General features: G+C 71.5%; 51 protein-coding genes and 2 tRNA genes (1 of these 53 running past the window's edge). 19 read left to right on the top strand and 34 right to left on the bottom strand.

Annotated elements, in window-relative coordinates:
• The first annotated feature begins 656 nt into the window (after window positions 1–656).
• The 7 genes from ACTWPP_RS41325 (at window position 657) to ACTWPP_RS41355 (ending at window position 5,345) form a co-directional block, all read left to right on the top strand.
• Entirely contained in the window at window positions 657–914 is a 258-nt protein-coding gene (locus ACTWPP_RS41325; RefSeq protein WP_443109938.1) for a DUF7218 family protein, read from the top strand.
• 1 nt (window position 915) lies between these two features.
• Window positions 916–1,275 carry a VOC family protein gene (locus ACTWPP_RS41330; RefSeq protein WP_443109939.1) on the top strand — a complete coding sequence of 120 codons (360 nt, stop codon included), beginning with the start codon at window positions 916–918 and terminating at the stop codon, window positions 1,273–1,275.
• The gene (locus ACTWPP_RS41335; protein ID WP_443109940.1) at window positions 1,272–1,781 is read left to right on the top strand and encodes a DUF1360 domain-containing protein; all 510 of its coding nucleotides are present in this window, start codon (window positions 1,272–1,274) and stop codon (window positions 1,779–1,781) included. Before ACTWPP_RS41330 ends, ACTWPP_RS41335 begins: the two co-directional genes overlap by 4 nt.
• Before the next feature lie 55 nt (window positions 1,782–1,836).
• Window positions 1,837–2,937 (top strand): baeRF2 domain-containing protein, encoded by a 1,101-nt coding sequence (locus ACTWPP_RS41340; protein ID WP_443109941.1) that lies wholly within the window; start codon window positions 1,837–1,839, stop codon window positions 2,935–2,937.
• A gap of 248 nt (window positions 2,938–3,185) precedes the next feature.
• On the top strand, window positions 3,186–3,908 hold the full coding sequence (locus tag ACTWPP_RS41345; RefSeq protein WP_443109942.1) for a helix-turn-helix domain-containing protein: 723 nt from the start codon (window positions 3,186–3,188) through the stop codon (window positions 3,906–3,908).
• Window positions 3,909–3,961: 53 nt separating this feature from the next.
• Window positions 3,962–4,780 (top strand): alpha/beta fold hydrolase, encoded by an 819-nt coding sequence (locus ACTWPP_RS41350; RefSeq protein WP_443109943.1) that lies wholly within the window; start codon window positions 3,962–3,964, stop codon window positions 4,778–4,780.
• A 1-nt stretch (window position 4,781) separates the two neighbouring features.
• Window positions 4,782–5,345: a dihydrofolate reductase family protein gene (locus tag ACTWPP_RS41355; protein WP_443109944.1), complete on the top strand. Its 564-nt coding sequence runs from the start codon at window positions 4,782–4,784 to the stop codon at window positions 5,343–5,345.
• 94 nt (window positions 5,346–5,439) lie between these two features.
• On the opposite strand, the gene ACTWPP_RS41360 is transcribed toward ACTWPP_RS41355, so the two are convergent.
• From ACTWPP_RS41360 to ACTWPP_RS41395, 8 genes are all read right to left on the bottom strand, one after another.
• Window positions 5,440–5,512: transfer RNA gene (locus ACTWPP_RS41360), tRNA-Ala, on the bottom strand.
• Between the two features lie 86 nt (window positions 5,513–5,598).
• Window positions 5,599–6,030 (bottom strand): hypothetical protein, encoded by a 432-nt coding sequence (locus ACTWPP_RS41365; RefSeq protein ID WP_443109945.1) that lies wholly within the window; start codon window positions 6,028–6,030, stop codon window positions 5,599–5,601.
• An 85-nt stretch (window positions 6,031–6,115) separates the two neighbouring features.
• Window positions 6,116–6,502, bottom strand: coding sequence for a hypothetical protein (locus ACTWPP_RS41370; RefSeq protein WP_443109946.1), 387 nt, complete (start codon window positions 6,500–6,502; stop codon window positions 6,116–6,118).
• Between the two features lie 147 nt (window positions 6,503–6,649).
• Window positions 6,650–6,722 (bottom strand) — tRNA-Ala (locus ACTWPP_RS41375).
• Between the two features lie 79 nt (window positions 6,723–6,801).
• Window positions 6,802–7,464 carry a histidine phosphatase family protein gene (locus ACTWPP_RS41380; protein WP_443109947.1) on the bottom strand — a complete coding sequence of 221 codons (663 nt, stop codon included), beginning with the start codon at window positions 7,462–7,464 and terminating at the stop codon, window positions 6,802–6,804.
• Window positions 7,457–7,870: a ribosome silencing factor gene (gene rsfS, locus ACTWPP_RS41385; protein ID WP_443109948.1), complete on the bottom strand. Its 414-nt coding sequence runs from the start codon at window positions 7,868–7,870 to the stop codon at window positions 7,457–7,459. The genes ACTWPP_RS41380 and rsfS overlap by 8 nt, the downstream gene beginning before the upstream one ends.
• 175 nt (window positions 7,871–8,045) lie before the next feature.
• On the bottom strand, window positions 8,046–8,651 hold the full coding sequence (gene nadD, locus ACTWPP_RS41390) for a nicotinate-nucleotide adenylyltransferase (protein WP_443109949.1): 606 nt from the start codon (window positions 8,649–8,651) through the stop codon (window positions 8,046–8,048).
• Window positions 8,652–8,701: 50 nt separating this feature from the next.
• Window positions 8,702–9,988, bottom strand: coding sequence for a phenylacetate--CoA ligase family protein (locus tag ACTWPP_RS41395; RefSeq protein WP_443109950.1), 1,287 nt, complete (start codon window positions 9,986–9,988; stop codon window positions 8,702–8,704).
• Between the two features lie 90 nt (window positions 9,989–10,078).
• On the opposite strand from ACTWPP_RS41395, the gene ACTWPP_RS41400 reads away from it, so the two are divergent.
• The gene (locus ACTWPP_RS41400; protein ID WP_443109951.1) at window positions 10,079–11,113 is read left to right on the top strand and encodes a M48 family metallopeptidase; all 1,035 of its coding nucleotides are present in this window, start codon (window positions 10,079–10,081) and stop codon (window positions 11,111–11,113) included.
• Window positions 11,114–11,226: 113 nt separating this feature from the next.
• On the opposite strand, the gene ACTWPP_RS41405 is transcribed toward ACTWPP_RS41400, so the two are convergent.
• From ACTWPP_RS41405 to ACTWPP_RS41490, 18 genes are all read right to left on the bottom strand, one after another.
• Window positions 11,227–12,981: a TIGR03767 family metallophosphoesterase gene (locus ACTWPP_RS41405; RefSeq protein WP_443109952.1), complete on the bottom strand. Its 1,755-nt coding sequence runs from the start codon at window positions 12,979–12,981 to the stop codon at window positions 11,227–11,229.
• 83 nt (window positions 12,982–13,064) lie between these two features.
• Window positions 13,065–14,327, bottom strand: a complete 1,263-nt coding sequence (locus tag ACTWPP_RS41410; RefSeq protein ID WP_443109953.1) for a glutamate-5-semialdehyde dehydrogenase — start codon at window positions 14,325–14,327, stop codon at window positions 13,065–13,067.
• Between the two features lie 9 nt (window positions 14,328–14,336).
• A complete protein-coding gene (gene proB / locus ACTWPP_RS41415) occupies window positions 14,337–15,452 on the bottom strand; it encodes a glutamate 5-kinase (protein WP_443109954.1) in 1,116 nt (371 codons plus the stop codon).
• 21 nt (window positions 15,453–15,473) lie between these two features.
• Window positions 15,474–16,871 carry a GTPase ObgE gene (obgE, locus tag ACTWPP_RS41420; protein WP_443109955.1) on the bottom strand — a complete coding sequence of 466 codons (1,398 nt, stop codon included), beginning with the start codon at window positions 16,869–16,871 and terminating at the stop codon, window positions 15,474–15,476.
• Window positions 16,872–16,953: 82 nt separating this feature from the next.
• Entirely contained in the window at window positions 16,954–17,211 is a 258-nt protein-coding gene (gene rpmA, locus ACTWPP_RS41425; protein ID WP_089329226.1) for a 50S ribosomal protein L27, read from the bottom strand.
• 12 nt (window positions 17,212–17,223) lie between these two features.
• The gene (gene rplU / locus ACTWPP_RS41430) at window positions 17,224–17,538 is read right to left on the bottom strand and encodes a 50S ribosomal protein L21 (RefSeq protein WP_443109956.1); all 315 of its coding nucleotides are present in this window, start codon (window positions 17,536–17,538) and stop codon (window positions 17,224–17,226) included.
• Between the two features lie 408 nt (window positions 17,539–17,946).
• Window positions 17,947–21,114, bottom strand: coding sequence for an Rne/Rng family ribonuclease (locus ACTWPP_RS41435; protein ID WP_443109957.1), 3,168 nt, complete (start codon window positions 21,112–21,114; stop codon window positions 17,947–17,949).
• Between the two features lie 202 nt (window positions 21,115–21,316).
• Window positions 21,317–22,177 carry a TIGR03936 family radical SAM-associated protein gene (locus ACTWPP_RS41440; RefSeq protein WP_443109958.1) on the bottom strand — a complete coding sequence of 287 codons (861 nt, stop codon included), beginning with the start codon at window positions 22,175–22,177 and terminating at the stop codon, window positions 21,317–21,319.
• A gap of 243 nt (window positions 22,178–22,420) precedes the next feature.
• Window positions 22,421–24,343: a TIGR03960 family B12-binding radical SAM protein gene (locus tag ACTWPP_RS41445; protein ID WP_443109959.1), complete on the bottom strand. Its 1,923-nt coding sequence runs from the start codon at window positions 24,341–24,343 to the stop codon at window positions 22,421–22,423.
• 49 nt (window positions 24,344–24,392) lie between these two features.
• A complete protein-coding gene (gene rodA / locus ACTWPP_RS41450) occupies window positions 24,393–25,577 on the bottom strand; it encodes a rod shape-determining protein RodA (protein WP_443109960.1) in 1,185 nt (394 codons plus the stop codon).
• Entirely contained in the window at window positions 25,574–27,646 is a 2,073-nt protein-coding gene (gene mrdA / locus ACTWPP_RS41455) for a penicillin-binding protein 2 (RefSeq protein WP_443109961.1), read from the bottom strand. Before mrdA ends, rodA begins: the two co-directional genes overlap by 4 nt.
• Window positions 27,643–28,242, bottom strand: a complete 600-nt coding sequence (mreD, locus tag ACTWPP_RS41460) for a rod shape-determining protein MreD (protein WP_443109962.1) — start codon at window positions 28,240–28,242, stop codon at window positions 27,643–27,645. The genes mrdA and mreD overlap by 4 nt, the downstream gene beginning before the upstream one ends.
• Window position 28,243: 1 nt before the next feature.
• On the bottom strand, window positions 28,244–29,245 hold the full coding sequence (gene mreC, locus ACTWPP_RS41465; RefSeq protein ID WP_443109963.1) for a rod shape-determining protein MreC: 1,002 nt from the start codon (window positions 29,243–29,245) through the stop codon (window positions 28,244–28,246).
• 52 nt (window positions 29,246–29,297) lie between these two features.
• The gene (locus ACTWPP_RS41470; RefSeq protein WP_132152770.1) at window positions 29,298–30,332 is read right to left on the bottom strand and encodes a rod shape-determining protein; all 1,035 of its coding nucleotides are present in this window, start codon (window positions 30,330–30,332) and stop codon (window positions 29,298–29,300) included.
• 178 nt (window positions 30,333–30,510) lie between these two features.
• On the bottom strand, window positions 30,511–30,921 hold the full coding sequence (ndk, locus tag ACTWPP_RS41475; RefSeq protein ID WP_443109964.1) for a nucleoside-diphosphate kinase: 411 nt from the start codon (window positions 30,919–30,921) through the stop codon (window positions 30,511–30,513).
• Between the two features lie 44 nt (window positions 30,922–30,965).
• The gene (locus ACTWPP_RS41480) at window positions 30,966–32,495 is read right to left on the bottom strand and encodes a hypothetical protein (protein WP_443109965.1); all 1,530 of its coding nucleotides are present in this window, start codon (window positions 32,493–32,495) and stop codon (window positions 30,966–30,968) included.
• A gap of 130 nt (window positions 32,496–32,625) precedes the next feature.
• Complete coding sequence (locus tag ACTWPP_RS41485; RefSeq protein WP_443109966.1) at window positions 32,626–32,970, bottom strand: DUF4233 domain-containing protein; 345 nt, start codon at window positions 32,968–32,970, stop codon at window positions 32,626–32,628.
• A gap of 5 nt (window positions 32,971–32,975) precedes the next feature.
• Complete coding sequence (locus ACTWPP_RS41490; protein WP_443109967.1) at window positions 32,976–34,397, bottom strand: bifunctional folylpolyglutamate synthase/dihydrofolate synthase; 1,422 nt, start codon at window positions 34,395–34,397, stop codon at window positions 32,976–32,978.
• A 56-nt stretch (window positions 34,398–34,453) separates the two neighbouring features.
• Here ACTWPP_RS41490 and ACTWPP_RS41495 point away from each other — a divergent pair, with 56 nt between their 5' ends.
• On the top strand, window positions 34,454–35,635 hold the full coding sequence (locus ACTWPP_RS41495; protein ID WP_443109968.1) for a hypothetical protein: 1,182 nt from the start codon (window positions 34,454–34,456) through the stop codon (window positions 35,633–35,635).
• On the opposite strand, the gene ACTWPP_RS41500 is transcribed toward ACTWPP_RS41495, so the two are convergent.
• On the bottom strand, window positions 35,628–36,647 hold the full coding sequence (locus ACTWPP_RS41500; RefSeq protein ID WP_443109969.1) for a hypothetical protein: 1,020 nt from the start codon (window positions 36,645–36,647) through the stop codon (window positions 35,628–35,630). The genes ACTWPP_RS41495 and ACTWPP_RS41500 overlap by 8 nt on opposite strands.
• Window positions 36,648–36,750: 103 nt before the next feature.
• Window positions 36,751–39,396, bottom strand: a complete 2,646-nt coding sequence (locus ACTWPP_RS41505; RefSeq protein ID WP_443109970.1) for a valine--tRNA ligase — start codon at window positions 39,394–39,396, stop codon at window positions 36,751–36,753.
• Window positions 39,397–39,679: 283 nt separating this feature from the next.
• On the opposite strand from ACTWPP_RS41505, the gene ACTWPP_RS41510 reads away from it, so the two are divergent.
• From ACTWPP_RS41510 to ACTWPP_RS41520, 3 genes are all read left to right on the top strand, one after another.
• Window positions 39,680–40,321 (top strand): hypothetical protein, encoded by a 642-nt coding sequence (locus tag ACTWPP_RS41510; protein WP_443109971.1) that lies wholly within the window; start codon window positions 39,680–39,682, stop codon window positions 40,319–40,321.
• A 158-nt stretch (window positions 40,322–40,479) separates the two neighbouring features.
• A complete protein-coding gene (locus tag ACTWPP_RS41515) occupies window positions 40,480–41,280 on the top strand; it encodes a sensor histidine kinase (RefSeq protein ID WP_443109972.1) in 801 nt (266 codons plus the stop codon).
• A complete protein-coding gene (locus tag ACTWPP_RS41520) occupies window positions 41,277–41,933 on the top strand; it encodes a response regulator (protein ID WP_443109973.1) in 657 nt (218 codons plus the stop codon). The genes ACTWPP_RS41515 and ACTWPP_RS41520 overlap by 4 nt, the downstream gene beginning before the upstream one ends.
• 91 nt (window positions 41,934–42,024) lie before the next feature.
• Here the strand turns inward: ACTWPP_RS41520 and clpX are convergent, their stop codons facing one another.
• From clpX to tig, 4 genes are all read right to left on the bottom strand, one after another.
• A complete protein-coding gene (clpX, locus tag ACTWPP_RS41525; protein ID WP_443109974.1) occupies window positions 42,025–43,299 on the bottom strand; it encodes an ATP-dependent Clp protease ATP-binding subunit ClpX in 1,275 nt (424 codons plus the stop codon).
• Window positions 43,300–43,472: 173 nt separating this feature from the next.
• Window positions 43,473–44,135 carry an ATP-dependent Clp protease proteolytic subunit gene (locus tag ACTWPP_RS41530; RefSeq protein ID WP_443109992.1) on the bottom strand — a complete coding sequence of 221 codons (663 nt, stop codon included), beginning with the start codon at window positions 44,133–44,135 and terminating at the stop codon, window positions 43,473–43,475.
• A 146-nt stretch (window positions 44,136–44,281) separates the two neighbouring features.
• A complete protein-coding gene (locus tag ACTWPP_RS41535) occupies window positions 44,282–44,914 on the bottom strand; it encodes a ClpP family protease (protein ID WP_443109993.1) in 633 nt (210 codons plus the stop codon).
• Window positions 44,915–45,187: 273 nt separating this feature from the next.
• Window positions 45,188–46,711 (bottom strand): trigger factor, encoded by a 1,524-nt coding sequence (gene tig / locus ACTWPP_RS41540; RefSeq protein ID WP_443109975.1) that lies wholly within the window; start codon window positions 46,709–46,711, stop codon window positions 45,188–45,190.
• Between the two features lie 321 nt (window positions 46,712–47,032).
• On the opposite strand from tig, the gene ACTWPP_RS41545 reads away from it, so the two are divergent.
• A complete protein-coding gene (locus tag ACTWPP_RS41545) occupies window positions 47,033–48,217 on the top strand; it encodes a hypothetical protein (protein ID WP_443109976.1) in 1,185 nt (394 codons plus the stop codon).
• A 68-nt stretch (window positions 48,218–48,285) separates the two neighbouring features.
• Here the strand turns inward: ACTWPP_RS41545 and ACTWPP_RS41550 are convergent, their stop codons facing one another.
• On the bottom strand, window positions 48,286–50,781 hold the full coding sequence (locus tag ACTWPP_RS41550; RefSeq protein ID WP_443109994.1) for a Tex family protein: 2,496 nt from the start codon (window positions 50,779–50,781) through the stop codon (window positions 48,286–48,288).
• 312 nt (window positions 50,782–51,093) lie between these two features.
• Between ACTWPP_RS41550 and ACTWPP_RS41555 the strand changes: the two genes are divergently transcribed.
• Window positions 51,094–52,401 carry a sensor histidine kinase gene (locus tag ACTWPP_RS41555; RefSeq protein WP_443109977.1) on the top strand — a complete coding sequence of 436 codons (1,308 nt, stop codon included), beginning with the start codon at window positions 51,094–51,096 and terminating at the stop codon, window positions 52,399–52,401.
• Entirely contained in the window at window positions 52,353–52,997 is a 645-nt protein-coding gene (locus ACTWPP_RS41560) for a LuxR C-terminal-related transcriptional regulator (RefSeq protein WP_443109978.1), read from the top strand. Before ACTWPP_RS41555 ends, ACTWPP_RS41560 begins: the two co-directional genes overlap by 49 nt.
• A gap of 31 nt (window positions 52,998–53,028) precedes the next feature.
• Here ACTWPP_RS41560 and ACTWPP_RS41565 read toward each other — a convergent pair whose 3' ends face one another.
• Window positions 53,029–53,448 carry a cupin domain-containing protein gene (locus ACTWPP_RS41565; protein WP_443109979.1) on the bottom strand — a complete coding sequence of 140 codons (420 nt, stop codon included), beginning with the start codon at window positions 53,446–53,448 and terminating at the stop codon, window positions 53,029–53,031.
• A 61-nt stretch (window positions 53,449–53,509) separates the two neighbouring features.
• On the opposite strand from ACTWPP_RS41565, the gene ACTWPP_RS41570 reads away from it, so the two are divergent.
• The 4 genes from ACTWPP_RS41570 to ACTWPP_RS41585 form a co-directional block, all read left to right on the top strand.
• Window positions 53,510–53,986: a MarR family winged helix-turn-helix transcriptional regulator gene (locus ACTWPP_RS41570; RefSeq protein ID WP_443109980.1), complete on the top strand. Its 477-nt coding sequence runs from the start codon at window positions 53,510–53,512 to the stop codon at window positions 53,984–53,986.
• Between the two features lie 194 nt (window positions 53,987–54,180).
• Window positions 54,181–56,007: a glycosyl hydrolase family 18 protein gene (locus tag ACTWPP_RS41575; protein WP_443109981.1), complete on the top strand. Its 1,827-nt coding sequence runs from the start codon at window positions 54,181–54,183 to the stop codon at window positions 56,005–56,007.
• Window positions 56,008–56,161: 154 nt separating this feature from the next.
• A complete protein-coding gene (locus ACTWPP_RS41580) occupies window positions 56,162–56,986 on the top strand; it encodes an alpha/beta fold hydrolase (protein ID WP_443109982.1) in 825 nt (274 codons plus the stop codon).
• Window positions 56,983–57,671: the 5' portion of an HAD family hydrolase gene (locus tag ACTWPP_RS41585; protein WP_443109983.1), read on the top strand. 19 nt of this gene lie beyond the right edge of the window; the window shows 689 of its 708 coding nt (coding positions 1–689); it begins with the start codon at window positions 56,983–56,985; the stop codon falls past the right edge of the window. The genes ACTWPP_RS41580 and ACTWPP_RS41585 overlap by 4 nt, the downstream gene beginning before the upstream one ends.

Below are 57,671 nucleotides of genomic sequence, written 5' to 3' on the forward strand. Positions count from 1 at the left end.
CCGATCAACCAAGATCTTTTCGACGGACGGTGACTCCCCAAGATCCCCACGCCACAACACAACGACGCGCCCGAAGACCCGCCAAGATCGTTTCGTAGGAGTGCCCTGCGGGCCGGCCACCTTGCGGTGTCCTGCATCCCGTCTGGGCTTGCCACCCCAGAGTACCCCGGTCCGAGACGAGCTGCGAACCGTTTTTCCTCCGATGGCTTCCCCTGGGGCCGTCCGCCTCACGGCGTCCCGCATCCCCTCGGGGTACGAAGCAGGCTAGCACTCCTGGAAGTGCCGTCAAATCGAACCGTTCCCCCTCTCGTCCGTCCGTGGAAACCCGCTGGTCGCGCGCACTTCACGTGTGCGGATTCAGGGCCGCATCAGCGCGGTGTCGGCCACCGCCGACGGTGGTGACGTCAGAGTGGAGTTCCGTGAGAGGGAGATCGATGGACGATGTGATCCGTGCGGAAGGGCCACGGAAGCGGTTGGGGGCCACCAGGGCCGTGGGCGGTGTGGACACCGCAGCCGTCGGCCGGCGCGGCCTTGACGGGCGGTGCGGGCGTCGTCCCGCACGGCGAGCGAGCTCAGGGTGCCGATGCGCACGAGTTCGCTTTCCGGGTGCCATCGTCTCCGATGTGTGGACCACGTGTACCGGGTAAACGTCCGGTATGCCTAGATCACAGATCAAGGACGAGAAGACGTACCAGAAGCTCCGCGATCGGGGCGAAAGCAAGGAGAAGGCCGCGCGGATCGCGAACGCGTCAGCGGGCCAGGGCAAGAAGAAGGTCGGCAGTAAGGGCGGCAAGAATCCCCCTTACAGCGACTGGACGAAGGACGAGTTGATGAAGCGGGCCCGCGAGATCGGCGTCGAGGGACGGTCCTCGATGAACAAGTCGCAGCTCGTGGACGCGCTGCGCAACCACTGAATTGGAACTCGTCTTCGTCTTGGACTGCTCCGATCCCGAGCGCCTCGCGGACTTCTGGGCTGCGGTGCTCGGGTACGAACGCGGCGGGTACGCGCCGCCGTACGCCGGCCTCACCGACCCGGCGGGCCAGGGGCCGAAACTGCTGCTCCAGCGCGTCCCCGAGCCCAAGGCCGGGAAGAACCGGATGCATCCCGACCTGCGGATCTCCGACATGGACGCCGAACTCGCCCGGGTCACCGCGCTCGGCGCCACGGTGGTCCGCGGCCCGTTCGTGGACGACGGCTGGCCGACCACGGTCCTCGCCGATCCCGAGGGCAACGAGTTCTGCCTGATCGTCCCGCCGGAAAAGGAGAAGACATGAGCGCGGTCGTCGAAACCGCACGCAGGGAGAAGGACGAGTACACCGACGGCGCCGACCGTCCGCTCGGTTCGTACCTCGGCACCCTCGCCGTCTACGGGCTGACCACGGGGGCGCTGGTGCTGGTGGGCCGCCGGTTGCGGGACCGGGCTCCGTCCATCGGGCTCTCCGACCTGGCGCTGATGACCGTCACGACGCACAAGGTGTCCCGGCTGATCGCCAAGGACCCGGTGACGAGCCCGCTGCGCGCCCCGTTCACCCGCTACTCCGGGACGTCCGGGCCCGCCGAGGTGGCGGAGGAGGTGCGCGGGAAGGGCGCCCGGCACGCCGTCGGCGAACTGATCACCTGCCCGTTCTGCACGGCGCAGTGGGTCGCGACGGCCTACGCGGCGGGCCTCGTCTTCGCCCCGCACGCGACCCGGCTCACCGGTGCCACGATGACGGCGGTCGCGGGTTCGGACTGGCTGCAGCTCGCCTACGCGCGGCTCCAGCAGTCCGCCGAAGGCTGACCCCAGACGTCACAATCTTTACGTTTGCCCCAGATAGGGCGGGTACGGCCATCCCATGGATCTGTCATTCCTCAAGACGCTGTACCAACGTCCGGGGCCCTACGCGTCCGTCTACGCGGACCTCACCCGGACCACCGAGGACGCGTCCAAAGCCGTTGAGCTGCGGTGGCGGGCGCTGCGCGCGGACCTGGAGGCCCAGAACGCCCCGCAGGGCATGCTCCGCGCGATCGAGCAGACCATCGACGAGGAGATGCTGCGCCGCCGCTCCGAGGGCCTGGTGATCTTCGCGGCGGACGGCGAGGTGGTGCACAGCGAGCGGTTCACCGGCCCGCCCCGCACGCCCCGGGCGACCCTCGCACCGCTCCCGGACGTCCTGCCCTACCTGGCCGAACGCGGCGAGAAGTTCCCGCACATGGTGGCCGTCGTCGACCGTCGCGGAGGCGCGATCGACTGCGTCACCGCAGAGGGCAGGCACCGGCACATCAACGTCGAGGGCGACGAGGACTACCCCATCCACAAGACCAAGGCCGGCGACTGGAACCAGTCCCGGTTCCAGCGCTCGTCCGAGAACGTCTGGAAGATCAACGCCAAGAAGGTCGCCCACGAGATCGACCGCGCTGCCGACAGCTGCGGCGCCGAGGCCATCGTGATCGCCGGTGACACCCGCGCCCGCACCGCCGTCCTGGAGGAGGTCTCCGAGCACGTCCTGGAGCACACCGTCGAGTCCGACAAGAACACGACCATCGACGACCCCGACCTGGAGGCCGAACTTCGCCGCGTCCTGAAGCTGAAGACGGCCGAACGCATCATGACCGTCGCCGAACGCTTCGACCGCGAGCTCGCCAACGGCCAGCGCGCCGTCGCCGGCCTGCCCGCCACCATCGACGCCGTCCGGAACGGCAGTGTCGAGACGCTGCTGCTGAACGATGACCCCGACTCCAGCGCACGTCTCTGGATCGGCCCGGACCCCGCACAGATCGCCACCAGCGCCGACCAGCTCCGCGAAGAGTTCGGTGTGACCGACCCCCGCGAGGACCGGGCGGACGCCGCCCTGGTCAGAGCGGTGGCGGCCACCGACGGTGAACTCGTCGTCCTGCCGTCCGACGGTCCGGCGCCGAACCTTCACGTGGGCGCCGTGCTCCGCTACACCGCCTGAAGAGCCCCAACACGACGGAGGAGTGGAGGCCCGCGCTCTCCGCGGGAGTGGACCCCGGCGGGAGCACTACGTGCCGAAAGCTCACGGGCATCGGCAAAGTCCGCGAGTCGGTAGGCTTTCCGGCTACGCGGATCGACGCGGAGCCACGACGCGCCTGGGCGTCCCGACCTCGCGGCGGGTCCGCCGGTGGTCGAGGTTGCAGCTCGGCGGCTTCGCCTGCCGGTCCGGACTCGCCTGGAGGGAGCGGCATGTCGATCGAGAGCGACCACCGCGCGTCGGACTCGCCCTACGTGACGCGTGTCTGGCGCGGGCGCACCTCGGGGGTCGAGAACATGACCTCGGTCGCGACGTCGACCTGGGAGCTGGTCTTCTGGGACGACGAAGGCGTCGTCCACGCCGCGGTCCGTGGGCCGGAGACGACCGCGACCACCGCGGAGTTCACCGGTGACTCGGAGTCGTTCGGGATCACGTTCGCGCACGGCACGTCGATGCCGCACCTGCCGATGGCACGACTCGTCGACGGCGGCGTCGAAAGCCCGCACGTCACGGAACGCACGTTCGTCCTGCGTGGCGAGGAATGGGAGATTCCCGGCATCGACAACGCGGAGCAGTTCGTCCAGAAGCTCGTGCACGCCGGGGTGCTCACACGCGATCCGCTCGTGGACGAGGTCGTGTGGGGCGGGATCGCCAAGGTTGGAACGCGGTCGATACAGCGGCGGGTCGCCTCCGCGACCGGGCTCACCCAGGGTGCGATACGGCAGATCGAACGCGCCCGGGAGGCCGCGGTGCTGCTCGGTGAGGGGATCGCGCCGCTCGAGGTGGTGAACCGGCTCGGCTACTACGACCAGCCGCACCTCGCGAAGGCGCTGCAACGGTTCATCGGCCGCACCGCGACGCAGCTGCGGCGGCGCGACGATGCCGACGATCCGATGTCGCTCCTGTACAAGACCGAGGACCCGGAGCGTTCCTAACGTGGTCTCCCGCGGTGATCGACACCGCGGGAGACCGACAAGGAAGGCCCCGAATGTACAACGGCACTGTCACGTCGGCCGACGGAACCACCATCGCCTACACGGCGTGGGGTGACGGCGAACCGGTCATCATCATCGACGGCGCGACCGCGTACCGCGCCACCACTCCCGAGAACCCGGAGACGGCCGAGCTGCTCTCCGGCGAGTTCCTCGTGATCAACTACGACCGTCGCGGGCGCGGCGAGAGCGGCGACACCCGGCCCTACGCGGTCGAGCGCGAGTTCGAGGACCTCGCCGCGATCATCGAGCAGGCCGGCGGCGGCCGTCCGGCGACGGTGTTCGGCTGGTCCTCCGGCGGGACGCTCGCGCTCAACGCCGCACAGGCCGGCGTCCCGGTCGCGCGCCTCGCGCTGTTCGAACCGCCCGCCGTCGCCGACGACGCCCGCCCACCGCTGCCGGCCGACTACGTCGAACGGCTCGACGCCGCCGTCGCCGACGGCCGTCCCGGCGACGCCGTGGCCCTGTTCATGACCGCCGCCGCCTGCATGCCGGAGGAGCTCGTCGCCGGCATGCGCGAGGACCGCGAGATGTGGTCCGGGCTCGAGGCGATCGCCCCCACGATCGCCTACGACGGCCGCAACGTCGGCGACACGATGTCCGGCAGGCCGCTGCGCGCCGACCTCTGGAACCGGATCGACGTTCCCATCCTCGTCATGTACGGCAACGACACCTGGCCGTTCCTCGCCACGGGCGCGCGGGCCGTCGCCGAACGGCTGCCCACCGCGACCCTCAAGCCCGTGCCGGGCGAGAACCACAGCACCACACCCGACGTGCTCGCCGCCGCGCTGCGCGAGTTCGTCAAGGAGGCCTGAAATGGGAAAGGTCGTGGTGACCGAGTTCATCTCGCTCGACGGCGTCGTGGAAGCGCCCGGCGGGGAGGAGTTCAAGTACCCGAACTGGAGCTTCGAGTTCGACCGCGGACCCGACGCCGAGAAATTCAAGGAAACCGAATCGCTCGAGGCCGCCGCGCTGCTGCTCGGACGCAAGACCTACGAAGGGTTCGCCGAAGCCTGGCCCCAGTACGAGGGTGAACTCGCCGACAAGTACAACAGCATGCCGAAGTACGTCCTCTCCAGCACGCTCACCGAACCGAAGTGGAACAACACGACCGTGCTCTCCGGCGACCTCGCCGGCGACGTGTCGCGGCTCAGGCGCCAGACCGACGGTGAGATATCCGTGGCCGGCAGCATCCAGCTCGTCCAGGGGCTGCTCGCACACGACCTGGTGGACGAGATCCACCTCATGTCGTTCCCCGTCATCCTCGGCCACGGCCGAACGCTGTGGGCACAGACCCCCGATAAGACCGCGTGGAAATTGACCGAGGCCACGACGTACGGCGATGGGGTACTTGTCACCATCTACCAGCGCGCCAGGTGACGACCCGCACGACCCGGAGCTTCGACGCGGCGGCCGGGCCGGAACGAGAATTCGCCCCGCCATCGGACGGGGCGAGTTCGTTTCTCAACTCGGGTGGAGCTATGGGGATTCGAACCCCAGACCTCCTCCATGCCATGGAGGCGCGCTACCAACTGCGCCATAGCCCCTCGGTCGAGGAAAAGCTTAGTGCACGCTGGGAGCGGTCAGGACGCGGGCCGCGGAGGGAGATCCCTCCGCGGCCCGTGCGGACGCGTCAGTTCTTCGTCTTGGTGTAGGTGTAGGAGTGCCACTGGTCGTTGATCGTCGGCACATGGATCGTGAGGCTTTTGGGCCACTCGACCGGGATGCCGAGGAGCTTGTTCTCCTCGACGGCCTTGCCGGTGTCGGTCGTGTACTGGCTTTCGAGCTCGCTGGTGTACTCGTGCTGCTGCTGTGCCTCTTCCTGCTCGGCCTCTTCCTGCTGCTTCGCGGCGTTCATCGAGCAGAGGGCTCGCCCGATGTCGGGCTGGTCCGGGAGCAGTTTGAAGTACGAGAGGATGCCGAGCGCTTCGGCGCATTCCTCTTCGGTGTATGTTTCCTCGGCCGGTGGCGGCGCCTCCTGCGCCGTCGCGGGAGCGGCGATCGCGGTGACGGCCGCCGCGGCCAGCGCGGCGGGCAGCAGCCTTCCGGATATCCGGCTTCTCATGGGGTCAGCCCTCATCTCGATCATGCATCGCCACTACGTGGCTGTTCCCGCATGATCGACATGCCGAAGCGCGGTCGGACGAAGGTTAGCCGCCATCATGGCGAACCTTTTGCGGTCGGGTCCCGCCGGGTGTGGTCAACGCGGTTCGGAGGATGGTCCAGAGATCCCGGAAGCGGGTCGCCACAACGCCGTCGTAGCCGCCGGAGGCCGAGGGCGGGGCCGGGCGCGGCGCCGATCCGCACGCCGCGCAGGGCACCGAGGTCGTCCCGGGTGATCCCGAGGTCCGGGCGCACGCGCGCGCCACTGCGGAAAGGCGTGCATCGGCGCGTGCGCCGCCGGTGCCGATCGATTTGCGGACGGTGCTGCGGCCGCCGTCGCAGCCGGACAGCCGGTCGCCCGTCAGCACCTCCGCCTCGGCGGTCTGCACCACGAACGGGAACGGGGTGTCGTCGCGGAGGGTGTCGTGGTCCATCCGCGCGCACAAGGGCGAGAACGTCAGCCGACAGGGCGTGGAGGCTGAGCCCCCATCGGGGTTCCAAGGGGGTCGCCCCCTGGGCCGACATGAAAAAAGGAGTGGCGGCCCGCGCTCTCCGCGGGCACACCACTCCCAATTCGTTCGTGGAGCTATGGGGATTCGAACCCCAGACCTCCTCCATGCCATGGAGGCGCGCTACCAACTGCGCCATAGCCCCGCCGCTGCGTGGACGTTCATCCCGCAGCGCCTCGCCAGTGTATAGGACTGGGCGGGCTGGTCTCGAATCGTTTGCCCGGTCAGGTTCCGGCGTCGGGGCGGTCGTCGCTGAGGACGGGTTCGGGGAGGGTGCCGGCGTTGTGTTCGGCGAGGCGCCAGCCGCCGTCGCGCATTTCGGTGACGACGGACCAGCAGCAGTTGGACAGGCCGCCCAGGCGTTCCCAAGTCTCCTCGGGGAGGCGCAGGAGGTGGGACATGCCGAGGCGGAGAGCGGCGCCGTGGGACGCGACGACGAGCTGGCCTGTGGGCGGCAGGTCGTCCAGGGCGCGTTCCAGGGCGGCGCCGACGCGTTTGGCCACCTGGGCGCTGGTCTCGCCGCCGGGGGGCTGCCAGGCGGCGTGTTCCGCGGGGTAGCGCTCGCGGATCTCGTCGGCGGTGAGGCCCTCCCAGGCGCCGCCGTCGCGTTCGATGAGGTCCCTGTCGTGGCGGACGGGGAGTCCGGTGATGTCGGCGAGGGCCTGGGCGGTGTCGGCGGCCCGGCGGAGCGGGGACGCGAGCAGGGCGGTGGGCCGGAGCCCGGCGAGGAGCCGGGCGGCGCGCTGGGCCTGCTGGACGCCGGTCTCGTCGAGAGGGATGTCGGTCTTGCCCTGGAAGCGGCGTTCGACGTTCCAGGTGGTCTGGCCGTGCCTCCAGAGCACGAGCCGCCGCCTGCCGGGTTCCCTGGCGGGGCTGGCGTCACTCACTCGGGCTCCCGACGGCGCGGGTGCGCTGGGCCTGGTGGGCGGTGACGCTTTCGGGCAGGTCGAGGAGGGGGCAGTCTTTCCAGAGCCGTTCGAGGGCGTAGAACATGCGGTCTTCTTCGTGCTGGATGTGCACGATGACGTCCGCGTAGTCCAGCAGCACCCAGCGGCCTTCGCGCTCGCCTTCGCGGCGGACGGGTTTGGCGCCGCCCTCTTCGCGGAGGCGCCTTTCGACCTCGTCGACGATGGCGCGGACCTGGCGGTCGCTGGGGGCCGAGCAGAGCACGAACGCGTCGGTGATGACGAGCTGCTCGCTCACGTCGTAGGCAAGAATGTCGTCGGCCAGCTTGTCGCCCGCCGCCTCGGCGGCGATCCGGACGAGCTGCGCCGCCCTCTCGGATGCGGTCACGATGCGCTCGCGATCCTCCCTGTAGGGGTCGTCTCCGCTAACACCTTCTCACGGGTGGCGGTCAGCCGACCTCTTTGTCGCCGTTCGACCGCGATGCTGATGCGGTCCTGCCCTTTCCAGGGTATGCGGCGGTCGGGACGAGCGGCGTCCGGTGTGCCGGACGGCGTTCCGGGGGTCAGTGTCCCGGGGCGGCGCGGTAGAGGCCGCGTTTGTTGATGTACTGGACGATCCCGTCCGGGACGAGGTACCAGATGGGTTCGCCGGAGTGGACGCGGTCGCGGCATTCGGTGGAGGAGATCGACAGCGCGGGGACCTCCATGAGGGAGACCCCGCCGTTGGGGAGGCCGGGGTCGGCGAGCCGGTGGCCGGGACGGGTGACGCCGACGAAGTGGGCCAGTTCGAACAGTTCGTCGGTGTCGTGCCAGGTCAGCATCTTCCCCAGCGCGTCGGCGCCGGTGATGAAGAACAGGTCGGCGTCCGGGCCCTGGATCTCGCGCATGTCGCGGAGCGTGTCGACGGTGTAGGTGGGGCCGGGGCGGTCGATGTCGACGCGGCTGACGGAGAAGCGGGGGTTGGACGCCGTGGCGATCACGGCCATGAGGTACCGGTCCTCCGCGGCGGTGATCCTGCGGTCCTCCTTGTGGGAGGACAGGCCGGTGGGCACGAACACGACCTCGTCGAGGGAGTAGAAGTGCGCCACCTCGCTCGCGGCCACCAGGTGGCCGTGGTGGATCGGGTCGAACGTGCCGCCCATGATCCCCAGCCGCCGCTTTTGCGTCATGACGACGAGAATAGCCAGCGGGGACGGTGCCCGTAACGTCCGGGCGGGGGTCAGGCCAGGCCGGGCAGCGGCGGCCCGCCGTCCTCCCAGGAGACCACGCGGACGGCCTTGCCGACCTCGACCCGCGGCACGGTCCCCTCGGGCAGGACGAACACCTCGGCGGTCAGCCCGAGCGACTCGTGGAGGCCGTGGGCGAGGTCGTCGCGGGGGTCGCCCGCCAGCGCCTCGCAGGCCACGAGGAGGCGGACGGCGGGGGCGCGGCGGTCGACGACGAGCTGGTAGTGCGGCCGGACGAGTCCCGACCCGAGCAGGACGCGCTCGACCTCGCTCGGGTACACGTTGACGCCCCGGACGACGATCATGTCGTCGGCGCGGCCGAGGACCTTGCTCATCCGGACCAGGGTCCGCCCGCAGGGGCATTCGCCGCGGTCCAGGGACGCGATGTCGCCCGTCCGGTAGCGCAGCAGGGGCAGCGCCTGCTTGGTCGGCGTCGTGAACACCAGCTCGCCGGGGGTGCCGTCCTCGACCGGGTCTCCGGTCTCGGGATCGACGGCCTCGACGATGAAGTGGTCCTCGTTGACGTGCAGGCCGTCCTGCTCCAGGCATTCGGTGGCCACGCCGGGCCCGATGACCTCGGAGAGGCCGTAGATGTCCATCGCCTTGATCGGCAGGACGCGTTCGATGGCGGCGCGCAGTTCCTCCGACCACGGCTCGGCTCCGAACAGGCCCGCCTTCAGCGCGGGCGGTTCGGCGCCCGCCTCGGCGAGGGCCTCCCCGAGGCGCAGCGCGTAGGCGGGTGTGCACGTCAGGACGTCCGCCTGGAGGTCGGTGAGCATCCGGACCTGCCGGTCGGTCATCCCTCCCGACATCGGCACCACGGTCGCGCCGAGCGCCACGGCGCCCTGGTGGATGCCGATCCCGCCGGTGAACAGTCCGTAGCCGTAGGCGTTGTGGACGATGCTGCCCGGGGAGGCGCCCGCGCACGACAGTGAGCGCGCGCACATGGCCGCCCACAGGTCGAGGTCGGCCTTGGTGTAGGCGACGAGCGTCGGGCGCCCCCGCGTCCCGCTGGAGCCGTGCACGGCGGCGACCTGGTCGCGCGGGACGGCGAGCATCCCGAACGGGTAGTTGTCCCAGAGGTCCTGCTTGGTGGTGAACGGGAGGTCCCGGAGCCCGGCGAGCGTCACGTCGGAGCCGCCGGCGACGCCGGCCTCCTTCAGCCGCCGCCCCTGCACGCCGCCGGCGGCGAGCAGCCGGTCGACCAGCCCCCACAGCCGGTGCCGCTGCAGCGCGGCGCGCTCGTCCGGGGACATCGCCTCGGCTTTCGGGTCGAACATGGGTCGCCTCCCGGCGGGGCCAGAGCCGGACGGGGTCCCGCGGCGGGGAACCCTGCGGCACGGTGGTTCGTCGGAACTACCATGCCAGACATGACGGAGAACACACCGGATCGAGCACGTACGCGGTTCCCGGGCATCAGTTCCCGGGCCTACGAACACCCGGCGGACCGATCGGCGCTCGTGGCGCTGCGCTCGCTGTCCGGGTTCGATGTCGTGCTGCGCAAGATGTCGGGACTCATCAACGAGCGGTCGCTGAGGCTGATGTTCCTCGGCGGGACGGTGCGCGTGGGCGAGGACCAGTTCCGCAACATCTACGACATGGTGCGGGACGCGTCCTACGCCCTGGACATGCCGGAGGTGCCTGAGCTGTACGTCCGGCAGGACCCGACGCCGAACGCGATGGCGCTCGGCTCCGACCATCCGTTCATCGTGCTGAACACCGGCCTGATCGACCTGCTGGACGAGGAGGAGCTGCGGTTCGTCGTCGGGCACGAGGTCGGGCACATCCTGTCCGGGCACGCGGTGTACCAGACGATGATGCAGATCCTGCTGCAGCTCGGGTCGCGGCTCGCGTGGCTGCCGCTGGGCAACATCGGCATCGCGGCGATCATCATCGGGCTGCGGGAGTGGTTCCGGAAGGCGGAGCTGTCGTCGGACCGGGCGGGCCTGCTGGTCGGCCAGGACCTGGACGCGGCGAAGCGGGTGAACATGAAGCTCGCCGGCGGCGTCAAGCTCGGCGAGATGAGCAGCGAGGCGTTCCTGCAGCAGGCTCGCGAGTACGACGCGGCCGGCGATGTGCGGGACGGCATCCTGAAGTTCCTGAACCTGCTCGGGCAGTCGCACCCGTTCGCGGTGATCCGGTTCGCCGAGATCGACCGGTGGGCGCGCAGCGGCGAGTACGAGCGGATCCTGGCCGGGGACTACCCGCGTCGCGACGACGACGGCGACGCGTCGGTCAGCGACGGGGTCAGGGAGGCCGCCAAGTCCTACCGGGAGTCGTGGGAGCGGACGGCGGACCCGTTCGTGGGCAAGGTCCGCGACATGGCGGACGCGGCGGCGGGCGCGGCCGGCGGGCTGTTCGACCGCTTCGCCCGCCGGGACAACGGACCGACGGACCGCAACTGAGACCGTGAAGCCAAGGGCCGCCGCGACACGGACGCGGCGGCCCTTTCGCGTGCCCGGAGAGCCGGCCGCCTGCCCGACGAGCCGGCCGCGTGCCCGGCTTGAGCGGGCGGCCCCTAGAACGGGGCGGGGAGGAGGAGTTCGACGTTGCGGTCGGCGGTCTCGCCGCGGCGGCCGTCGTCGCGGTCCTGCCAGTCGTTTCCCGCCAGCTCGCGGGACAGGGACGCGAGCCGGACGGGGTCGGTGAGGCGGCCGCCGTAGGACGCGGGGCCCGCCGAGTCCAGGATCGTCGCGAAGATCGACAGTGTGCCGTCGCCGTTGTCGGCGAGTTCGACGATGCGGCTCTGCTGCGGGAAGTCGATGTGCGCGGCCGTGTTGACTTCCCAGAAACCTCCCCCGCCCTGGCGGGCGTGCGGGATGACGTGGTTGCGGTGGGTGTGGCCGTTCACCCACAGGATGACGTTCGGGTAGCGCAGCAGGAGCGCCTGCACCTCGTCGCCGAGGACTCGGTCGCCGCCGAGGGCGTTCTCCATGGAGCCGATCGGGTGGTGGCTGAACAGGACGAACAGCCTGTCCTTCGCGGCGTGCCTCACGACCGAGCCGTCCGCGGCGAAGTAGCGGCTGCTGCCCGCCTCCAACTGGGACTCCAGCCACGCGAACTGCGCCTTGTCGAGTGAGCCCTCGGAGTAGCCGTTCTGGTTGACGGTGTCGAGGACGAGGCCGCGCACGATGCCCTTGTCGAACCCGTAGTAGGCCGTCCCCTTGCGGAGGTTGGCCCAGGTGAAGCCGTGGCCGCGCAGAGGCTTGCTCGTCTTGAAGTGCTCGGCGACGACCTCGGCGCGCGACAGCATCCGCCGGTTCCAGTCGGGCGTGACGGGACGGAACAGCCCGCCGGCGCCGCCCTGCTCGCGGCTGAGGCGGACGAGTTCGGCGGCGTCGCCCTCGCGCACCATGCGGGCGAGGCGCTCGGCCTGGCCGCTGTCCGCCGGGGCGCCGATCTTGATGCCGCCGGTGGCGAGTCCCGAGACGAGCGGGTTGACCGGCAGGTTTCCCTGGACGAGGCCGTCGTGGTTGCCGAACACGGCGTACCACGGCGCGTCCAGGCCGGTCGCCTGGAACGGCCTGCGCGCGGCGTCGATCAGGCCCTTCACGCGGGGGAAGCCGAACGTGGCGATCGGGAAGTCGGGCTCTGCGCCGGGCGGCGGGCCTTCGGGATGCCAGTACACGCGGTCGTAGGACGCCCAGTCCATGACGCCCTCGTACCGGTTCGGGTCGCCGGAGTCGGGTCTGATGCGCTCGCCGTCCAGCACGTCGATGATCCAGCGGACCTCGTTGTACTGGGCATTGTCGGTGGTGTCGCCGGTGTTGACGGTGAACGCCAGGCCGAGGCCGGTCGCCGGGCCCCGCCCGACCCTGTTCACCGCCTGGACCATCGCCTCGGCGACCTGCGTCGACAGGATCTCCTGCGGACGGTACCCGCCCTCGGGGAACCCGCTGATGACGTCCCTGAAACGGTCGATGAACTCGACGCGGGCCGGGGACTGCGCGTCGAGAACGTGCACGTCGGTGAGGTGCCCGAAGGCCAGGACGCCGCGGCGGGTGGCGGCGCGGCGCGCGGAGGCGGCGCCGCCGAGGTCGCGGCGCAGCAGGTGCGGCTCACCCGGCCCGCTGATCACGGGACGGTACCCGCCGGCGCCCGCGGCGCCGAGCACGTACGTCCGGTCGAGAGTGGTCCCGGCGGCGGGACCGCGCAGCGCCGGGGCGGCCGCGGCGGCGGGACGCGCCGGGAACGCGGTCAGTCCGGTGGTGGCGATCCCGGCGCCGAGAGCGGCGCCCTTCAGGACACGGCGGCGGCTGTACTCACGAGTCACAATTGTGAATCAGACCACACCCCACAACGTGACATCAATGGCAAAAATGTCACAACTTACCCCGTACCGCATCGGTCGAGGTGTCAGCCGCGCAGGTGGCCCTCACCGGTCACCACGTACTTGGTGGACGTCAGCTCCGGAAGCCCCATCGGGCCGCGGGCGTGCAGCTTCTGCGTCGAGATGCCGATCTCCGCGCCGAATCCGAACTCCTCGCCGTCGGTGAAACGCGTCGAGGCGTTCACCATCACGGCCGCCGAGTCGACCAGGGCGACGAAGCGCTTCGCGGCGGGCTGGGACGTCGTGACGATCGACTCGGTGTGGCCCGAGCCGTACCGGCGGATGTGCGCGACGGCGTCCTCCAGGGAGTCGACGACGCGTGCGGCGATGTCGAGCGAGAGGTACTCGGTGTACCAGTCGTCCTCGGTCGCCTCCACGACGTCCTGGCCGTACGACCGGATGCGGTCATCGCCGTGGACCGTGACCCCGGCGTCCTTCAGCGCCTCAAGCGCGCGCGGGACGAACGTGTCGGCGATGTCGGCGTGCACCAGGAACGTCTCCGCCGCGTTGCACACCGACGGACGCTGCGTCTTGGCGTTCAGCAGCACGTCCACGGCCATGTCCACGTCGGCGGCCGCGTCCACGTACACCGCGCAGTTCCCGACGCCCGTCTCGATCACCGGGACGGTCGACTCCTCCACCACCGAGTTGATCAGTGAGGCGCCGCCGCGCGGGATCAGCACGTCCACCAGGCCGCGCGCCCGCATCAGGTGCTTCACCGACTCGCGGGACGTGCCCGGCACGAGCTGGACCGCGTCCGGCGGAACCTCGGTACCGGCCAGCGCGCCCTGCATCACCGCGACCAGCGCCGTGTTCGAGTCGTACGCCGACGACGACCCCCGCAGCAGCGCCGCGTTCCCGCTCTTCAGGCACAGCGCCGCGGCGTCCACGGTCACGTTCGGCCGGCCCTCGTAGATCATCCCGACGACGCCCAGCGGCACCCGCACCTGCCGCAGCTCCAGCCCGTTCGGCAGCACGTTCCCGCGCAGCGACTCCCCCACCGGGTCCGGCAGCGCGGCGACCTGCCGGACGGCCTCGGCGATCGCGGCGATCCGCTCCTCCGACAGGCTCAGCCGGTCGATCATGTACTCGGAGGTGCCGTTCTCCCGGGCCCGCGCGACATCGCCCTCGTTCGCCTTGACGATCTCCGGCGCGGCGGTGACCAGCGCGTCCGCGATCCGGTGCAGCGCCGCGTCCTTCGCCGCACGCGGCAGCGGCGCCAGCCCGGTCGCCGCCTCCCTGGCGCGCCCCGCCACCCGCAGGAACTCCTCGCGCTCCGGCTCACTCATCGCTGCTCCTCAACGTTGGTCGGTCAGAACCACCAGATGGTCGCGGTGGATTATCTCGCGTTCGTACTCCGCGCCCAGCTCCCGCGCCAGCCAGCGCGTCGAGCGCCCCATCAGCTCGGGGATCTCGGACGCGTCGTAGTTCACCAGGCCGCGCGCGACGACGTGACCGGCGGTGTCGCACAGGTCGACGGGATCGCCGGCGGCGAAGTCGCCGTCCACGCCCGTGACCCCCGCGGGGAGCAGCGACTTGCGGCGCCGCGCGACCGCCTCGACCGCGCCCGGGTCCAGCATGACCCTCCCCTGGCCGGTGGTGGCGTGGGCCAGCCACAGGTTCCGCGTCGACATGCGGCGTCCCTCGGCCGGGTGGAACAGGGTGCCGACCTCGTCGCCGGCGAGCGCCTCCGCGGCCGACGCGGCGTTCGTCAGCACCACCGGGATGCCCGCGATCCGGGCCGCCTCGACCTTGGTGACCATGCCCCCCGTGCCGACCCGCCCGGACCGGCCGAGCTCGACGCCCTTCAGGTCGCCCGGCCCGCGGACGTCGCCGACGCGGCGGGCGCCGGGCTCGCGCGGATCGCCGGTGTAGAGGGCGTCCACGTCCGACAGCAGGACCAGCGCGTCCGCGCGGATCAGGTGCGCGACGAGCGCGGCGAGCCTGTCGTTGTCGCCGAACCGGATCTCGTCGGTGGCGACGGTGTCGTTCTCGTTCACGATCGGCAGGATGCCGAGCGCGAGGAGCTGCGCGAGCGTGCGCTGCGCGTTGCGGTGATGCGAGCGGCGCATCATGTCGTCGGCGGTGAGCAGCACCTGCCCGACCGTCAGCGCGTACCGGGTGAACGACGCGGTGTAGCGGGCGAACAGCAGGCCCTGCCCGACGCTCGCCGCCGCCTGCTGGGTCGCGAGGTCCCGGGGGCGGCGGGTCAGCCCCAGCGGCCCGAGCCCGGCGGCGATCGCACCGGACGAGACGAAGACGATCTCGGTGCCGTCCACCCTGCGGGCGGCCAGGACGTCCACCAGCGCGTCGATGCGGCCCGCGTCGATCGCGCCCTCCGGCGTGGTGAGCGACGACGACCCCGCCTTCACCACGATCCGCCTGGCCTTCGCGACCGCCTCGCGCTCACTCATGAACGTCTCTCCTCAAGGGGTCTAGCGCTGTCCGCCGAGGCGCCGGTCCGTGCCCCGGGGGCCGGGGACGCCGTCGCCGGCCGGGACCTCGGGCTCCCAGTCGAAGACGATCGAGTCGTCGACCGTGCCGATCAGTACCGTGGCGCCGGCGCCCGCGCCCGCGTCGGCGAGCGCGTCCTCCACGCCGAGCCTCGCGAGACGGTCGGCGAGGTAGCCGACGGCCTCCTCGTTGGTGAAGTCCGTCTGCCGCAGCCACCGCACCGGCTTCGCGCCGGTGATCAGGTACGTGTTGTCGCCGAGGTCCTTCACCTCGAAGTCGGTGGCGCCGGCGACCGGCTCGGGACGGATCACGATGCGGGTCGGCTCCGCCGGCGGCAGCGACGCGCGGTACTCGCCCACCATCGCCGCCATCGCGAACGACAGCTCCCGCAGCCCCTCGTGCGACGCCGCCGACACCTCGAAGACCGTCAGCCCGCGCGCCTCGAACTCGGGCCTGACCATCTCGGCGAGGTCGCGGCCGTCCGGCACGTCCACCTTGTTCAGGACGACGATGCGGGGACGGTCCGACAGCGGCCGGTCACCGAGGACCCGGTCGTAGGCCTTTAGTTCGCGTTCGATGACCTCGAAGTCGCTGACGGGGTCGCGTCCCGGTTCCATCGTGGCGCAGTCGAGCACGTGCGCGAGGGTGGACGACCTCTCGATGTGGCGGAGGAAGTCCAGGCCGAGGCCCCGGCCCTCGCTGGCGCCCTCGATCAGGCCCGGCACGTCCGCGACCGTGAACGTCGTGTCGCCCGCGCTCACCACGCCGAGGTTCGGGACCAGCGTCGTGAACGGATAGGCGGCGATCTTCGGCTTGGCGGCCGACAGCGCGGCGATCAGCGACGACTTGCCCGCGCTGGGGAAGCCGACGAGCGCGACGTCGGCGACGCTCTTGAGTTCCAGGACGACGTCCCGCGCGTCCCCCGGCTCGCCGAGCAGCGCGAACCCCGGGGCCTTGCGCCTGGCCGACGCCAGCGCCGCGTTCCCGAGCCCGCCGTTGCCGCCCCTCGCGACCACGAAACGGGTGCCCTCGCCGACCAGGTCGGCCAGGATCTCCTCCCCCGCCTTCACGACGGTGCCGTCCGGGACGGGCAGGACCACGTCGGCGCCGTCCGCGCCCGTCCGGTGACCGCCCTGCCCGGGGCGGCCGTTGCCCGCCTTGCGGTGCGGACGCCGGTGGTACTCCAGCAGGCTCGCGGCGTTCGAGTCGACGACCAGGACGACGTCGCCGCCGCGGCCGCCGTTCGCGCCGTCCGGGCCGCCGAGCGGCTTGAACTTCTCCCTGTGGATCGAGGCGCAGCCGTTCCCGCCGTTGCCCGCGGCGACGTGCAGTACCACCCGGTCGACGAACTGCGCGCCCGATCCCGCTCCAGCGGCCACGGTGACTCTCCTCGGCGAAAAAGACAAAAGGGGCGGACCGAGAACGGTCCGCCCCTTAGAAAACGTTCTGGCCCCAGGCGGATTATTCCGCCGGAGGAACGATGCTCACTGCGTTGCGGCCACGGTAACGGCGGAACTGCACCGCGCCCGCGACCAGCGCGAACAGGGTGTCGTCGCCGCCGCGGCCCACGCCGGGGCCGGGGTGGAAGTGGGTGCCGCGCTGCCGGACGATGATCTCGCCGGCGTTGACGACCTGGCCGCCGAACCGCTTCACGCCGAGGCGCTTGGCGTTGGAGTCGCGACCGTTACGGCTGGACGATGCGCCCTTCTTGTGTGCCATCTGACCGCTCCCTTACTTCCCGGCCTTGATACCGGTGATCTTGACCTCGGTGTAGGGCTGACGGTGACCCATCCGCCGCTTGTACCCGGTCTTGTTCCGGTAGTGCATGATGTTGATCTTCGGGCCCTTGACCGCGCCGAGGATCTCGGCGGTCACCTCGTAGCGCGCGAGGTCGGCCGACTTGCTGACGACGTCGTCGCCGTCCACGACCAGCACGGCCGGGAACGTGACGGTCGAGCCGACCTCGCCGGCCAGCTTGTCGACGGTCAGCACGTCATCGACGGCGACCTTCTCTTGCCTGCCGCCTGCGCGGACAATCGCGTACACCGCGGAAACCCTTCGTCTGCGCGCGCTTCCGGACTGAACCGGTCCCACGCGTGGCTTACCAGCCCCCGGACGGGGGCCTACCCCCGGCACCGGGCCGAGGGCGGCACACCAGGGGGAGACCCCGGCGCTCTCTGCATTTCCCCACCGGATCAGTGAGATGAACACCGAACGCCCCCGGACGGGGGCCGCGGTGCAGGTTCGATGACGCGCCACGACGCGCCGAAGAGCCAGGATACCGGATGCGCGAACCTATTGCATTTCTGCGGTGCTCACTGCAGTGCCCTTGGCATCGGGCCCTGAAGGGCCTGGTGCGTGGTTGCGGTGGTGGCCGGGGTTGTCGTGACCGTGGCGTTGTCCCGCGCCTGCCTTGGCCCCGGCCGAGGGTGCCGGGGCCGACGTCTTCTTCGGTTATTCCGCTTCGGCTTCGGCGGGCTGGGCGGTGACGCGGCGGCGAGCGGTCGGCTCCCCCTCATTGTCCGGCTGTGGCGTGGAGCCGTTGGGCTCGGTCGCCTCGGTGCCGTTCAGGGCAGGGGTGCCCGGCTCCATGCCGTTCGGGTCGGTGCCGTTCGCGGCGGCCGTGACCGGCTCGGTGGAGTCCAGGGACTCCAGCACGCCCGGGGGCGCCTCGGCGACCTCCTCGGCGGCCTCGGCCGCCTCCACCGCGGCCTGCGCCGGCGCCTCGTCGGTGTCGATCTCGGGCGGCGGGCCCGCCGGGCGCTTGGCCGGTCCCGACCTCCTCGGCCGCGACCGCACCGGCTCCGGCCTGATCTCCTCCGGCTCGGCGGGCTCGTCGGGCTCCGCCGCCACCGGGGTGACCGGCGCGTCGGGCTCGGCGGGTTCGGCGGGTTCGGCGGGCTCGACCGGCCTGGTCTCGTGCCGGGTCAGCTTCTCCTCGACCACCTTCTCGACCTCGCCCTTGCGCTTGCGGCGGCGGCCGCCGTCCTTGGCGGCCGCCTTGTCCGCCTTCGGTTCGACGGGGCTGAGGTGGACGTGGATGCCGCGGCCGTTGCAGGACTCACAGGTTTCCGAGAACGCCTCCAGCAGGCCCTGGCCGACGCGCTTGCGGGTCATCTGCACCAGGCCCAGCGAGGTGACCTCGGCGACCTGGTGCTTGGTGCGGTCCCGCGACAGGCACTCCACGAGACGGCGCAGCACCAGGTCCCGGTTGCTCTCCAGCACCATGTCGATGAAGTCGATCACGACGATGCCGCCGATGTCGCGGAGCCGGAGCTGGCGGACGATCTCCTCGGCCGCCTCCAGGTTGTTGCGGGTGACGGTCTCCTCCAGGTTGCCGCCCTGCCCGGTGAACTTCCCGGTGTTGACGTCGATGACCGTCATCGCCTCGGTGCGGTCGATCACCAGCGAGCCGCCCGACGGCAGCCACACCTTGCGGTCCAGCGCCTTGGCGATCTGCTCGTCGATGCGGAACACCGACAGCGCGTCCTGGCCGCCGCTCCAGCGCTCGACGCGGTCGGCGAGATGCGGCGCGACGTACTCGACGTACTCGGAGATCGTGTCCCAGGCGTCGGCGCCGGACACGACGAGCTTGGTGAAGTCCTCGTTGAAGATGTCGCGGACGACCCGGATCGTCAGGTCGGGCTCGCCGTACAGCAGCGACGGCGCCGAAGCCGTCCTGACCTTCTTCTGGATGCTGTCCCACTGCGCGGCCAGCCGCGACACGTCCCGCGAAAGCTCCTCCTCGGTGGCGCCCTCCGCGGCCGTCCGCACGATCACGCCGGCGTTCTCCGGCATGACCTTCTTCAGGATCGACTTGAGGCGGCTGCGCTCCTTGTCGGGGAGCTTGCGGCTGATGCCGGTCATCGAGCCGTCCGGCACGTACACGAGGTAGCGGCCGGGCAGCGAGACCTGGCTGGTCAGCCGGGCGCCCTTGTGGCCGAGGGGGTCCTTGGTGACCTGGACGAGCACCGACTGGCCCGACTTCAGCGCCGACTCGATGCGGCGCGGCTGGCCCTCCAGGCCCGAGGCGTCCCAGTTGACCTCGCCCGCGTACAGGACGGCGTTGCGGCCCTTGCCGATGTCGACGAACGCCGCCTCCATCGACGGCAGCACGTTCTGGACCTTGCCGAGGTAGACGTTGCCCACGTACGACTGGTGGGTGGCGCGGTTGACGTAGTGCTCGACGAGCACACCGTCCTCCAGGACGGCGATCTGGGTGCGCTCGCCCTCCTGCCGGACCACCATGACCCGCTCGACGGACTCGCGGCGCGCCAGGAACTCGGCCTCGGTGATCACCGGCGGGCGGCGGCGGCCCTGCTCGCGGCCCTCCCGGCGGCGCTGCTTCTTGGCCTCCAGCCGGGTCGAGCCGCGGACGGACTGGACCTCGTCCTCGGCCGGGCGGGCCTCGGCGGCGCGGGCGGAGCGGACGTGCACGACCGTGTTCGGCGGGTCGTCCGTGCCGTTCCCGTTCTCGCCGTCGGTCCCGGACCGGCGCCTGCGGCGGCGACGGCGGCGGCTCGTACCGGACTCGCCGTCGCCCTCGTCGTCGGCGCCCTCCTGCTCGGCCTCCTCGGCCTTGGGCTCCTTGTCCTTGTCCTTGTCCTTCTCCTTGCCCTTCTCCTTGCCCTTGGCGGCCCGGTCCTTCTTGGCCCTGTCCTTCTTGGCGGCCTTGGCGGGCTGCTCGTCCTTGGGCTCCTCGGGCTCCTCGGGCTCGTCGGCCGCCGACTCGTCCTCGGCGCCGTCCTTGCCGGCCCTGCCGCGGCCGCGTCCGCCGCGGCGGCGGCGACGGCGGGACGGGCGGTCATCGGAGTCGTCCTCGTCGGACGGCGGCTCGCCGGGCTCCTCGTCGCCGTCGTCGACGTCGGCGGGCTCCGCGACGCGCTTCGGCTCGTCCTTGGGACGGGCCGGGGTCTCGTCCTTCGGCTGCGGCGGCTGGAACACGACCATCGGCGGCTGGAACGTCACACCGGGGATGCCGACGCCGCCGGCGGGCTCGGTCTCGGACACCTGCTCGGGGGGCGTCTCGGTCCCGGCGGCCGGAACGGAGGGGACCTCCGGAACGGACGGGACGGCGGGCACGGTCGGCGCCTCCGCCGCGGCCGCCGGTGCGGGACGCCGGCGGGTCCGGGTGCGGGGCGCAGGCGCCTCTTCGGCGGGCTGCCCCGCCTCGGCGGCGGGCGCGGGCGCGGTCTCGGCGGCGGGCGCCGGCTCGGGCGCGGGCTCGGCCTCGGTGTCGGGGGAGGTCTCGGCGCCGGTCATCGGGACGGGCTCGGGCGTCTCGGCGGCCTTCCCGCTCCGGGTACGGGTGCGTGTACGGGCCCGGGTGGTCTTCTTCGGCGGCTCGGCGTCCTCGGCGGGCGCGGCCTCGGCCTCGGCGGGAGGCGCCTCGGCGGGCTCCGGCGGCTGTGTCTCCGCCGCGGCGGAAGGTTCGGCGGGGGGGTCGGCGGGGGCGTCGTCCACATCGGGCGGCGGGCCCGCGGGACGGCTCGCGCGGCGCGGACGCGAACTCACCGCGTCCATGCCGTCGGTTTCGGTGCCCTCCGTTTCGGCGTTCTCATAATCGGTGTTCTCGTTATCGGTGCCTTCGGCCATGGCCGAATCGGCTTCGTTCTCACGCATGCGGGCAATCTCCCGTCAGGCTCCCGGGCGCGTCCGCTTCGCTCCGCCGGTGGCGGATCGGTGCGGTGCGCCGCACGAGAGCTCTCGTCAGTCGGTGCCGTCCTGGCCGGACACCGTCCGGCCATGACGACGAAGTCGTCGGGGGTGCGCCGGACGTACCCTGCGGGACCGGTTCCGTGCTGCCACGGCTTCGGTCTCACGGTCAGGCGCTGACGGCATCCGCGCTCGCGGCGTCCCCGGGCTGCGGCCGCTGCGGGCCGCCGGCCGTCTCGGCGTCGTCGCCGGACGGCAGGCCGGTCACCCGGTCGGGATCCAGGGGATCCGCGAGACCACCGGTGTCCGCGTCGAGGGGCCCCTGCGCCAGCCTGGTCACCAGCGGGGGTGACGGCGGCGCTAGGTCGGCGACCTGGCGCAGTCCGGTGAGGATGTCGTCGGGTCGTACGGCCGGTGTGGAATGCCGAACAACCATTCGAAGTATGGCACAAGGGGCATCGGCCGCCTCCGCGGCGCGCCGGTCCAGCTCACAGGAGGACACGGCGGCACGCACGTCGAAACGGCGTCGCCCCTTCTTTGTGAGGCGCTCGACCTCGATGTTCCCGGCGGCCATGAAGGCGGTCACGGCGGCGGCGGCATCGTCGGATGACACGCCGTCCAGCCTGATCCGCCATTCGGACGCCTGGAGCCGATCGGCGAACGCGCTCGGTCTCGGCTGCGCGTCGCCGGCGCTTCCCGCCCGTACCGGCACGACATCGACGATGTCGAGCCCGGGGGGCAGGGCCGCGTCGAGATCGGCCCGCACCCGCGCAGGGTCGCGGGTGTCGGTGAGCCCGATTTCGAGATACTCGGCCTCACTGGCAACCCCTGTCGCCGCCGCACCCGCGTACGAGATCTTCGGGTGGGGGGTGAATCCGCCGCTGAACGCGACAGGGATCCCGGCACGCCTGACGGCGCGTTCCACGGCCCGGGAAATGTCGCGGTGGCTCGTGAACCGCAGCCTGCCCCGCTTGGCATAGCGGACGCGCAGTCGCTGGGTCACGGGGGCCGGCGCCGGACCCTCCGGCATGGGTGCCAGGGTTCTGGTCCTTCCTACTCGTGGCGAGTCGAAATAAAGGTCTCCCTATAGACTACGGGTTGCGCGGCATCCTTTGACCCCCGGCCGCCCCCGTAAGGTCCGGACCCCCGCAGCTCAGGGGGTTCACGCAACCGATTCCGGGCAGCCGGGAACCCGGGCGGGGCGCAGACCGCCCGTGCGGGCCGTCCGCGCGGCCCCGCCCGCGCATGCCGCCCGTGCGCGCCGCCGTGACCGTCAGACCACCGACAGCGGCAGCAGCTTCTTTCCGGTGGGGCCTGTCTGGATCTCGGTGCCCATCGTGGGGCAGACGCCGCAGTCGTAGCAGGGCGTCCAGCGGCAGTCCTCGACCTCGGTCCCGTCGACGGCGTCCTGCCAGTCCTGCCAGAGCCACTCGCGGTCGAGCCCGGCGTCGAGGTGATCCCACGGCAGGACCTCCACCTCGTCACGCTCCCGGACGGTGTACCAGGCCAGGTCGACGGGCTCGTCGGCGAGGGCCTCGGCGGCACGGTTCATCCAGCGTTCGTAGGAGAAGTGCTCGCTCCAGCCGTCGAAGCGGCCGCCGTCCTCCCACACCGCACGGATGATCTTGCCGACGCGGCGGTCGCCGCGCGACAGCAGGCCCTCGACGATGGACGGCTGGCCGTCGTGGTAGCGCAGCCCGATGGCGCGGCCGTACTCCTTGTCGCCGCGCAGGGCGTCCTTGAGCGCCCGCAGGCGGCGGTCGACGGTCTCGTGGTCGCACTGCGCGGCCCACTGGAACGGGGTGTGCGGCTTCGGCACGAACCCGCCGATGGACACCGTGCAGCGGATGTCCCTGCGGCCGGTGGCCTCGCGGCCGGCCCGGATGACCCGCTTGGCCATGTCGGCGATCGCGAGGACGTCCTCGTCCTCCTCGGTGGGCAGCCCGCACATGAAGTACAGCTTGACCTGCCGCCACCCGTTCTCGTAGGCGGTGGTGACGGTACGGATGAGGTCGTCCTCGGTGACCATCTTGTTGATCACCTTGCGCATCCGCTCGGAGCCGCCCTCCGGGGCGAACGTCAGCCCGGAGCGCCGCCCGCCGCGCGAGAACTCGTTGGCGAGCGTGATGTTGAAGGCGTCCACGCGGGTGGACGGCAGCGACAGCGAGGTGTTGGTGCCCTCGTACCGGTCGGCGAGCCCCTTGGCGACGTCGCCGATCTCGCTGTGGTCGGCGCTGGACAGGCTGAGCAGCCCGACCTCCTGGAAGCCGGACTCCTTCAGGCCCTCCTCGACCATGTTCCCGATCGTGGTGATCGACCGCTCCCGGACCGGGCGGGTGATCATCCCGGCCTGGCAGAACCGGCAGCCGCGCGTGCAGCCGCGGAAGATCTCCACGCTGTAGCGCTCGTGGACGGTCTCGGCGAGCGGGACCAGCGGCTTCTTCGGGTACGGCCACTGGTCGAGGTCCATGACGGTGTGCTTCTCGATCCGCCACGGGACCCCGGGGCGGTTCGGCGCGACCCGCTGGATCCGGCCGTCCGGCAGGTAGGTGACGTCGTAGAACCGCGGGACGTACACGCCCCCGGACGCCGCGAGCCGCAGCAGCAGCTCGTCGCGGCCGCCGGGTTCGCCCTCGGCCTTCCACTCGCGGACGACCTCGGTGATGCCGAGGGCGATCTCCTCGCCGTCGCCGAGGACGGCGGCGTCGATGAAGCCGGCGATCGGCTCGGGGTTGAACGCGGCGTGCCCGCCCGCGATGACGATCGGGTGATCGTCGGTGCGGTCGGCGGCGTCCAGCGGGATGCCGGCGAGGTCGAGCGCCGTCAGCAGGTTGGTGTAGCCGAGCTCGGTGGAGAACGACACGCCGAACACGTCGAACGCGGCGACCGGGCGGTGCGCGTCCACGGTGAACTGCGGGATGCCGTTCTCCCGCATGACGGCCTCCATGTCGGGCCACACCGAGTAGGTCCGCTCGGCCAGCACGCCGTCGCGCTCGTTCAGGATCTCGTAAAGGATCTGGACGCCCTGGTTGGGCAGCCCCACCTCGTAGGCGTCCGGGTACATCAGCGCCCAGCGGACCTCGGCCTCGTCCCAGTCCTTGAGCTGGGAGTTCAGCTCGCCGCCAACGTACTGAATCGGCTTCTGCACGCTCGGGAGCAGCGGCTCCAGGCGCGGGAAGAGCGACTCGACCGGCATGACGGAACCCTCCGTGCAGGAAACGTGGGATGAACGTCCAGCCTACAGCTCAGTCGAAGGCGCGGCGCCGCACGTGCACGGCCTGCAGCAGACCGAAGGCGATCATGTTCGCGAACGTGGCGGAGCCGCCGTAGGACGTGAACGGCAGCGGCAGCCCGGTGATCGGCATGATGCCGATCGACATCCCGACGTTCTGGAACGTCTGGAACCCCAGCCAGCACACGACGCCGGACGCGACGAGCGTCCCGAACAGGTCGGCGGCCTGGGTCGCGATCCGCAGCCCGCGCCACAGCACCACGCCGAGCAGCGCGACGATCGCGGCGCCGCCGACGAAGCCGAGCTCCTCCCCCGCCACCGTGAAGATGAAGTCGGTCTGCTGCTCGGGGACGAAATGGCCGCCGGTCTGCTCGCCCTGGAACAGGCCCTTGCCGTACAGGCCGCCCGACCCGACCGCGATCCGCGCCTGCCGGGCGTTGTAGCCGGCGCCGCGCGGGTCGGCGTCGGGGTTCAGGAACGCGGTGAACCGGTCGATCTGGTAGTCCTCCAGCAGGCCGAAGACCCACACCGCGGCCACCGTGGCCCCGCCGGCGCCGACCAGGCCCACGAGCCAGCGCTTCTGCACGCCGGAGATCGCCAGCATCCCGATCATCACCGCGATGAAGACCAGCGTGGTGCCGAGGTCGGGCTGCAGGATGATGAGCACCGCGGGCAGCCCGGCCAGCATCAGCGCGAGCAGCACGTCGCGCACCCCCGGGCCGATCTCGCCGTCGCGCGGCTCCCCGAGGATCATCGCGAGCAGCACGACGAGGCCGACCTTGGCGAACTCCGACGGCTGCACCTGGAACCCGCCGCCGAGCACGATCCACGAGTGCGAGCCGTTGATCGTCTCGCCGAGCGGGGTGAGGACGGCGACCAGCCCCACGCAGGCCAGCCCGTACAGGATGGGGACGTAGGCGCGCAGCAGCCGGTAGTCCAGGAGGGTGACGACGCCGCCGAGCAGGAAGCCGATGCCCAGGTTCAGGATGTGCCGCTTGAGGAAGCCCTCCGGGTCCTTGCCCTGCTCGGTCAGCAGCTGGAACGTCGCCGACCGCACCAGCAGCGCGCCCACGACCGACAGCGCCAGCACGGCCAGGAACAGCGGCCAGTCGAGCCGCCGCAGCCCCGCGAGCCGGCCGTTCCACGTCCGCCGCCCGCCGTACCCCTCGACGCTCCCGACGCCGCTGCCGGTGATCACGGGGTGGTCCCGGAGCCGGGCATCTTGGGGATGTCCGTGGGGAGCCTGCCGTCCTCGAGGATGGGCTTGCGGTCCTTCGTCCCGTACATCGCCTCCCAGACCTTCCGGACGATGGGCGCGGACGTCTGCGCGCCGTAGCCTCCCTGCGACACCATCGCGACGACGGCGTAGCGCGGGTCCTTCACCGGGCCGAAGGACGCGAACCAGGACATGTCTTCGTTGCCGTACCGCTCGGCGGTTCCGGTCTTGCCGGCCACTGCGACGCGTTTAAGGTCGAACCCGGCGAAAGCTCCGGCGGCGGTGCCCTCCTTCGGGACGTCGGCGAGCGCCTTGCGCATGAAGGCCAGGACCTTGTCGTCCACCGGCGCCTTCTTCGGCTCGGGGGCGCCGAGCTTGCGGACGACCGTCCCGTCGGGCCGGACGATCGCGACGCCGATGCGCGGCGTGTGCAGCGTCCCGCCGTTGGCGATCGCCGCGTAGGTACGGACGAGCTGCAGCGGCGTCACCATCACGTTGCCCTGCCCGATCGACAGGTTCGCGGCGTCACCGGCTCGCCACACGAAGCCCTCTTTGCAGTTCTCGGTGGCGACGGCCTTGAGGTAGGCGGCGCGGGCAGGATCGGTCTTGGCGACTTCCGGGTAGCCCTCCTTGGCGCCCCGGCAGCTCCCCTCCCTGGTCGCCTCCCAGTACTGCCGCTTCCACTGCCGGTCGGGGATCCGGCCGCTGCTCTCGCTGGGCAGGTCGATCCCGGTGCGGGAGCCGAAACCGAAGCCGCGGGCCATCTGCACCATCGGGTTCTTCGCGCCGGGCGGGGCGTTCTTGCCGCCGTTGTGCAGCCACATCTCGTGCGCGAACTTGTAGAAGATCGTGTCGCAGGACTTCACGAGGGCCGTGTGCAGGTTCATGGCGCCGAGGTTGGCGCTCTGGAAGTTGTTGAACGCGCGGCTCCCGACCATGTACGAGCCGGGGCAGTTGTAGGTGCCGTGCAGGTCGTAGCCGTCCTTCACCGCGGCGGCCAGGGACGACACCTTGAAGGTGGAGCCGGGCGGGCCCATCCCCTGCGTCACCCGGGAGATCAGCGGATGGTTGTTCTTCTTGCCCAGGAGCGCGTCGTACTTCTTCTGGGAGATGCCGCCGGTCCAGACGCTCGGGTCGTAGGTCGGGTAGCTCGCCATCGCGATCACCCGGCCGGTGCGGACGTCCATGACCACCGCGCCGCCGGAGTCGGCGGGACTGCCGCCCTTGCGCGCGGCCTCGATCCCCTCCTTCAGCGCCTTCTCGGCCGCGCCCTGCACCTCGGCGTCGAGGCTGGTCACGAGGTTGCTGCCGGGGACGGGGTCCTCCTCGTCGGCGACGCCGGTGACGCGGCCGTGGCTGTCCACCAGGACCCGGCGGTACCCGGCGTCGCCGCGCAGCGCGCGGTCGTACTGGGCCTCCAGCCCGGCGCGCCCGACGAGGTCGACGCCGCTGTAGCCGGTGACCTGGATGCTTTCGCGTTCCTCCAGCTCCTCCTGCGTGATCGGCTGCAGGTAGCCGAGTGTCTGGACGGCACTGGCGCCGTGCGGCTTCGGGTAGGACCGGACGGGCTGGATCCGCGCCGTGACGCCGGGGAAGTCCTCGTGGCGCTCCATGATCTGCAGGGCGCGCTGGGGGTCGGCGTCGTCCTCGACGGGAATCGGCTGGTAGGGAGAGCCGGACCAGCAGGGCCGCTTGACGGTGGGCGCGCACAGCCGGACCCGCTTGGAGATCTCCTCATGGCTCGTCCCGAGGACGCCCGCCAGCCGTTTCAGGACGGCTTCGCCGCCGTCCTCCTGCCGCGACAGCGTGGTGCGGTCGACGGACACGACGAGAGAGCTGGTGTTGCGCGCGAGGGGCCGCCCCCGGTCGTCCAGGATCATGCCGCGCAGGGCCGGGACGACGATGTCGCGGGTGCGGTTCTCGGCGGCGATCTGCTCGTAGCGCTCGCCCTCCAGGACCTGCAGCGTCCACATGCGGGCCACCAGGACGAGCAGCAGCACGCCGACCATCACGTACAGGACGACCAGGCGGAAGTGCGTTCGCGGGTTCACAGGTTCCCGCCCCGGCCGGACATGACCCGGTAGCGGGCGGCGGGCACCGAGAGGCTGTCCCTCCGGGATCGTTCGCCGCGTTCGTACCGGCGGGTGGCGCGCAGCACCGCCCACACGACGAACGGGCTCGCGATGACGTCGTACAGGACTTGCAGCGGCACCATGCTCGACACGGTGGCCCACCCGGCGCGCGGGTCGCCGAGCATCATTCCCGTCCCCGCGTACAGGACGGTCCCGGCGAGGGCGCCGGCGGCGACGGCGAAGAACGGCACGACCGACTGGCGGTCCATCTCGCCGGCCGCGGCGCCGCACAGGTAGCCGATGAGGCAGTAGACGAGCGCGTACCGGCCGAGGGTGTGGTCGGCGGGCGGGATGATGTCGGCGGCGAGGCCGGCCAGGAACCCGGTGACCATCCCGGTCATCGACCCGGCGACGAGCGCCAGCGCCACGACGGCCAGCAGCACCAGGTCGGGCTGGACGCCGCCGGGCAGCGGGAGCCGGTTGGCGACCGACACCTGCAGGATCAGCGTCACCGCGATGACCACCGCGGTGACCGCGGTGCGGCCGGCCGGCGACGGCTCGGGTGGGTTCAGCACGTCAGTCCCCCGGGTTCGGTTCTGTGGAAAGGCCTCGCGTGCCGCTCGGCCGCTCGTCCGGGTCACCGCCCGGCGACGGGCTCGCGGACGGGCTCGCGCTCGGTGTGGCGGTCGGCGTCGGCTTCGGCTTCGGCGGCAGCACCGCGTCCCGGGGGTTCTTCCTCGGCGGTGCGACCACGACGGCGACGACGTCCAGGCTGGTGAACCGCACGAACGGCCGGACGTAGGCGGTGCGGGTCAGGCCCCCGGTGGAGCGCTCGATCCGCTCGACCACGCCGATCGGGACGCCGGGGACGTACGGCCGCTGGCCCTGCGACCCGAGCGTGACGATCCGCTGCCCGACGCGGATCGGCGCGGCGGCGTCCAGGAGCTGGAAGCGCAGCGGCGTCTCGCCGTGCCCGCGGAAGCCGCGGCGCCCGAGGCCCTCGACGATCCCGATCTCCTTGGAGTCCTCCAGGCGGGACCCGACCGACGACGTCTGGTCGGTCGCGAGCAGGACGGTCGCCGTCGCGGGCCCGACGCGGGTGACGCGGCCGACGAGCCCGGCCGCGCTCATCACGGTCATGTCGGGCTCGATGCCGTCGCCGCTGCCGACGTCGATGGTGACGGTGTCCTCGAAGCCCTGCCCCGCGGAGATCACCTGCGCGGCGAGGATCTTGTAGCCGCCCGTTCCGGCGGTACCGAGCAGCCGCTGGAGCTGCGCGGACCGGTCCCTGTCGAGGCCCGAGGCCCGCAGTTTCTCGCGCAGCTTCTGGTTCTGGCGTTCGAGCCGGTCCGCGCGGCGCCGCTGTCCCGGCGCGTCGGTGATCGAATCGAAGGTTTCGCTCACCGGCCGCACGACGGACGCCGACGCCCGCTCCACGGGGCCGAACACGGTCGCGCCGATGCCGCGCAGGCCGCGCAGCGGGGAATCGTCCCCGCCGCGATGGTCAATGGTGATCATCGCGAGCGCCACCACCAGCAGCGCGGCGAGGACCACGCGGGTGCGCCGGGTGTCCTTCACCCACCGACCTCCCGTTTCCCAGTCCGCTCGGTCCCAGTCCGTCGGGGGGTGTTCAGTGCCGCGGCTCCGGCACGAGGACCTGCCGGAGCTCCTCGAAGTCCTCGACGCACTTGCCGGTGCCGAGGACCACCGAGTCGAGCGGGTTGTCCACCAGGTGGATCGGCATCCCGGTCTCCTCGCGGAGCCGCTCGTCGAGGTTCTTCAGCAGCGCGCCGCCGCCGGTGAGGGCGATCCCGCGGTCCATGATGTCGCCGGACAGCTCGGGCGGGCACTTGTCGAGCGTGGTCTTCACCGCGTCCACCACGGCGTTGACCGGCTCCTCGATGGCCCGCCGCACCTCCTCGGCGGAGATCACGACGGTCTTCGGCAGCCCGCTCACGAGGTCACGGCCCCGGATCTCGGCGTGCGGCTCCTCTTCGCCGCCGGGATAGGCCGACCCGATCGCCATCTTGATCTCCTCGGCGGTACGTTCCCCGAGCATCAGCGAGTACTCCTTCTTGGAGAAGGAGATCACCGCCTGGTCGAGTTCGTCGCCGCCGACGCGGACCGACTGGCTGGTGACGATGCCGCCGAGGGAGATGATCGCGACCTCGGTGGTGCCGCCTCCTATGTCGACGACCATGTTGCCGGTCGGCTCGTAGACGGGCAGCCCGGCGCCGATCGCGGCGGCCATCGGCTCCTCGATGATGTAGACGCGGCGGGCCCCGGCCTGGTAGCCGGCCTCCTTCACCGCGCGCTGCTCCACACCGGTGATCCCGCTCGGCACCGCCACCACGATCCGCGGTTTGGCGAAGTGCCGGCGTTTGTGGACCTTCTGGATGAAGTAGCGCAGCATCCGTTCGGTGACGTCGAAGTCGGCGATGACGCCGTCCTTGAGCGGGCGGACCGCGACGATGTTGCCCGGCGTGCGGCCGATCATCCGTTTCGCCTCGATGCCCACCGCGACGATCTTCCCGGTATTGGTGTTGATCGCCACCACGGACGGTTCGTTGAGGACGATGCCACGCCCGCGCACGTAGACCAGGGTGTTGGCAGTACCAAGATCGACCGCCATGTCACGGCCAAGGAACGACAACTTGTTACCCATGAAGAAAGGGAGCCCTTCACGATTGACGGGCGTGTATAGCGGCGCGTCCATCGTAACGTGCATTCACGTCCACGGGCAGTAACCCAGCCGCCGCGCGTCGCCCAAAAAACGACCCCTGACCTGCCTGGGCGACCAAAAAGAAGTCCGGCCCGGGTCGGCTGCCCGGGCCGGAACGATCTCAGCCCAGGTCGGGGAAGAAGAGCTTGATCTCTCGGTCGGCGGAGTAGGCGGAGTCCGAGCCGTGGACGATGTTCTCGCCGATCTCCAGGGCGAAGTCGCCGCGGATGGTGCCGGGGGAGGCGCTCACCGGGTCGGTGGCGCCGGCCAGGGCCCGGAACGCCTCGATGGCGCGCGGGCCCTCGACGACCATGGCGACCAGCGGTCCGCCGGTGATGAACTCGACCAGTTCGCCGAAGAACGGCTTGTCGGCGTGCTCCGCGTAGTGGGTCTCGGCCGTTTCCCGGGCCAGGGTGCGGAGTTCCAGCGCGGCGAGCGTCAGGCCCTTGCGCTCGATGCGGGAGATGACCTCACCGATGACGCCGCGGCGGACGCCGTCGGGCTTGACAAGGACGAGAGTGCGCTCGGACACGGGTGGTTCTCCTCGAGAAATTCGGATGGTTCAGCGCGCGAATCCTACCCGGCTCGCGGCCCTGCGGCCGCCTTGCCGGTGCGAGTCGCGTATCGCGCTCCGGCGCGCCGCGCGCCGACGCGGGCGGTGGCGGCGGCGAGCAGGACGGCGGCGGCCGCGGCGATCAGGAGCCAGACGTGGTAGGCGTCGAGCAGCGCGGTGGCCTGCCGGGTCTCGGTCACCGGCCGCAGCCGCTCCAGCCGGGACGCCTGCAGGGACAGCACGAGGAGCTGCCCGGTCAGCAGCGCGGGGAAGCACAGCGACAGGCCGAAGAGCGCGGCGCCGACGCCCGCGTCCCGCAGGGAGGCGGCGAGGGCCAGCCCGGCACCGGCGCCGAGCGGCACGAGCGGGAGGAGCAGAGCCCAGCGGTCGTGGGGCGCCACGGCGAGGCCGAGCAGCACGGCCGCGGTCATCAGGCAGTACCCGGCCGGGACGGCGCGTCGCGCACCCCGGCGGGTCGAGGCCAGCGCGCCGGCGAGCGCGGCCGCGGCGGCCACGGCGAACGGGAGGAGCGGCACGCCCGCGGCGTCCTCGCGGGCTTGGGCGGTGACGGACGCGAGCCCGGCGAGCGGCCCCGCGACCGGGTGGCAGAGGAGGCCGACGGCGATCATGACGATCGCGCAGCCGAACGGGCTGCCGGCCGTCGCGTCCCGGCCGCCGGCGAGGGCGAGGCCGAGCAGGGCGGGCAGCGCGAGCCCCGCCACGACGACCCGGGCGCCGGGCGACCAGTCGTCGGCGGCGACGACGGCGAGGAACGCGAAGCCCGCCGCCGGGACGAACGGGAGGAGCAGCTGCCCGCGTTCGGCGTGCCGGGCGGCGGGCAGCGACCAGGGGCCGCGCCCGCGCAGCAGCGGGTAGGCCGGCGCGGCGACGGCGGCGGCCGCGGCGGCCCACGGAACGGGCGCGAGCGCGACACGCCAGTCGGGGACGGCCGCGCCCTCGGCGGGCATCGGGACGGCGTTCAGCGCGAGCGGCATGGCGAGGATCAGCGTGCCCGCGAGGGCACCCGCCCAGGCGGCGGCCAGGACCCGGCTTCCGCGCTCCCACACCAGGACGAGGGAGGCGGGAAGCACGATGCCCGCGCCCGCGCCCTGCGCCGCGCGGACCATCGCGACGAGGGGCACCGAGTGGGCGAACCGGGCGGTGCCCAGCCCGGCCAGCAGGACGGCCAGGCCGGTGAGGAGGACGGCCCACGCGGGAAACCGGCGCGCGGCCGCGGCGGCGAGCGGCGCCGCGATCAGCAGCGCGGGCAGGGAGTATCCGGTGGCGCGCAGCAGGCCGGCTATCTCCGCGTCGTCCAGTTCGAGGGCGCTCGCCGCGGCGGGGACGACGTGGAAGGCGGCGTCGGGCACCACCAGGACGGCGGCGGGCAGCGCGGTGAACGTCAGAAGCAGCGCGCCGAGGCCCGCGAGCCGCCGTGAGCCGCCCGCCGGGCCGTCCGCGTGACGCTCTGGGGCGGCGCGGGACGGGGCGGCGCGTGGCGGGGCGTGGCGCGCCGGGGCGGTGGGACGGTGTTCGCGTGCGTGCGGGGACACGGCCTGCTCCTTCGCAGAGTCGACGTCATCCACCGGACGCACATTTCCCAAAAGGGAATAATGTCGGAATTGGTGCAATAATTCGAGTTGCCGGATCGGCGGATGAAAGGCTTGCCGTTTCCCCGCGAATTTAGCGCGCCTGCGCGGCCGCCGCCTTGCGTCCCAGCCAAATGGCCGTGGCCCACAGCGCCCCGAACACGATGCCGAGGAAGAACATGGCCGGCACCATGAACCCGGTCGCGATGATCAGCACCTGCAGGACGCTCCCGGCCGCGACCGCCCACGGGAAGCGCAACAGGCCCGCCATCAGCAGGCAGGCGACGGCCAGCCCGCCGCACACCGCCCCGGCCGCGCCGCCGTCCACGTCCAGCACGGTCACCGCCACCGGGATCGCGAGCGCGATGACGATGGCCTCGCAGACCAGCACCGCGGCGAACAGCCTCCGCGCCGGGTTCGCCGCCGTCTCGGCGCCCATGCCGGTCACCGTCCTTCCGCGACGCGCAGCAGCGTCCTGGCGTCGCCGGCGGTGACCACCGAACCGGTGATCAGGACGCCGGCGCCCCGGTACTCGCCGGTCTCCTCGGCGATGCCGATCGCCCGGTCGATCGCGTCGTCCAGGCGCGGCTCGAGATGGACCCGCTCGGGGCCGAAGATGCTCCCGGCCAGCTCGGCGAGTTCCTCGGGCGGCATCGAGCGCGGCGAGGAGTTGCGGGTCACCACCAGCTCCTCCAGGACGGGTTCGAGCTGGTCGAGGACGCCGGCGACGTCCTTGTCGGCGGCGATCGCGAGGACTCCGGCGAGCCGGGTGAAGCCGAACGACTCGGTGACCGTGGCGACGGTCGCGGCCATCCCGGCCGGGTTGTGCGTCGAATCCAGCAGGACGGTCGGGCCGGTGCGGGCGACCTCCAGCCGTCCCGGAGACGCCGACTTGGCGAAGCCGCTGCGCACCAGCGCCGGATCGAGCTGCCCCTCCTCGCCGCCGAGGAAGGACTCGCCGGGCGCGATACGGGTCGCGGCCTCCAGATTCGCCTCTCCCCTGGTCGGGGTGCCGCTCGCGAACGCCTCGACGGCGGCGAGGGCCGTCGCGGCGTTGCCCGCCTGATGCTCGCCGAACAGCGGGAGGAAGATCTCGTCGTAGACGCCGTGCAGGCCCCGCAGGCGGAGCATCTGGCCGCCGACGGCGACGTCCCGGCCGAGCACCCCGTACTCGACGCCCTCGCGCGCCGCCGGGGCACCGATCTCCACGACCCGCCGCAGCAGCACCTCGGCCGCCTCGACCGGCTGCTGCGCCAGCACCGCGACCGACTCCGGCTTGATGATCCCCGCCTTCTCCCCCGCGATCTCCTCCAGCGTGTCGCCCAGGTAGCGGGTGTGGTCCAGCCCGATCGGGGTGATCACCGCGACGGCGCCGTCCGCCACGTTCGTGGCGTCCCACACGCCGCCCATGCCGGCCTCGACCACCGCGACGTCGACCGGCGCGTCCGCGAACGCCGCGAAAGCCATCGCGGTGAGGACCTCGAAGAACGACAGGTCCGTTCGGTGCTTGTTGTCGATCAGCTGGACGTAGGGCAGGACGTCGTCGAACGTCTCGGTGAACCGTTCCTCGCTGAGCGGCTCCCCGTCGACCGCGATCCGCTCCCGCAGCGTGGTCATCTCGGGGCTGGTGAACAGCCCGGTGCGCAGCCCGCGCTCGCGCAGCAGCGACTCGATGAGCCGGGCGGTGCTGGACTTGCCGTTCGTCCCGGCGATGTGGATCACCGGATACGCGCGGTGCGGCTCGCCCAGGACGTCGACCAGATCCCGGATCCGGTCGAGGGTGGGATCGATCTCCCACTCGACCCCGCGGGCCATGATCGCGCCGATTGCGCGCTGATAGTCGGACGGCTCGGATACCTGACTCACGGTCACAGAGCCTACTCGGCGGTGCCGGTGGTCCCGTCCGGGCCCACACTGGAGACATGGACGTGTTCTTCCGGGAATGGGAACGCCGCGCCCCGGGCGAGACCCGCGACATCGGACGGGCCCGTGCCCTGGCGAGCGCCCTCGACGTCCTCGCGCCGGACGCCCCCGTCCTGACCGTGGTGGGGTCCAAGGGGAAGGGCACGGCGGCGCTCTACGCGTCGGCCTTCCTCGTGGCCGCCGGCCTTCGCGTGTGCACCGTCACAAGTCCCGGCCTGCGCACCGAACGCGACCGGATCAGGGTGGACGGCCGCGCCGTCACCGAGGCGGAACTGGCCTCCCTCGCGGACGCCCTCGACGACGCCGCGGCCACGCTCCCGCCGCCCTCGGACGGCTATCTGTCGCCGGCCGGTCTGTTCACCGTCGCGGGCGTCCTGCACGCGCGGCGCGCCGGCGCGGACGCGATCGTCCTGGAGGCGGGGATGGGCGGGCGGTCGGACGAGGTCGGCCTCTTCCCGCCGGACGTCGCCGCGATCACGCCGGTCTTCCGCGAGCACGCCGGCGTGCTCGGAGACACCCCCGCGGAGATCGCCGAAGAGAAGCGCGGCGTGGCCGGCCCGGAGACGGTCGTCCTGTCGGCGCCGCAGTCCCCCGAGGTCACCGAGGCGCTCGGGGCCGTGGAGCGGGTGGAGCCCGGCGGCAGCGGGCTCCCGGCCGGCCTGCTTCCCGCCGGGCTGGGGCGCGGCAGCGCCGAACTGGGCGTCGTCGCGGCCCGGCGGCTCCCGGGCGTGACCGAGCCCCCCGCCGGGCCGCTCGGGGACGTCCTGTCGTCGGTCGTCCTGCCGGGGCGGCTGTCCTGGCACGACGTGCCGGGGTCGGCGACCAGGCTGCTCGTCGACTCCGCCATCGACCGGACGGGCGTCGCCGCCGCCCTCGCCGCCGCGCGGCGCGCCTGGGGGACGATCGACCACGTCGTCGTCTGCCTCCCCGACCACAAGGACCTGGACGGGGCCGCCGCCGAACTCGGCGGGCTGCCCGTGACGTTCGTCCGGCTGCCGCTGCCGCACCTGCGGTTCACCCGTCCGCTGCCGCCCGGATGGGACGTCGTCGGCGCGGACGCCATCACACCCGAATCCCTGGCCACCCTCGGGCACCGCGTGGCCGTCCTCGGCACCGGCTACTTCACCGGGCTCGTCCTCGGCGTGGTGGGCGCCGACACCGAACGGCTCTTCCTCACCTAGGCCTCTCGACGTCGTTCCTGATCCGGCGCATGACGTCGGCCATCAGCGGGAACTGCGGGCTCAGCGTGGGACGGTTGGAGGCGACGACCCCGAAGGAGTCCCGCGTCGCCCACGCACAGAACGTGTGGGTGTCGGCGAGGACGGCGAACGTCCCGCACACGGCCTTCCCGCCCTTCTGGCCGGGATCGGCGTCCTGCCCGGCGATGAACGTGGTGGGCTGCACCTTCTGCAGGAACGCCTCGGGATCGCCGACCTGGCCGGTCCCGCCCATGAACAGGACGTTGACCGGCCGGACGGGCTCCTGGCCGTACACGGCCTGGCCGCCCTTCGCGACGGGGACGCCGGCCGCCTTCACCGCCCCGGCGACGAACGGGTACGCGGCGCTCGCCTGGGGTGCGGTCAGGGCGTCCTTGCGCAGCCCGCCGGCCTTCGCACCCGCGATGATCACCTTGCCGGACGCCGGGACACCGGTGGTGCGGGCGTCCTTCTTGCCGCCGCCGGTGGCGCTGCCGTCCATCCGGAACGCCAGCACGCCCACCATCAGGACGGCGGCCGCGACCGTGGCGGCGCCCGTGACCAGCAGGAACCTGGGGAGCCGCCGTCTTCTGGCGGGAGCCGACGCGCCCGGCGCCGCCTGGCCGGGGGCCCTCGGCAGGGGGCCGGTGCCGCCGGGGATCACCGGATGCGCGCCGGACCCGCCCGCGACGACGGAATGGCCGCCGGTGCCGTCCGAGATCATGACCTGCGGGCCGGTGCCGTCCCGCAGGACGCCGTGCGGGCCCGTCCCGCCGGGCATCGGATGCGCTCCCGACCCGTTCGCGGGCCCCGGCATCGCGTGCGGGCCCGTCCCGTCGCCGGAGTCGGCCGACCACCACGGACGTGAGCCGCCCCAGGGCGCCGGCGCGGCGGCGGTCCGCCCGGGCACGTCCCCGTCGTCGACGACCTGCGGCGCGTTCAGGTCATCGCCGGACGCGGAGTCCTGCGTGTCGGACCGAGGGGGTGATTCGGCCATTGCGCTCCTGATCGTTCAGCTGCCGGCAAGCCCCGGGGGCACACCCGGGATCGTAACCGCGACGGACGGGGCACGCCGTCCGTTCGCCGGGTCAGCTCCCCTGTCAGCCCGCGGGAAGGGCGGTCAGCTGCGACTCCAGCCGGCTGATGTCGGCCTCGGCCTGCGCGAGACGCTGCCGGTTCTTGGCGACGACGGCCTCGGGCGCCTTCGCCATGAACGCCTCGTTGCCGAGCTTGCGGGTCGCCTGCTCGACCTCCTTGCGGGCGGCGGCGAGGTCCTTCTCCAGCCGCTTGCGCTCCGCGGCCACATCGATGGCCCCGGCGGTGTCGAGCCGGACGGTGACGCCTTCGGCGGGCAGGGACGCGGTGGCGGAGAACCCGGCGCCCGGCTCCGTCAGGCGCAGCAGCGAGCGGACGCCCTCCTCGTGCGCGGACAGCGGCGAGGTGCCCCACTCCAGCGTCGCGGCGACCTTCTGGCCCGGCTTGAGGCCCTGGTCGGCGCGGAACCGGCGGACCTCCGTGACGAGACGCTGCAGCGACTCGATGACGGCCTCGGCGTCCCGGTCCGTGCGTGCGGGCTCGGCGGACGGCCACGGCGCGGTGACCACGGTGCCGGCACCGGAGGTGGATTCGGGCGGTGCGGTGCACAGCGCCGTCCACAGCTCTTCGGTGACGAAGGGGATCACCGGGTGCAGCAGCCGCAGAAGCTTGTCGAGGACCTCGCCCAGGACACGGCGCGTGCTTTCGGCCCGTTCGTCGGCCAGCTGGACCTTCGCCAGCTCCACGTACCAGTCGCAGACCTCGTCCCATGCGAAGTGGTACAGCGTCTCGCACGCCTTCGCGAAGTCGTAGGCCTCCAGGTAGGAGTTCACCTCGGCGATGACGGACTGAAGGCGCGACAGGATCCAGGCGTCCACGGTGGACACCTCCGCGGGCATCTCCCCGCGGACGTGCGCGCCGTTGATGAGCGCGAACCGCGTCGCGTTCCACAGCTTGTTGCAGAAGTTGCGCGAACCCTGCGCCCACTGCTCCGCCACCGGGACGTCGCCGCCCGGGTTCGCGCCGCGCAGCAGCGTGAAGCGGGTCGCGTCGGCGCCGTACGCGTCGATCCAGTCGAGGGGGTCGATGACGTTCCCGAACGACTTGGACATCTTCTTGCCGAACTGGTCGCGGACCATCCCGTGCAGGGCGATGGTGTCGAACGGCTGGACGCCGTCCATCGCGTACAGCCCGAACATCATCATCCGGGCGACCCAGAAGAACAGGATGTCGTAGCCCGTGACCAGGACGGACGTCGGATAGAACCGCTTCAGCTCGGGCGTCTCGTCGGGCCAGCCCAGGGTGGAGAACGGCCACAGCGCCGAGGAGAACCACGTGTCGAGGACGTCGGTGTCCTGCGTCCAGCCGGCGGGCGGCTCCTCGCCGGGGCCCGGGCAGACGACCGCGCCGTCCGGCCCGTACCAGACGGGGATGCGGTGCCCCCACCACAGCTGCCGGCTGATGCACCAGTCGTGCATGTTGTCGACCCACTCGAAGTAGCGGGCCGCCATCTCCGGCGGGTGGATCGTGACGCGGCCGTCCCGGACGGCGTCGCCGGCGGCCCGCGCCAGCGACTCGACCTTCACGAACCACTGCAGCGACACGCGCGGCTCGACGACCGTGGCGCAGCGCTGGCAGTGCCCGACCGAGTGCGCGAAGGGGCGGACCTCCTTGACGATCCGGCCCTGCTCGCGCAGCGCCGCCACGACCGCCGGGCGCGCCTCGAACCTGTCGAGCCCCTCGAACGGGCCGGACGCGGTGACGACGCCGCGCTCGTCCATGACCGACAGGGACCGCAGCGAATGCCGGCGGCCGATCTCGAAGTCGTTCGGGTCGTGCGCCGGGGTCACCTTCACCGCGCCCGTCCCGAACTCGGGATCGACGTGCTCGTCGGCCACGACCGGGATGCGGCGGCCGGTCAGCGGAAGCTCGATCTCCCGGCCGATCAGGTGCGCGTACCGGGCGCCCCCGGGGTGGACGGCCACGGCGGTGTCGCCGAGCATCGTCTCCGCCCGCGTGGTCGCCACGACGATCTCGTCCTCGCCGGAGCCGTACCGGATCGACACCAGCTCGCCCTCGACGTCCTCGTGCTCGACCTCGATGTCGGACAGGGCGGTCAGGCAGCGCGGGCACCAGTTGATGATGCGCTCGGCCCGGTAGATCAGCCCGTCGTCGAACAGCCGCTTGAAGATCGTCTGGACGGAGGCGGCACGTGCGTCGTCCATCGTGAACGCCTCGCGCGTCCAGTCGACGCTGTCGCCGAGCCGGCGCATCTGGCCGAGGATCCGGCCGCCGGACTCCGCCTTCCACTGCCACACCCGCTCGGTGAACGCCTCGCGTCCGAGGTCGTGCCGCGACACGCCCTCCTTGGCCAGCTCGCGCTCCACCACGTTCTGGGTGGCGATGCCGGCGTGGTCCATGCCCGGGAGCCACAGGGTCTCGTGGCCCCGCATCCGGTGCCACCGGACGAGGGTGTCCTGGATCGAGTGGTCGAGGGCGTGTCCCATGTGCAGCGAGCCGGTGACGTTCGGCGGCGGGATCACGATCGAGAACGGGGGCCGGTCCGCGGCGCGCCCCGGGTCGGCGGTGAACAGCCCCTCCGATACCCACCGTTCGTAGAGCCGGCCCTCAACATCCGCCGGTCGGTACTGGGTGGGCAGGTCGACGTCCGCGGCGGCCCCCTGGCCGCGCTCAGTGCTGGGCTGTGTCACGGCTGACGATTCTACGGGGATCGGAAAGGTAGAACGCCCCGGGCCGCTCCCGCGTCCGATAGTCGACCGCGTGTGGGCACGCTCCCACATCCGCACCCGCCCACCCGCGCACGGCGTCAGGACAAGGAGTCCCATGAGCAGTTGGAACCCCCCGCCCACCGGCCCGCCCGGTCCACCGAGGCCACCCGGTCCGCCTGGGCCGCCTGGGCCGCCTGGGCCACCTGGGCCACCTGGGCCACACCCGCCCGGTCCCCCGGGTCCGTACGGCATGCCGGGACCGGGCATGCCCATGCCGCCGGGCGGGCCGCGCCGCAAGCGCGGCCCCGGCCTGCTCATCGGCCTGCTGGCCGGTGCGTTCGTGCTGGTGCTGGTGCTCAGCGGCGGCGGCGTCGCGTTCTATCTCGCGAGCACGAGCCACGAGCTCTCCACCCCCTCCAGGGCGGGCGGAATGACCCTCGACAACAGCTATGACAAAGGGGCGGACGACCTCGCGGACACCATGCGCAGGGTGATGCGCAGCAGCACCACCCCCTCGAACGCCGACTGGGCGGACGGGGTGTACCGGGACGGCGACCTGGCGTTCCTGTTCATCGGGTTCAGCGGCGAATACGAGCGGGACAGGCTCATCAGCCAGTTGCACTTCCATCTCCGCAACGCGCTCAGCACGGACGACGTCCGCGTCACCAGCAGGATCTGGGAGATCGCCGACTCGGGCGGGGACGGCACGGGGCTGTGCGGGCGCCTGACCGCGGCCGCGAAGAGCCGCTACTCCTACACCTCTATCTGCGGCTGGTCGACCAGGACGACGTTCGCGCTGGTCATCCCGGCAGGTGGGAAGGTCAGCAGGGGGAACGAGCCGCCGGAGTACAAGGTCGCGGGACTGCAGCGTGTGATGCGCGCCCTCCGCGAGGACGTGGAGGACTGACAGGAACGGATGGAACCGGACGCATCTCCAGCGGCCCCTCGCCCCCAGAGAGCGGTTTCCCGTGAGGGTCGGGACACAGGTCACCTGACACCGGGTCGCCCCGCCGGAAAGGGTGATGGTGAACGCCCGCGACGGCGGGGCGGAAGGAGAGGGACGGGATGCGAGCGGTACTGGCACGCGCCGCCGTGCTTGCCGGCGCGTTCACCGCGGGGGCCGTGGCGGCACGTGCCGCGACCATCCCTCACCTCCGCCGCCTCACCGCCGACCTGCAGCGCTCCCGGGAGCGGATCCTCGCCAGCCGGGAGGAGGAGCGGCGGCGGCTGCGGCACGACCTGCACGACGGGCTCGGGCCGACACTGGCCAGCCTCGCGATGTCGCTGGACGCGGCGCGCATCACGCTGGCCGGCGAGCCGGAGCGGATGGACCCGCTGCTCGCCGACGTCCGGGACCGGCTGGCGACGGCCGTCGGGGAGATCCGCGACCTCGCGCACGGGCTGCGCCCGCCCGCCCTGGACGACCTCGGGCTCGTCGCGGCCATCGAGTCGTTCGCCGAGGGCTGCTGCGAGCGGGTGGTCGTGCGCTTCGACGGCGAGCACCTGGAACTGCCCGCGGCGGTGGAGGTGGCGGCGTACCGGATCGTGCAGGAGGCCCTGACGAACGTCCGGCTGCACGCGCCCGGGGCCACCGCGACGGTCCGGCTGTCCCGCGACGCCGACTTCCGGCTCGTGGTCGCCGACACCGGGCCGGGCCTGCCCGACGCCGCCCGCAACGGCGGCCAGCCGAGGTCCCGGCGCGGCATGGCCGCGATGAAGGAATGGGCCGCCGAACTCGGCGGCAGCTGCACGATCACGTCCCGGAACGGCGGCGGAACCGTGGTCTCGGTCCGGCTCCCGCTCGCCGCCGCGGAGACCGCCGCCGGGTATCATCGTCCTTCGACCGGAAGAGGCGGACGTCAATGACCGAGAACATCCGGGTTCTCATCACCGACGACCACCCGGTGTTCAGGCAGGGCCTGAAGGGGCTGCTGCACGCACTGGGCGTGGAGGTCGTCGGCGAGGCGGAGAACGGGCCGGACGCGGTGCGGCTGGCCGCGGAACTGCAGCCGGACGTGGTCGTGATGGACCTGCACATGCCCGGCGGCAACGGCATCGAGGCCACCCGGACGATCACCCGGACGAGCCCGCGCATCGGCGTGCTGGTGCTGACGATGTTCCGCGACGACGACTCCGTCTTCGCGGCGATGCGCGCCGGTGCCCGCGGCTACCTGCTGAAGGAGTCGGGCGCCGAGGAGATCGCCCGCGCCGTGCGGGCCGTCGCGGCGGGCGAGGCCATCTACGGGCCCGAGATCGCCCGCCGCGTGCTGACCTACTTCACCGACATGCCCGACCCGCGGCGGGCCGCGTTCCCGGAGCTGACCGAGCGGGAGCGGGAGGTCCTCGAACTGATCGCGCAGGGCCGCAGCAACGCCGAGATCGCCGGGACGCTTTTCCTCAGCCAGAAGACCGTCCGCAACCACGTCTCGAACATCTTCATGAAGCTGCACGTCGCGGACCGCGCGCAGGCCATCGTCGTCGCCCGCGAGGCCGGCCTCGGCGAATCCAGCCGCCGCTGACGCCCCGGGCACGCGAAACGCCCCCGGCCACCGGCCGGGGGCGCCTCTCTGTCCTACGCCGGCTGGACCGCGCCGGACTAGGCCGAGCTGACTATGCCGACTTCTCCCTCGGCTCACGCTTGGGGCGGTCGCGGGGGACGAGAGTCGGGTTGACGTGCTCCAGGACGGCCTCGCGGGTGATGACGACGCGGGCGACGTCCTGACGGCTCGGCACCTCGTACATCACCGACAGGAGCACTTCCTCCATGATGGCGCGCAGGCCGCGCGCGCCGGTACCGCGAAGGATCGCCTGGTCGGCGATCGCCTCCAGGGCGTCGTCGGTGAACTCCAGGTCGACGCCGTCGAGTTCGAAGAGGCGATGGTACTGGCGTACCAGCGCGTTCTTCGGCTCGGTGAGGATGTTGATCAGGGCCTCGCGGTCCAGGTTGTGCACGGAGGTGATCACCGGGAGCCGGCCGATGAACTCGGGGATCAACCCGAACTTCAGCAGGTCCTCGGGCATCACCTCGCCGAACACCGCCGACGACTCCTCGAAGTCGGACTTGGAGCGGATCTGCGCACCGAAGCCCATGCCCTGCTTGCCGACCCGGGACTCGACGATCTTCTCCAGGCCGGCGAACGCGCCGCCGCAGATGAACAGCACGTTGGTGGTGTCGATCTGGATGAACTCCTGGTGCGGGTGCTTGCGGCCGCCCTGCGGCGGGACGCTCGCGGTGGTGCCCTCCAGGATCTTCAGGAGGGCCTGCTGGACGCCCTCGCCCGAGACGTCCCGCGTGATCGACGGGTTCTCGCTCTTGCGGGCGACCTTGTCGACTTCGTCGATGTAGATGATCCCGGTCTCGGCCTTCTTGACGTCATAGTCGGCCGCTTGGATCAGTTTGAGGAGGATGTTCTCGACGTCCTCCCCCACATATCCGGCCTCCGTCAGCGCCGTGGCGTCCGCGATGGCGAACGGGACGTTGAGGAGTTTGGCGAGCGTCTGCGCGAGGAGCGTCTTGCCCGACCCGGTGGGGCCCAGCAGCAGGATGTTGGACTTGCCGATCTCGACCGGGTCGTCCCTGCCGGTGTCGCCCGACTGGATCCGCTTGTAGTGGTTGTAGACGGCGACGGACAGCGCCTTCTTCGCCGTGTCCTGCCCGATGACGTAGGAGTCCAGGAACTCGTAGATCTCCCGCGGTTTGGGCAGGTTGTCCCACTTGAGGTCGGAGGTCTCGGAGAGCTCCTCCTCGATGATCTCGTTACAGAGATCGATGCACTCGTCGCAGATGTACACGCCCGGACCCGCGATGAGCTTTTTGACCTGCTTCTGGCTCTTCCCGCAGAACGAGCACTTCAGCAGATCACCACCGTCGCCGATGCGTGCCACCCAACTGTCTCCTTTTCGTGGGGCCGCCCGCCTTGGAGGATGCGGCGCAGCTCGGTTGCGTCCCGAAGGCTCTCGACGTTGGACTCGACGTTACCGCCTCCAACGGACTTGGAAAGCCCCTCGCCCGGAAGTGTGGCGGCCGGGCTCGGGGATCTCCTCGTCCTCGTGTCGTCTCAGGACGACACTACCTCGGCCTTGCGCTTCCTGCTGGCGAAGACATCGTCGATGAGACCGTAGTCCTTCGCCTCGTCCGCCGTGAGGATCTTGTCGCGTTCGATATCGCGGCGCACCTCGTCGATGGTCCTGCCGCTGTGCTCGGCCAGGATGCTCTCCAGCAGCTCGCGGATCCGCATGATCTCGCGCGCCTGGATCTCTATGTCGCTGGACTGGCCGTAGGTGCCCTCGGTCGCGGGCTGGTGGATCAGTATCCGCGAGTTGGGCAGCGCGGCCCGCTTGCCCGGCGTCCCGGCCGCGAGCAGCACCGCGGCGGCCGATGCGGCCTGGCCGATGCAGACGGTCTGGATGTCGGGCTTGACGAACTGCATCGTGTCGTAGATCGCCGTCATGGCGGTGAACGAGCCGCCGGGCGAGTTGATGTAGATGCTGATGTCGCGGTCGGGGTCGATCGACTCCAGCGTGATCAGCTGCGCCATCACGTCGTTGGCGGACGCGTCGTCGATCTGCACGCCGAGGAAGATGATCCGCTCCTCGAACAGCTTGTTGTACGGGTTCATCTCCTTGACCCCGTACGTGGTGCGCTCGACGAACGACGGAATGATGTAGCGGCTCTGCGCCGGTGCCGGGGCCTCGCCCGCCTGCACGCCGGGCCGGGTCAGATCACTGAAGCCGGGTCGGATGAGGTCGCTCACTGTGTGCCTCCGATAAGTGAACAGTGTCTTCTGGGAGACGCCCCCCGGACCCCCGCAGGGGGGTGGTCGGACGATCCTCGCTCGCTGGCGCTCGCTGCGGTCATCCACCCACCTCAGGAGACGGTGCCCTCGGAGGGCACCTGGTTGGCACTGAGCACCACGTGGTCCACCAGCCCGTAGTCCTTGGCCTCGTCGGCGGTGAACCAGCGGTCGCGGTCGGAGTCGCGGTCGATCTGCTCGAGCGACTGGCCGGTGTGTTCGGCGATCTTCTCGGCGAGCGTCTTCTTGACGTACAGCATCTGCTCGGCCTGGATCTTGATGTCGGAGGCCGTGCCGCCGATGCCGCCCGACGGCTGGTGCATCATGATGCGCGCGTGGGGCAGGGCGTAGCGCTTGCCCGTGGTCCCGGCGCACAGCAGGAACTGGCCCATCGACGCGGCCAGGCCCATGCCCACCGTGACGATGTCGTTCGGGACGTACTTCATGATGTCGTAGATCGCCATGCCGGCGGTGACGGAGCCACCTGGCGAGTTGATGTAGATCGTGATGTCGCGCCGGCCGTCCTCGGCCGACAGCAGCAGGAGCTCGGCGCAGATGCGGTTGGCGATATCGTCGTCGACCTGCTGGCCGAGGAAGACGATGCGTTCGCGCAGCAGGCGCTGGAACAGCTGGTCGCCCAGAGGCGACAGGGGCGCCTCGGCGACCCGCGCCTGGATCCGCGACGACTCGTCGAAAGTCGGAGGCATGCTCACCGGTGTTCCTCCGGTCCTTTTTAATCGGTTCGGATGATTGGACATTAACGCGCGCACGGGCCCGCTTAAGCCCGGGAGGCCGCCTTTTCGCCAGGGGCGTACCCGCGCGGCGCCGGATGCCTCCCGACACTCCCGGCGATCTTCATGAAGGCGGCATCCCCCGGGGGACGCCTCCCACACCCGGTTTCGGCCCGCCCAAAGGAGACGCCCCGCACCCGGTGACCGGATGCGGGGCGTGCCCGATGCTCGGAGAACGTCCAGAACGTCTCAGGAGTCCTTGTCCTGCGCGTCCTTCGCCTCAGCGGCCGGGGCCTCCTCAGCGGTGTCCTCGGCCGTCTGCGCGGGCTCCTCGCCGGCGTCCGCGGCGGCCTCGGCGTCGGTGCCCTCGGTGGCCTCGGCGTCCTCGGCGGTCTCGGTCGCCTCCGCGGTCTCGGCGTCCTCGGCCTGGACGGTCTCGCCCGTCTCGCCGTCCAGCTCCCGCTGCACGGCCTCGACGTCGATCTCGTTGCCCGACTCGTCCTTGACCGTGACGTGCTCGACGACGAGGTTCAGCGCCTTGCTGCGCAGCACCTCCGAGACGATCGCCGGGAGCTGGTTGTTCTGCGTGAGGTACTCGGCGAGCTGCTGAGGCTGCACGCCCATCTGCATCGCCTGCGTGACGACGTACTCGCTGAGCTCCTCGTTCTCGACGTTCAGCTCCTCCTGGACGGCGAGCTGGTCGAGCACGAACCCGCCCTTGACCGCGAGCCGGGCCGCGTCGGCGACCTCGGTGTCGAACTCCTCCGCGGTCTTCTCCTCGCCGGACAGGTAGTCGTCCTTGGACATGCCCGCCATCTGCAGCTGCTGCTCCAGCTGCTGGTTGCGGCGGTCGATCTCCTCCTCCACGACCTTGTCGGGAAGCGGGATCTCGACCTTCTCCAGCAGCGCTTCGAGGGCCTTGTCGCGCGCGTCGGACAGCTGCTGCATCCTCACCTGCCGGCCGAGCCGCGTCCGGACGTCGTCGCGGAGCTCGCCGATGGTGTCGAACTCGCTGGCGAGCTGGGCGAACTCGTCGTCCAGGTCGGGCAGGTTCTTCACCTTGACGCCCTGCACGGTGACGGTGATCTCGGCCTCCTCGCCGGCGTGCTCACCGCCGGCCAGGGTGCCGGTGAACGTCGTTTCCTCACCGGCGGCCAGGCCGATGAGCGCCTCGTCCAGGCCCTCGACGGCCGACTTGCTGCCGACCTCGTAGGAGTAGCCGCTCGTGGAGGCGTCCTCGATCTCCTCCCCGTCGATCCTGGCGACCAGGTCGACGGTGGCGAAGTCGCCCTCCTCGACGGCCCGCTCGGCGTTGGTGAGGGAGGCGAACCGCTCGCGCAGGTTGCCGATCGTCTCCTCGACCTGCTCGTCGGTGACCTCGGCGTCGTCCACCACGACCTCGAGGCCGTCGTAGTCGGGCACCTCGAACTTCGGCCGGATGTCGACCTCGGCGGTGAACGCGAACTGGGTACCGTCCTCCAGCTCGGTCACCTCGACGTCGGGCTGCCCGAGCACGAAGATCTCGGACTCCTCGACGGCGCGGCCGTACAGCTCGGGAAGCGCGTCGTTGACCGCCTCCTGCAGGACCGCACCCCGGCCGACGTACTTGTCGATCAGCGGGGCGGGGACCTTGCCGGGCCGGAAGCCCTTGATCCGCACCTGCTGCGAGATCTCCTTGTACGCCTTGTCGAGGTTCGGCTTGAGCTCGTCGAACGGAACCTCGACGGTGAGCTTGACCCGCGTGGGGGTCAGCTCCTCGACATCGGTCTTCACTGGGGTAGGTCTCCTTGATCGGGCGCTGTCTCGGCCGCGGCGTTCGACGCGTATTTCTTCTTGCCTTCGAGCTTGTTGCCTGCGAGGCCTCGGCCTGCACGCCTACGGGCCCGATACCCGGTCCGTCTGCGTCGTCACTCAGCCGGTCAGTCTCCCAGCGGCGCGGGCACGCCGAATACGGCTCCGCGCCTTCGCGCGGCCAAGTCTATGGGGTAGCGGCGCCGTGTGCGGACATCGGACGCCCACAAGACCGGCGAATCCGCGTCAACGTTCCCGCACGGGCAGTGACACAGGGCATCGAAAGCCCCATACTCATCCGGGATGAACGGGATAGCTGCGGCCTTCAGTGCGACCGGTCTCTACTACCTCGGGTTCGCCGTCTTCAAGCTGGCGGCGGACCGGATGGCCCCGCTCCGGGGCAACCGCATCCTGCACATGATCTGGACGATCGTGAGCAACTGGATCTTCCTGATCGCCCTCGCGATCGTGCTCGGCGGCCTCAGCCTGCAGATCCTCGCGCTGAGCATGCTGCCGCTGTCGACCGCCGTGCCGATCTTCATGTCCGGCATCGTTCCGCTGCTGCTGATCGCGCTGGTGTTCTTCGGCGAGCGCCTCACCCCGCGCGAGTGGCTGAGCCTGGTGCTGATCGGCGCGGCGATCCTGCTGCTGACCGCGTCGCTCAGCGGGGACGAGCCGATCAGTTCGGCGGACGCGCCGCTGTGGAAGATCGCGGTGGTGGTCGCCCCGGCGGTGCTGGTGCCGGTGCTGATCCTGGTGCTCGGCGACTACCGCCCGGACGGCCGGCACGCCCGCCCCGTCACCGGGATCGCCTACGGGCTCAGCTCGGGCTTCCCGGTCGGCACCGCCGAACTGGCGATCAAGGGGTGGAGCGACCACGCCGACGCCACCGGCCTGCGGATCGCGCTGACGCCGTGGCCGTATCTGACGGTGCTCTCGGCGGCCATCGGGTTCGGGATCATGGTCATGGCGTTCCAGCGCTGCCGGGTGTCGATCGTGGCGACCGTGATGACGGTCAGCGCCAAGACGTACCTGCTGGCGATGGGCACGTTCATGTACGAGGAGCCGTGGCCGCGGGACGCGGCGTACTCCGCGATGCGGCTCGGCGCGCTGACGCTGGGCGCGATCGCCGTCCTGCAGTTCCCCCGGCACCGGCCCATCGAGGAAGAGCCCCGCGACTCCCGCGAGGACGTCTCTTCCACGCACGACCCGTTCGGCGGTTCCGCGCTGGGCGGGCCCGCGCTCGGGGGCCCGCAGCCACGCCACGCCGACCAGCCGTTCCCCGGACATGCGGAGCAGCAGCAGGCCGGGGACGGGATGCCGCAGCCTTCGGTGCCGCCGCAGCGTTCCCCGTACGCGCAGGACCCGCTCGGCCAGGGCCCGTACAACCGGCCGGGGGCCGAGCCGCGGCCGCCGCGTCGTCCCGTCCGTCCGCAGAGCCCCACGGAGACGGGGACCGACGGACGCTGGCGCGGCTTCGGCGACTGACCGGCAACGAGCCGATCCCCCCGGGGCCTCCGGCCTGGAAGACCCGAGGGGAACGCTTCGTCGGAGTGTCAGCGCGGCTTGCGGTCGTCGCCGGGGAGGCCCTTGTCGAGGCCGGCCCGGCGGAGGGCCTCGGCCATCGCGCCGCCGCCGGAGGAGTCACCGCCTCCCTGCCCGCCGCGTCCGCCTCCGCGCTGCCCGCCGCGTCCGCCGCCCTGCCCGCCGCCTTGGCCGCCGCGTCCGCCGCCTTGGCCGCCCTGCCCGCCGCGTCCGCCGCCGCGGTTCTGGCGGCCGCCCCTGTCGCGCTGCTCGCCGCGACCGCCACCGCCGTGCTGGTCACGGCCGCCCTGCTGGTCACGGCCGCCCGGCCTGTCGCCGCCCGGCTCATCGTCCAGCCGGAGCGTGAGCGAGATGCGCTTGCGCTGCAGGTCGACGTCCAGCACCTTGACGCGGACGATGTCGCCCGGCTTGGCGACATCGCGCGGGTCGGACACGAACTTGTCGGACATCGCGGAGATGTGGACGAGCCCGTCCTGGTGGACGCCGACGTCCACGAAGGCGCCGAACGCGGCGACGTTGGTGACCACGCCCTCCAGGATCATGCCGGGTTCGAGGTCGGCGAGCTTGTCGACGCCCTCCTTGAACGTGGCCGTCTTGAACGCCGGGCGCGGGTCGCGGCCGGGCTTCTCCAGCTCGGTGAGGATGTCGGTGACGGTCGGCAGCCCGAACGTGTCGTCCACGAAGTCCGACGGCTTCAGGGAGCGCAGCGCGGCCGTGTTGCCGATGAGTCCCTTCACGTCGTTGCCCGCCGCGTCCAGGATCCGGCGGACGACCGGGTACGCCTCCGGGTGCACGCTGGAGGCGTCGAGCGGGTCGTCCCCGCCGGGGATGCGCAGGAAGCCCGCGCACTGCTCGAACGCCTTCGGGCCGAGCCGCGGGACGTCCTTCAGCCCGCCGCGGGTCCGGAACGGGCCGTTGGTGTCGCGGTGGGCCACGATGTTCTCCGCGAGCCCGTCGCCGATGCCCGACACGCGGGTGAGCAGCGGCGCGGACGCGGTGTTGACGTCGACGCCGACGGCGTTCACGCAGTCCTCGACGACCGCGTCGAGCGAACGGGACAGCTTCACCTCGGAGATGTCGTGCTGGTACTGCCCGACGCCGATCGACTTCGGGTCGATCTTGACCAGCTCGGCGAGCGGGTCCTGGAGGCGGCGGGCGATGGAGACGGCGCCGCGCAGCGAGACGTCCATGCCGGGCAGTTCGCGTCCGGCGTACTCCGACGCCGAGTACACCGACGCGCCGGCCTCCGACACCATGATCTTGGTGAGCTTGAGGTCGGGGTGCCGGGCGATCAGGTCGGCGGCGAGCTTGTCGGTCTCCCGGGAGGCGGTGCCGTTGCCGATGGAGACGAGATCGACCTTGTGCTCGCGGGCGAGGCGGGCGAGCGTCTCGATCGACTCGTCCCACTTCCGGCGCGGCTCGTGAGGGTAGATCGTGTCGGTGGCGACGGCCTTGCCGGTGGAGTCCACGACGGCGACCTTGACGCCGGTGCGCAGGCCGGGGTCCAGGCCCATCGTCGCGCGGGTCCCGGCGGGCGCGGCGAGCAGCAGGTCGCGCAGGTTCGCGGCGAACACGCGGACCGCCTCGTCCTCCGCCTCCTGCCGGAGCCGGGTGCGCATGTCGATGCCGAGGTGGACGAGGATGCGGGTGCGCCACGCCCAGCGGACGGCGTCCGACAGCCACTTGTCGGCCGGACGGCCCTGGTCGGTGATCCGGAACCGGCGCGCGATCTCCACCTCGTACGAGCTGCGCGCGCCTTCCTCTCTGCCCTTCTCACCGCCCGAACCCGCCTCGTCCTCGGGCTCCAGGTCGAGGTCGAGGACCTCTTCCTTCTCGCCGCGGAACAGCGCGAGGACGCGGTGCGAGGGCAGCCTCGTGAACGGCTCGGCGAACTCGAAGTAGTCGGAGAACTTCGCGCCCGCCTCCTGCTTGCCGTCCCGGACCCGGGAGACGACCCGGCCCCGGTTCCACATGCGTTCGCGGAGGGCGCCGATGAGGTCGGCGTCCTCGGCGAAACGCTCGACGAGGATGGCCCGCGCGCCCTCCAGCGCGGCGGCCGCGTCGGCGACGCCCTTCTCCGCGTCCACGTACTCGCCGGCGGCGGCCTGCGGATCGTGGGACGGGTCGTCTAGCAGCAGCACGGCGAGCGGTTCGAGGCCGGCCTCGCGGGCGATCTGCGCCTTGGTCCGCCGCTTCGGCTTGTACGGCAGGTAGATGTCCTCCAGCCGCGCCTTGGAATCGGCCGCCACGATCCGGGCTCTGAGCGCGTCGTCGAGCTTGCCCTGCGACTCGATCGACTCCAGGATCGCGGTGCGGCGCTCGTCCAGCTCGCGCATGTAGCGCAGCCGCTCCTCCAGCGCGCGCAGCTGCGCGTCGTCGAGGGTGCCGGTCGCCTCCTTGCGGTAGCGGGCGATGAACGGGACGGTCGCCCCGCCGTCGAGCAGGTCCACCGCGACCCGCACCTGCCCCTCGCCGACGCCGATCTCCTCGGCGATGCGCTGGGTGATGGGCCGGACCCCGGGCTGCGTGCCCTGCTGGCCGGTGGACGTCTGGCTGGTGGTCGCTGTCACAGCTTGGATTCGCTTTCTCCCCTGGATGTCAGCGTGCATTGTCCAGGGAACGGGCCTCGTTGTCTTGTCACCGCGTTGTCTTGTTACCGCTCGATGTCCGCCGGACACGTGGTCGCGCCGGGCGCCAGGTAGGTCTAAGCCCCCTGCTGCGGCCCGCAAGAGGGGGCCTAGCACCCCCGAGCCCTGGATGGGAACAGACCACAATGAGGGGGTCGGGGTTTACCGGAGAGAACGCCCACGGAGGACCAGGTGAGCGAACGCCAGCGCGTCGTCGAGCTACTCGGAGAGTATGCGCGGCGTGCCTTCACGAGCTTCGTCCGCGGGGTCGTCCAGATCGTGCTGGCGTTCACGGTGAACCTGCCGCTGTTCATCCTCGCGGTGTTGTCGCTCGTTTTCATCCCGCTGGGCGTCGGGGTCGTCCTCACACCGGTCGTGTTCCAGGCGATCCGCACGATCGCCAACCAGCAGCGGGTGTGGGCGGCCGAATGGTCGGACGTGGAGATCGCCGTCCCGTACCGGCCGGAGCCGCCGGGCGGGCTCGGCCCGTTCGCGCGCCTGCGGTGGCTGCTGGCGGACCCGGCGTCGTGGCGCGACCTGCTGTGGACGTTCGTGAACATCCCGGTCGCGCTCGTCCTCGGAATCCTGGCGGGCGGTTTGGCGGTGTACGGGCTGGAAGGGATGTTCGTCGCGCCGTGGTTCGCGCTGTTCGGGAATTTCGGCTGGGGCCCGTTCTGGATGCTGGACGACTACGGGCTGCTCGGCCTCGTCGGCCCGATCGTCCTCGGGGCCGCGATGGTGGTGGCGTCCGTCCCGCTGGGGCCGGTGTTCCTGAGGGCGCACGCGCTGTTCGGCCGGTCGCTGCTCGCGCCGACGCGGGGCGCGCTGACCGAGCGCGTCCAGCGGCTCACCGAGACGCGTTCGGAGACGGTGGACGCCTCCGCCGCCGAGCTGCGCCGCATCGAGCGGGACCTGCACGACGGCGCGCAGGCCCGGCTGGTCGCGCTGAGCATGAACATCGGGCTCGCCGAGGAGATGATGAAGCACGATCCGGAGACCGCGCAGCAGCTGCTCGCCGAGGCCCGCGCCGCCAGCGGGACGGCCCTGACCGAACTGCGCGACCTGGTCCGCGGGATCCATCCGCCGGTCCTGGCCGAGCGGGGTCTGGACGGGGCCGTGCGGGCGCTGGCGCTGAGCCTGCCGCTGCCCGTGGACGTGCGGATCGACCTGGCCGGCCGTCCGGACGCCCCCGTCGAGTCGGCGGCGTACTTCGCGGTGGCGGAGATGCTCGCCAACGTGGCCAAGCACTCCGGTGCGCGGCGGGCCTGGATCCAGATCGAGCACTCCGGCGGCCGGCTGCTTATGATCATCGGGGACGACGGGACGGGCGGCGCCGATCCCGCGCGGGGCTCCGGCATGCGCGGCATCGAGCGCAGGCTCGCGGCCTTCGATGGGACGATGGCCGTGACGAGCCCGCCCGGCGGGCCGACCGTCGTGACCATGGAGCTGCCGTGCGCGTTGTCATCGCCGAAGATCTCGCCCTCCTCCGGGACGGGCTGATCCGCCTGCTCGGCGCGTTCGGGTTCGAGGTCGTCGAGGCCGTCGACAACGGCCCGTCGCTGCTGCGGGCGCTCACCACGCACCGTCCGGACGTGGCGGTCGTGGACGTGCGGCTCCCGCCGACGTTCACCGACGAGGGCCTGAAGGCGTCGCTGGAGGCGCGGCGGGAGATCCCCGGGCTGCCGGTGCTGGTGCTGTCGCAGCATGTGGAGCAGCTGTACGCGCGGGAGCTGCTGTCCGACAGCCGGGGCGGCATCGGCTACCTGCTGAAGGACCGGGTGTCGGACGTCAAGGTCTTCGTGGAGGCGGTGCGGCGGGTCGCGGACGGCGGCACCGCCCTCGACCCGGACGTGGTGTCGCAGCTGCTGACCCGGCACGCCCGCGAGGAGCCGCTGCAGCGGCTGACCCCCCGCGAGCGCGAGGTGCTCGGGCTGATGGCCGAGGGCCGCTCGAACGCGGCGATCGCCGGGCAGCTGTTCGTCACCGAGAAGGCGATCAGCAAGCACACCAACAGCATCTTCGGCAAGCTCGGGCTGCCGCAGTCCGAGGACGACAACCGGCGGGTCCTCGCCGTCCTCGCCTATCTGGGCACCTGACGGCTCGCCTCCGCATCCGCGGCCGGCCAGGTCATCGCGCCCACGGCGGGACGAGCCGCTCGTCGCCCTGGGGAGCGATCTCGCACTTGGTGTCATCGACGACCGCGTCCGGGTCGTAGACGAGGCAGCCCGCGTGGGCGGCGACGACGGCGGTGAAGCCGGTGCCGGGCCGCGAGGTCATCCGGCGCGGTGCGCCGGCGGGCAGGACGACGGTGTCGCCGGGGCCCGCCTCCAGCTTGCGCCCGTCCAGGTCGATGGTGGCCGTGCCTTCCAGGAACGTCCAGACCTGCTCGGTGTCGAACGCGTGCAGCGGGCCGGTCCTGCCCGGCGCCATGTCGACGCGCCAGACGGCGAGGCCCCGCGTGCCGCCCTGGGTGGGCGTCGCGAACGTGGTCATGGTGCCGTTGGGCGTCTCGGTGCGGCGGCTTTCGGTGTCGCGGACGAGCGTCATGAGCCCCGATCCCCTAAGTTGGACAATGTGGTTGTCCATATAGTCAATGAGGTTGTCTTCTATGTCAAGTGACGGCGACGCCCCGGGGTTCGAGCTGCCGCTGCGGCTGTTCCTCGCCTTCCGGGTGATCATCGATGAGCTGCACGCCGAGCTGGCCGGCCAGGGGCATCCGGACCTGCGCCCGATGCACGGCTTCGTGTTCCAGGCGATCGGCCCCGACGGCACGACGGCCGTGGAGCTCGGCCGGCGGCTCGGGGTGTCCAAGCAGGCGGCGGGCAAGATGATCGAGTCGCTGGAGCGGGTCGGCTACGTCGAGCGCACCGCCGACCCGTCCGATGCCCGGCGCAAGATCGTCCGGCTGACGGCGCGGGGCGCGGACTCCCTGGACCGGTCGGCGCGGATCTTCGACCGGATCCGTGACGACTGGGTTCGGCGGCTGGGCGCCGGCCGCGTCCGCGCGATGGAGCACGACCTCCGGCAGGTCACGCCCGCCGACCTGTGGCGGCTCGACTTCCCCGGCTGGTTCGGCATGCCGTGAAGATTCTTTCCGCAACGTCCGCCCGTATGTGCCCAGGCAGCCGCTTAGACCACCCGTTTCCGGCGTTCACGGGCCGTCCCGGACCCCTTGAACGCACCGTTCCACCCGGTTACCATCTGGCCAATTCTTAGGAAACTTTCCTAAGAATTGAGCGGGGATTCCTGTTTGCTCGGGGGCCGAACGAACGGAGAATCATGTCAAGACCGGGCGGACGGCGGGCCATCGCACTCGCCGGCGCGACATCACTGGCGGTGGCCACCGCCCTGCTCACGGCGCCACCGGCGTCGTCGGCCGGGACGGTCACCGCCACCTGTACCAAGACCCAGGACTGGGGCACGGGCTTCGGCGGCACGTGCACGATCACCAACGGGACGGACGCGGCCCTCAACGGCTGGACGCTCGAGGGCGACTTGCCGTCCGGAACCGCCGTGACGTCGGTGTGGAACGCGACCAAGAGCGTCTCGGGCAACCGCTACACCTTCACCAACGCCGGCTGGAACGGAGCACTCGCCGCGGGCGCCGAGACCAGCTTCGGGTTCAACGGAACCGGGCCCGGCTGGTTCACCGGCTGCACGGTCAACGGCGCGGCCTGCGACGGCTCCGGCGGACCCGGCGACGACACCGAGGCCCCCGCCGCCCCGTCCGGCCTGCGCACGACGGGCAAGACCGCCACCAGCGTCTCGCTGGCGTGGAACGCGTCGACCGACAACGTCGGCGTCACCGGGTACGACGTCTACAACGGCGCCGCGAAGGCCGCCTCGGTGACCGGCACCGGCGCCACCGTCGGCGGGCTGTCGGCCGGCACCGCCTACACCTTCACCGTCAAGGCCCGCGACGCCGCCGGGAACAGCTCCCCCGCGTCCGCCTCCGTCTCGGTCACCACCGACGAAGGCGGCGGCGGAAACGCCGGCGAGAAGGTCATCGGATACTTCGCCGAGTGGGGCGTCTACCAGCGCAACTACCACGTGAAGAACATCGAGACGAGCGGCTCCGCCGACAGGCTCACCCACATCAACTACGCGTTCGGCAACGTCCAGGGCGGCAAGTGCACCATCGGCGACGCCTACGCCGCCACCGACAAGGCCTACACCGCCGCCCAGAGCGTCGACGGCGTCGCCGACACCTGGGACCAGCCGCTGCGCGGCAACTTCAACCAGCTCCGCAAGCTGAAGAAGCTGCACCCGGACCTCAAGGTGATCTGGTCGTTCGGCGGCTGGACGTGGTCCGGCGGCTTCGGCCAGGCCGCGCAGAACCCGGCCGCGTTCGCCGAGTCCTGCTACAACCTGGTCGAGGACCCGCGCTGGGCGGACGTGTTCGACGGCATCGACATCGACTGGGAGTACCCGAACGCCTGCGGCCTCACCTGCGACACCAGTGGCCCGCAGGCGCTGGGGAACCTGCTGTCGGCGCTGCGGTCCAAGTTCGGCTCGAACAACCTCGTGACGGCCGCGATCACCGCCGACGCCAGCCCCGGCGGAAAGATGGACGCGACCGACTACGCCGGCGCCGCCCGGTACGTCGACTGGTACATGCCCATGACCTACGACTACTTCGGCGCCTGGGCCGCCCAGGGACCGACGGCGCCGCACTCGCCGCTCACGTCCTACCCGGGCATCCCGCAGCAGGGCTTCAACACCGCCGACACCATCGCCAAGCTGAAGTCGAAGGGCATCCCGGCGAACAAGCTGCTGCTGGGCATCGGCTTCTACGGCCGCGGCTGGACGGGCGTCACCCAGTCCGAGCCGGGCGGGACCGCGACGGGCGCCGCACCCGGCACCTACGAGGCCGGCATCGAGGACTACAAGGTCCTCAAGGGCAGGTGTCCCTCGACCGGCACCGTCGCCGGCACGGCCTACGCCAAGTGCGGCAGCCAGTGGTGGAGCTACGACACACCGTCCACCATCGGCGGGAAGATGGCCTACGCCCAGGACGAGGGCCTGGCGGGCGCCTTCTTCTGGGAGCTCAGCGGCGACACCGCGAACGGTGAGCTGATCACCGCGATCAAGAACGGTCTCGGCTGAGCCGTTCGCCATAGGGGGACCTCCCAGCCCCTCAGGCAGCCGAGACATCGGGCCCCTGACCACCTGGACGCCGGTCAGGGGCCCGTTCCATGCGTTGCGGGCGGGATACGAGGATAGGGAGACGGTTGTTCGTCCGACGACGTTGGGAGCTCCCTTGCACGACTGGACGCTGGGCAAGACGTACCGGAGCAAAGCCGGTGAGGTTCGGTGGGACGTGCTTGGGGACGAGCATGCGGACCCGGTCGTCCTCCTGCACGGCACGCCGTTCTCGTCCTACGTGTGGCGTGGTGTCGCGCGCGCTTTGGCGACGAACCACCGCGTGTACGTGTGGGACATGCCGGGCTACGGGACGTCCGAGATGAGCGATGGGCAGGACGTCTCGCTGGCCGCGCAGGGCGAGGTCTTCACCGAACTGCTGGCCCATTGGGGCCTGCAGGAGCCGTACGTCGTCGCGCATGACTTCGGCGGTGCCGTGTCCCTCCGGGCGCATCTCCTGCACGGCGCCCGCTACCGTGCCCTCGCCCTTGTCGACCCGGTCGCGCTGGCCCCATGGGGATCGCCGTTCTTCCGCCTTGTCGGTGCCAACGCGGAGGTGTTCGAGCAGCTCCCGCCCGCGCTGCACGGGGCGCTCGTCCGGGAGTACGTGTCGTCCGCGAGCAACCGCGGCCTGCATCCAGCCGTTCTTGAGGCGCTGGCCGGCCCCTGGCTCGGGGACGCCGGGCAGCCGGCGTTCTACCGGCAGATCGCCCAGGCGGACCAGCGCTACACCGACGAGATCCAGGGCCGCTACGGCGAGCTGGCGCTCCCGGTCCTGATCTGCTGGGGCGCCTCGGACACCTGGATCCCCGTCGCCAAGGGCCACGAGCTGGCCGCCCTCGTCCCCGGTTCGCGCCTCCACCCGATCGGCGGGGCCGGGCACCTGGTCCAGGAGGACGCGCCCGCCGAGCTGACCGCCGCGCTCGCCGGCTTCCTCGCATGATCGCGGCCGTGCTGTTCGACCTCGACGGGACGCTCCTCGACCACGAGGGGGCGGCGGCCGAAGCGATCACCCGCTCGTTCCCGGACGCGGACCCGGCGTGCCTCGTCCCGCGCTGGAGGGAGCTGACCGAGGAGGCGGTCGACCGGTACCTGGCGGGTGAGCTGAGCCTCGCCGCCCAGCGCCGCGCCCGGATCGTGCCCCTGGCTCGGGAACTGGGGCTCGGGGAATGGGACGACTCCCGCGCCGACACGTGGACCGCCGGGTTCCTGACCCTGTACCAGGCCGCGTGGCGACCGTTTCCCGAGGCCGGGCGGGTGCTGGACGTCCTGGCGGAGCGCGGCCTGCGGCTCGGAGTGATCACCAACGGGGACGCGGAGCAGCAGCGCGCGAAGATCGAACGTCTCGGCTTCGCCGGCCTTCTCCGGTACGTCGTGACCTCCGGAGAGACGGGTTCCGCCAAGCCCTCCGCCGGGATCTTCCGGACGGCGTGCGCGGGACTCGGCGTCCCGCCCGGCGAGGCAGCCTACGTCGGGGACCGCCTCGTCACCGACGCGCAGGGCGCCGCGGCCGCGGGACTCACCGGCGTGTGGCTCGACCGCTCCGGCGATCCCGCACCGCACGGCCTGGAGGTCTCGCGCATCACCTCGCTGGACGCGCTCCCCCGGCTGCTCCTTCGAAAGGCGGG

It is taken from the genome of Actinomadura sp. 3N407, from assembly GCF_052245875.1.
Classification (GTDB): domain Bacteria; phylum Actinomycetota; class Actinomycetes; order Streptosporangiales; family Streptosporangiaceae; genus Spirillospora.

Coding starts and splice junctions, on each gene's coding strand:
- ACTWPP_RS41325 (WP_443109938.1), top strand. CDS start 657: ATGCCTAGATCACAGATCAAGGACGAGAAGACGTACCAGAAGCTCCGC.
- ACTWPP_RS41335 (WP_443109940.1), top strand. CDS start 1,272: ATGAGCGCGGTCGTCGAAACCGCACGCAGGGAGAAGGACGAGTACACC.
- ACTWPP_RS41340 (WP_443109941.1), top strand. CDS start 1,837: ATGGATCTGTCATTCCTCAAGACGCTGTACCAACGTCCGGGGCCCTAC.
- ACTWPP_RS41345 (WP_443109942.1), top strand. CDS start 3,186: ATGTCGATCGAGAGCGACCACCGCGCGTCGGACTCGCCCTACGTGACG.
- ACTWPP_RS41350 (WP_443109943.1), top strand. CDS start 3,962: ATGTACAACGGCACTGTCACGTCGGCCGACGGAACCACCATCGCCTAC.
- ACTWPP_RS41355 (WP_443109944.1), top strand. CDS start 4,782: ATGGGAAAGGTCGTGGTGACCGAGTTCATCTCGCTCGACGGCGTCGTG.
- ACTWPP_RS41365 (WP_443109945.1), bottom strand. CDS start 6,030: ATGAGAAGCCGGATATCCGGAAGGCTGCTGCCCGCCGCGCTGGCCGCG.
- ACTWPP_RS41370 (WP_443109946.1), bottom strand. CDS start 6,502: ATGGACCACGACACCCTCCGCGACGACACCCCGTTCCCGTTCGTGGTG.
- nadD (WP_443109949.1), bottom strand. CDS start 8,651: ATGACGCAAAAGCGGCGGCTGGGGATCATGGGCGGCACGTTCGACCCG.
- ACTWPP_RS41395 (WP_443109950.1), bottom strand. CDS start 9,988: ATGTTCGACCCGAAAGCCGAGGCGATGTCCCCGGACGAGCGCGCCGCG.
- ACTWPP_RS41400 (WP_443109951.1), top strand. CDS start 10,079: ATGACGGAGAACACACCGGATCGAGCACGTACGCGGTTCCCGGGCATC.
- ACTWPP_RS41410 (WP_443109953.1), bottom strand. CDS start 14,327: ATGAGTGAGCCGGAGCGCGAGGAGTTCCTGCGGGTGGCGGGGCGCGCC.
- proB (WP_443109954.1), bottom strand. CDS start 15,452: ATGAGTGAGCGCGAGGCGGTCGCGAAGGCCAGGCGGATCGTGGTGAAG.
- rpmA (WP_089329226.1), bottom strand. CDS start 17,211: ATGGCACACAAGAAGGGCGCATCGTCCAGCCGTAACGGTCGCGACTCC.
- ACTWPP_RS41435 (WP_443109957.1), bottom strand. CDS start 21,114: ATGCGTGAGAACGAAGCCGATTCGGCCATGGCCGAAGGCACCGATAAC.
- ACTWPP_RS41440 (WP_443109958.1), bottom strand. CDS start 22,177: ATGCCGGAGGGTCCGGCGCCGGCCCCCGTGACCCAGCGACTGCGCGTC.
- ACTWPP_RS41445 (WP_443109959.1), bottom strand. CDS start 24,343: ATGCCGGTCGAGTCGCTCTTCCCGCGCCTGGAGCCGCTGCTCCCGAGC.
- ACTWPP_RS41470 (WP_132152770.1), bottom strand. CDS start 30,332: ATGGGTAACAAGTTGTCGTTCCTTGGCCGTGACATGGCGGTCGATCTT.
- ACTWPP_RS41485 (WP_443109966.1), bottom strand. CDS start 32,970: ATGGGCGCCGAGACGGCGGCGAACCCGGCGCGGAGGCTGTTCGCCGCG.
- ACTWPP_RS41495 (WP_443109968.1), top strand. CDS start 34,454: ATGGACGTGTTCTTCCGGGAATGGGAACGCCGCGCCCCGGGCGAGACC.
- ACTWPP_RS41500 (WP_443109969.1), bottom strand. CDS start 36,647: ATGGCCGAATCACCCCCTCGGTCCGACACGCAGGACTCCGCGTCCGGC.
- ACTWPP_RS41510 (WP_443109971.1), top strand. CDS start 39,680: ATGCCCATGCCGCCGGGCGGGCCGCGCCGCAAGCGCGGCCCCGGCCTG.
- ACTWPP_RS41515 (WP_443109972.1), top strand. CDS start 40,480: ATGCGAGCGGTACTGGCACGCGCCGCCGTGCTTGCCGGCGCGTTCACC.
- ACTWPP_RS41520 (WP_443109973.1), top strand. CDS start 41,277: ATGACCGAGAACATCCGGGTTCTCATCACCGACGACCACCCGGTGTTC.
- ACTWPP_RS41535 (WP_443109993.1), bottom strand. CDS start 44,914: ATGCCTCCGACTTTCGACGAGTCGTCGCGGATCCAGGCGCGGGTCGCC.
- ACTWPP_RS41545 (WP_443109976.1), top strand. CDS start 47,033: ATGAACGGGATAGCTGCGGCCTTCAGTGCGACCGGTCTCTACTACCTC.
- ACTWPP_RS41565 (WP_443109979.1), bottom strand. CDS start 53,448: ATGACGCTCGTCCGCGACACCGAAAGCCGCCGCACCGAGACGCCCAAC.
- ACTWPP_RS41570 (WP_443109980.1), top strand. CDS start 53,510: ATGTCAAGTGACGGCGACGCCCCGGGGTTCGAGCTGCCGCTGCGGCTG.
- ACTWPP_RS41575 (WP_443109981.1), top strand. CDS start 54,181: ATGTCAAGACCGGGCGGACGGCGGGCCATCGCACTCGCCGGCGCGACA.